At 69.7% G+C, this 54377-nt stretch carries 55 protein-coding genes and 1 pseudogene (2 of these 56 running past the window's edge); 20 read left to right on the top strand and 36 right to left on the bottom strand.

Going from position 1 to position 54377, the window contains the following annotated elements:
- Positions 1–901, bottom strand: partial view of a metallophosphoesterase family protein gene (locus tag NBY65_RS18450; RefSeq protein ID WP_150045606.1) — the 5' portion only. The gene continues 29 nt to the left of window position 1, outside the view; the window shows 901 of its 930 coding nt (coding positions 1–901); the start codon lies at positions 899–901; its stop codon lies beyond the left edge, outside the window.
- A 370-nt stretch (positions 902–1271) separates the two neighbouring features.
- On the opposite strand from NBY65_RS18450, the gene NBY65_RS18445 reads away from it, so the two are divergent.
- From NBY65_RS18445 to NBY65_RS18435, 3 genes are read left to right on the top strand one after another with little or no spacing between them, the layout of a single operon-like run.
- The gene (locus NBY65_RS18445; protein ID WP_150045605.1) at positions 1272–1694 is read left to right on the top strand and encodes a CBS domain-containing protein; all 423 of its coding nucleotides are present in this window, start codon (positions 1272–1274) and stop codon (positions 1692–1694) included.
- 49 nt (positions 1695–1743) lie between these two features.
- Positions 1744–2898, top strand: coding sequence for an FIST signal transduction protein (locus NBY65_RS18440; protein WP_150045604.1), 1155 nt, complete (start codon positions 1744–1746; stop codon positions 2896–2898).
- The gene (locus NBY65_RS18435; RefSeq protein ID WP_150045603.1) at positions 2895–4310 is read left to right on the top strand and encodes an ATP-binding protein; all 1416 of its coding nucleotides are present in this window, start codon (positions 2895–2897) and stop codon (positions 4308–4310) included. The genes NBY65_RS18440 and NBY65_RS18435 overlap by 4 nt, the downstream gene beginning before the upstream one ends.
- Here the strand turns inward: NBY65_RS18435 and NBY65_RS18430 are convergent.
- The 3 genes from NBY65_RS18430 to NBY65_RS18420 form a co-directional block, all read right to left on the bottom strand.
- Entirely contained in the window at positions 4253–6607 is a 2355-nt protein-coding gene (locus tag NBY65_RS18430; protein ID WP_150045602.1) for a sensor histidine kinase, read from the bottom strand. The two genes, NBY65_RS18435 and NBY65_RS18430, sit on opposite strands and share 58 nt — an antisense overlap.
- Positions 6608–6828: 221 nt before the next feature.
- Complete coding sequence (locus tag NBY65_RS18425; protein ID WP_150045601.1) at positions 6829–7020, bottom strand: hypothetical protein; 192 nt, start codon at positions 7018–7020, stop codon at positions 6829–6831.
- Positions 7021–7126: 106 nt separating this feature from the next.
- Positions 7127–7714: a GNAT family N-acetyltransferase gene (locus NBY65_RS18420; RefSeq protein ID WP_150045600.1), complete on the bottom strand. Its 588-nt coding sequence runs from the start codon at positions 7712–7714 to the stop codon at positions 7127–7129.
- 152 nt (positions 7715–7866) lie between these two features.
- On the opposite strand from NBY65_RS18420, the gene NBY65_RS18415 reads away from it, so the two are divergent.
- Both NBY65_RS18415 and NBY65_RS18410 read left to right on the top strand, forming a co-directional pair.
- Positions 7867–9402 carry a DUF1254 domain-containing protein gene (locus tag NBY65_RS18415; protein WP_203330750.1) on the top strand — a complete coding sequence of 512 codons (1536 nt, stop codon included), beginning with the start codon at positions 7867–7869 and terminating at the stop codon, positions 9400–9402.
- A gap of 43 nt (positions 9403–9445) precedes the next feature.
- Positions 9446–10078, top strand: a complete 633-nt coding sequence (locus tag NBY65_RS18410) for a class I SAM-dependent methyltransferase (RefSeq protein ID WP_150045598.1) — start codon at positions 9446–9448, stop codon at positions 10076–10078.
- Positions 10079–10104: 26 nt separating this feature from the next.
- Here the strand turns inward: NBY65_RS18410 and NBY65_RS33850 are convergent, their stop codons facing one another.
- A complete protein-coding gene (locus NBY65_RS33850) occupies positions 10105–10233 on the bottom strand; it encodes a hypothetical protein (protein WP_275266345.1) in 129 nt (42 codons plus the stop codon).
- Positions 10234–10514: 281 nt separating this feature from the next.
- Positions 10515–10874: a hypothetical protein gene (locus tag NBY65_RS18405; protein WP_150045597.1), complete on the bottom strand. Its 360-nt coding sequence runs from the start codon at positions 10872–10874 to the stop codon at positions 10515–10517.
- A 144-nt stretch (positions 10875–11018) separates the two neighbouring features.
- On the opposite strand from NBY65_RS18405, the gene NBY65_RS18400 reads away from it, so the two are divergent.
- Together NBY65_RS18400 and NBY65_RS18395 are read left to right on the top strand one after the other, a co-directional pair.
- Complete coding sequence (locus tag NBY65_RS18400; protein WP_250265693.1) at positions 11019–11204, top strand: hypothetical protein; 186 nt, start codon at positions 11019–11021, stop codon at positions 11202–11204.
- Positions 11205–11263: 59 nt separating this feature from the next.
- A pseudogene (locus tag NBY65_RS18395) lies at positions 11264–12442 on the top strand (IS701 family transposase); the annotation flags it as partial.
- A gap of 209 nt (positions 12443–12651) precedes the next feature.
- On the opposite strand, the gene NBY65_RS18390 reads toward NBY65_RS18395, so the two are convergent.
- Complete coding sequence (locus NBY65_RS18390) at positions 12652–13380, bottom strand: NAD-dependent epimerase/dehydratase family protein (protein WP_150041720.1); 729 nt, start codon at positions 13378–13380, stop codon at positions 12652–12654.
- A gap of 88 nt (positions 13381–13468) precedes the next feature.
- Here NBY65_RS18390 and NBY65_RS18385 point away from each other — a divergent pair, with 88 nt between their 5' ends.
- A complete protein-coding gene (locus NBY65_RS18385; protein WP_150041797.1) occupies positions 13469–14071 on the top strand; it encodes a MarR family winged helix-turn-helix transcriptional regulator in 603 nt (200 codons plus the stop codon).
- Entirely contained in the window at positions 14010–15512 is a 1503-nt protein-coding gene (locus NBY65_RS18380; protein WP_150041721.1) for an ATP-binding protein, read from the top strand. Before NBY65_RS18385 ends, NBY65_RS18380 begins: the two co-directional genes overlap by 62 nt.
- A gap of 19 nt (positions 15513–15531) precedes the next feature.
- Here the strand turns inward: NBY65_RS18380 and NBY65_RS18375 are convergent, their stop codons facing one another.
- The 5 genes from NBY65_RS18375 to NBY65_RS18355 form a co-directional block, all read right to left on the bottom strand.
- A complete protein-coding gene (locus NBY65_RS18375) occupies positions 15532–15927 on the bottom strand; it encodes a (R)-mandelonitrile lyase (RefSeq protein ID WP_150041722.1) in 396 nt (131 codons plus the stop codon).
- A 29-nt stretch (positions 15928–15956) separates the two neighbouring features.
- Positions 15957–17297, bottom strand: coding sequence for a c-type cytochrome (locus tag NBY65_RS18370; protein WP_150041723.1), 1341 nt, complete (start codon positions 17295–17297; stop codon positions 15957–15959).
- Between the two features lie 33 nt (positions 17298–17330).
- Positions 17331–19553, bottom strand: coding sequence for a xanthine dehydrogenase family protein molybdopterin-binding subunit (locus NBY65_RS18365; protein WP_150041724.1), 2223 nt, complete (start codon positions 19551–19553; stop codon positions 17331–17333).
- A gap of 13 nt (positions 19554–19566) precedes the next feature.
- On the bottom strand, positions 19567–20013 hold the full coding sequence (locus NBY65_RS18360) for a (2Fe-2S)-binding protein (RefSeq protein WP_150041725.1): 447 nt from the start codon (positions 20011–20013) through the stop codon (positions 19567–19569).
- Positions 20014–20313: 300 nt separating this feature from the next.
- Complete coding sequence (locus tag NBY65_RS18355) at positions 20314–20892, bottom strand: MarR family winged helix-turn-helix transcriptional regulator (protein ID WP_150041726.1); 579 nt, start codon at positions 20890–20892, stop codon at positions 20314–20316.
- 183 nt (positions 20893–21075) lie between these two features.
- On the opposite strand from NBY65_RS18355, the gene NBY65_RS18350 reads away from it, so the two are divergent.
- Both NBY65_RS18350 and NBY65_RS18345 read left to right on the top strand, forming a co-directional pair.
- Positions 21076–22239 carry an HlyD family secretion protein gene (locus tag NBY65_RS18350; protein ID WP_203330531.1) on the top strand — a complete coding sequence of 388 codons (1164 nt, stop codon included), beginning with the start codon at positions 21076–21078 and terminating at the stop codon, positions 22237–22239.
- A complete protein-coding gene (locus NBY65_RS18345) occupies positions 22236–23807 on the top strand; it encodes a DHA2 family efflux MFS transporter permease subunit (protein WP_203330532.1) in 1572 nt (523 codons plus the stop codon). Before NBY65_RS18350 ends, NBY65_RS18345 begins: the two co-directional genes overlap by 4 nt.
- Before the next feature lie 36 nt (positions 23808–23843).
- Here NBY65_RS18345 and NBY65_RS18340 read toward each other — a convergent pair whose 3' ends face one another.
- The 4 genes from NBY65_RS18340 to NBY65_RS18325 are packed head-to-tail and all read right to left on the bottom strand — an operon-like array spanning position 23844 to position 26689.
- Positions 23844–24218: a response regulator gene (locus NBY65_RS18340; RefSeq protein WP_150041728.1), complete on the bottom strand. Its 375-nt coding sequence runs from the start codon at positions 24216–24218 to the stop codon at positions 23844–23846.
- A 2-nt stretch (positions 24219–24220) separates the two neighbouring features.
- Complete coding sequence (locus NBY65_RS18335) at positions 24221–25903, bottom strand: ATP-binding protein (protein ID WP_150041729.1); 1683 nt, start codon at positions 25901–25903, stop codon at positions 24221–24223.
- A complete protein-coding gene (locus NBY65_RS18330) occupies positions 25903–26289 on the bottom strand; it encodes a PAS domain-containing protein (RefSeq protein WP_150041730.1) in 387 nt (128 codons plus the stop codon). Before NBY65_RS18330 ends, NBY65_RS18335 begins: the two co-directional genes overlap by 1 nt.
- A gap of 37 nt (positions 26290–26326) precedes the next feature.
- Positions 26327–26689 carry a phosphonate transporter gene (locus NBY65_RS18325; protein ID WP_150041731.1) on the bottom strand — a complete coding sequence of 121 codons (363 nt, stop codon included), beginning with the start codon at positions 26687–26689 and terminating at the stop codon, positions 26327–26329.
- Positions 26690–26812: 123 nt separating this feature from the next.
- Between NBY65_RS18325 and NBY65_RS18320 the strand changes: the two genes are divergently transcribed.
- Complete coding sequence (locus tag NBY65_RS18320) at positions 26813–28045, top strand: AMP-binding protein (protein ID WP_150041732.1); 1233 nt, start codon at positions 26813–26815, stop codon at positions 28043–28045.
- Between the two features lie 41 nt (positions 28046–28086).
- Here the strand turns inward: NBY65_RS18320 and NBY65_RS18315 are convergent, their stop codons facing one another.
- Complete coding sequence (locus tag NBY65_RS18315; RefSeq protein ID WP_150041733.1) at positions 28087–28854, bottom strand: SDR family NAD(P)-dependent oxidoreductase; 768 nt, start codon at positions 28852–28854, stop codon at positions 28087–28089.
- Positions 28855–28965: 111 nt separating this feature from the next.
- Here NBY65_RS18315 and NBY65_RS18310 point away from each other — a divergent pair, with 111 nt between their 5' ends.
- Positions 28966–29865: a LysR family transcriptional regulator gene (locus tag NBY65_RS18310; RefSeq protein ID WP_150041734.1), complete on the top strand. Its 900-nt coding sequence runs from the start codon at positions 28966–28968 to the stop codon at positions 29863–29865.
- A gap of 154 nt (positions 29866–30019) precedes the next feature.
- Here the strand turns inward: NBY65_RS18310 and NBY65_RS18305 are convergent, their stop codons facing one another.
- A complete protein-coding gene (locus NBY65_RS18305) occupies positions 30020–30949 on the bottom strand; it encodes a lipase family protein (RefSeq protein ID WP_150041735.1) in 930 nt (309 codons plus the stop codon).
- The gene (locus NBY65_RS18300) at positions 30946–32643 is read right to left on the bottom strand and encodes a metallophosphoesterase family protein (RefSeq protein WP_203330533.1); all 1698 of its coding nucleotides are present in this window, start codon (positions 32641–32643) and stop codon (positions 30946–30948) included. Before NBY65_RS18300 ends, NBY65_RS18305 begins: the two co-directional genes overlap by 4 nt.
- A 122-nt stretch (positions 32644–32765) precedes the next feature.
- Between NBY65_RS18300 and NBY65_RS18295 the strand changes: the two genes are divergently transcribed.
- On the top strand, positions 32766–33794 hold the full coding sequence (locus tag NBY65_RS18295; RefSeq protein ID WP_150041736.1) for an AI-2E family transporter: 1029 nt from the start codon (positions 32766–32768) through the stop codon (positions 33792–33794).
- 27 nt (positions 33795–33821) lie between these two features.
- Here the strand turns inward: NBY65_RS18295 and NBY65_RS18290 are convergent, their stop codons facing one another.
- The 4 genes from NBY65_RS18290 to NBY65_RS18275 all read right to left on the bottom strand — a co-directional run bounded on the left by NBY65_RS18290 (position 33822) and on the right by NBY65_RS18275 (position 35953).
- A complete protein-coding gene (locus NBY65_RS18290) occupies positions 33822–34004 on the bottom strand; it encodes a hypothetical protein (protein WP_150041737.1) in 183 nt (60 codons plus the stop codon).
- Positions 34005–34221: 217 nt separating this feature from the next.
- Positions 34222–34638, bottom strand: coding sequence for a GNAT family N-acetyltransferase (locus NBY65_RS18285; protein ID WP_162530621.1), 417 nt, complete (start codon positions 34636–34638; stop codon positions 34222–34224).
- 79 nt (positions 34639–34717) lie between these two features.
- Positions 34718–35200: a hypothetical protein gene (locus NBY65_RS18280; RefSeq protein ID WP_150041739.1), complete on the bottom strand. Its 483-nt coding sequence runs from the start codon at positions 35198–35200 to the stop codon at positions 34718–34720.
- A gap of 123 nt (positions 35201–35323) precedes the next feature.
- A complete protein-coding gene (locus tag NBY65_RS18275) occupies positions 35324–35953 on the bottom strand; it encodes a TetR/AcrR family transcriptional regulator (protein WP_150041740.1) in 630 nt (209 codons plus the stop codon).
- Between the two features lie 279 nt (positions 35954–36232).
- On the opposite strand from NBY65_RS18275, the gene NBY65_RS18270 reads away from it, so the two are divergent.
- Together NBY65_RS18270 and NBY65_RS18265 are read left to right on the top strand one after the other, a co-directional pair.
- Positions 36233–36472 carry a hypothetical protein gene (locus tag NBY65_RS18270; protein ID WP_150041741.1) on the top strand — a complete coding sequence of 80 codons (240 nt, stop codon included), beginning with the start codon at positions 36233–36235 and terminating at the stop codon, positions 36470–36472.
- Between the two features lie 119 nt (positions 36473–36591).
- Positions 36592–36795, top strand: a complete 204-nt coding sequence (locus tag NBY65_RS18265; RefSeq protein WP_150041742.1) for a hypothetical protein — start codon at positions 36592–36594, stop codon at positions 36793–36795.
- A gap of 116 nt (positions 36796–36911) precedes the next feature.
- Here the strand turns inward: NBY65_RS18265 and NBY65_RS18260 are convergent, their stop codons facing one another.
- From NBY65_RS18260 to NBY65_RS18250, 3 genes are all read right to left on the bottom strand, one after another.
- Positions 36912–37748 carry an energy transducer TonB family protein gene (locus NBY65_RS18260; protein WP_150041743.1) on the bottom strand — a complete coding sequence of 279 codons (837 nt, stop codon included), beginning with the start codon at positions 37746–37748 and terminating at the stop codon, positions 36912–36914.
- A 20-nt stretch (positions 37749–37768) separates the two neighbouring features.
- Positions 37769–39943, bottom strand: coding sequence for a TonB-dependent receptor (locus tag NBY65_RS18255; protein WP_162530622.1), 2175 nt, complete (start codon positions 39941–39943; stop codon positions 37769–37771).
- Positions 39944–40091: 148 nt separating this feature from the next.
- On the bottom strand, positions 40092–40487 hold the full coding sequence (locus tag NBY65_RS18250; RefSeq protein WP_150041745.1) for a DUF2946 family protein: 396 nt from the start codon (positions 40485–40487) through the stop codon (positions 40092–40094).
- A gap of 447 nt (positions 40488–40934) precedes the next feature.
- On the opposite strand from NBY65_RS18250, the gene NBY65_RS18245 reads away from it, so the two are divergent.
- Together NBY65_RS18245 and NBY65_RS18240 are read left to right on the top strand one after the other, a co-directional pair.
- Positions 40935–44387: an ATP-binding protein gene (locus tag NBY65_RS18245; protein ID WP_203330534.1), complete on the top strand. Its 3453-nt coding sequence runs from the start codon at positions 40935–40937 to the stop codon at positions 44385–44387.
- Positions 44384–44797 (top strand): response regulator, encoded by a 414-nt coding sequence (locus NBY65_RS18240; protein WP_150041746.1) that lies wholly within the window; start codon positions 44384–44386, stop codon positions 44795–44797. Before NBY65_RS18245 ends, NBY65_RS18240 begins: the two co-directional genes overlap by 4 nt.
- 54 nt (positions 44798–44851) lie before the next feature.
- Here NBY65_RS18240 and NBY65_RS18235 read toward each other — a convergent pair whose 3' ends face one another.
- The 8 genes from NBY65_RS18235 to NBY65_RS18200 form a co-directional block, all read right to left on the bottom strand.
- The gene (locus NBY65_RS18235; RefSeq protein ID WP_150041747.1) at positions 44852–45022 is read right to left on the bottom strand and encodes a GNAT family N-acetyltransferase; all 171 of its coding nucleotides are present in this window, start codon (positions 45020–45022) and stop codon (positions 44852–44854) included.
- Between the two features lie 209 nt (positions 45023–45231).
- Positions 45232–46458: a M20/M25/M40 family metallo-hydrolase gene (locus tag NBY65_RS18230; protein ID WP_150041748.1), complete on the bottom strand. Its 1227-nt coding sequence runs from the start codon at positions 46456–46458 to the stop codon at positions 45232–45234.
- Complete coding sequence (locus NBY65_RS18225; protein WP_150041749.1) at positions 46455–47711, bottom strand: allantoate amidohydrolase; 1257 nt, start codon at positions 47709–47711, stop codon at positions 46455–46457. Before NBY65_RS18225 ends, NBY65_RS18230 begins: the two co-directional genes overlap by 4 nt.
- A gap of 32 nt (positions 47712–47743) precedes the next feature.
- Entirely contained in the window at positions 47744–48472 is a 729-nt protein-coding gene (locus tag NBY65_RS18220; protein WP_150041750.1) for an amino acid ABC transporter ATP-binding protein, read from the bottom strand.
- Positions 48450–49109, bottom strand: coding sequence for an amino acid ABC transporter permease (locus NBY65_RS18215; RefSeq protein ID WP_150041751.1), 660 nt, complete (start codon positions 49107–49109; stop codon positions 48450–48452). Before NBY65_RS18215 ends, NBY65_RS18220 begins: the two co-directional genes overlap by 23 nt.
- On the bottom strand, positions 49106–49777 hold the full coding sequence (locus NBY65_RS18210) for an amino acid ABC transporter permease (RefSeq protein WP_150041752.1): 672 nt from the start codon (positions 49775–49777) through the stop codon (positions 49106–49108). Before NBY65_RS18210 ends, NBY65_RS18215 begins: the two co-directional genes overlap by 4 nt.
- 75 nt (positions 49778–49852) lie before the next feature.
- Positions 49853–50644 carry a transporter substrate-binding domain-containing protein gene (locus NBY65_RS18205; protein WP_150041753.1) on the bottom strand — a complete coding sequence of 264 codons (792 nt, stop codon included), beginning with the start codon at positions 50642–50644 and terminating at the stop codon, positions 49853–49855.
- Entirely contained in the window at positions 50641–51345 is a 705-nt protein-coding gene (locus NBY65_RS18200) for a GntR family transcriptional regulator (RefSeq protein WP_150041754.1), read from the bottom strand. The genes NBY65_RS18205 and NBY65_RS18200 overlap by 4 nt, the downstream gene beginning before the upstream one ends.
- A gap of 385 nt (positions 51346–51730) precedes the next feature.
- Here NBY65_RS18200 and NBY65_RS18195 point away from each other — a divergent pair, with 385 nt between their 5' ends.
- Positions 51731–52318 (top strand): OmpA family protein, encoded by a 588-nt coding sequence (locus tag NBY65_RS18195; RefSeq protein WP_162530624.1) that lies wholly within the window; start codon positions 51731–51733, stop codon positions 52316–52318.
- 48 nt (positions 52319–52366) lie between these two features.
- On the top strand, positions 52367–52621 hold the full coding sequence (locus tag NBY65_RS18190; protein WP_150041756.1) for a cysteine rich repeat-containing protein: 255 nt from the start codon (positions 52367–52369) through the stop codon (positions 52619–52621).
- A gap of 40 nt (positions 52622–52661) precedes the next feature.
- On the opposite strand, the gene NBY65_RS18185 is transcribed toward NBY65_RS18190, so the two are convergent.
- Positions 52662–53489, bottom strand: coding sequence for a hypothetical protein (locus tag NBY65_RS18185; protein WP_150041757.1), 828 nt, complete (start codon positions 53487–53489; stop codon positions 52662–52664).
- 246 nt (positions 53490–53735) lie between these two features.
- Positions 53736–54377, bottom strand: partial view of a cache domain-containing protein gene (locus NBY65_RS18180; protein ID WP_150041758.1) — the 3' end only. Its footprint extends 1623 nt past the window's final position; 642 of the gene's 2265 nt are visible here — the last part of the coding sequence; the start codon falls outside the window, past its right edge — the gene reads right to left on this strand; the stop codon is at positions 53736–53738.

Here is a 54377-nt window from a genome sequence, read left to right as displayed (position 1 = left end):
CGAGGCCGGACTGCCCGGCGACGCGCGCGACCCGCGTCACGCCCAGCGTGGCGCGCAGCCGCCCGGCGGGCAGGTCGCGGATCGGCCCCGGCGAGGCGGCCGTCCCCGGCGCGGGCTGCGGGAACGCCGTCGAGCAGGCGGTGTGGAAGGCGATGGTGCCTTCAACCTTCTGCATCACCTGGTGGATGTGCCCGTTCAGCACCGTCACCGAACCGAAGCGGCGTAGCAGCGCCAGCGCCTGCGCGCCGTCATCGGTGCCCCAGCCCCACGCCTCGCTGACCAGCCAGAGCGGCACATGCGCGAACACCACCACCGGCTGGCTTGCCGGCCGCCCGGCAAGGTCGCGCCCCAGCCAGTCCAGTTGCTCCGCGCCGAGATTCCCCAGGCCGCCGGCCTTGAGATCCTGCACGTTGTTCAGCGCGACAAAATGCACGCCCTGCTGGTCCCAGGAATACCAGCCGCGCGGCGCCTGCGGGGTGAAGCGCGCGAAGAACGGCGCGCCGTCATCGACCAGCACGTCGTGCTCGCCGGGCACGTAATGCACGTCGAGCCCGGCGCCGCGGATGATCTCCGCGGCGGTGTCGAACTGCGCGGGCCGGGAAAGCTGGCTCACGTCGCCGGTGTGCAGCATGAAGGCGGCATCGCCCTTCTGCCGCGCCACCTGCGCAACCGCCTCGCGCAGCGTGCCCGGCGTGTCGGCGTTCGGCGCGGCGGCGAAGCCGATATGGCTGTCGCTGATCTGCACGAAACTGAGGCCACCCTCAGCCGCTGCGGCCGTGCCCAGGCCGAGCAGGCGCGAACGCGGCACGCCGCCGCTGATGGTCCAGAGCATGGCCGTGCCGGTCCAGGCCATGCAACGCAGCAGGCCACGCCGGTCGAAAGTCCCTGTGGGGCTGGGCATGATTGCGGTTTCCCGTGAATGTTCACGGGGCGCAGACCCGCCGCATGGGGGCTTTATTCGCGGCTGACGAGGCGTTGATCCGCCGGGGCTTCGCCCCAGACCCCACCAAAGGGCTTCGCCCTCTGGACTCCCACCAATGGCTTCGCCCTTGGAACCCATTCCTTGCCGCGCAGCGAGAATGGGATCCAAGGGCCTTGTGGCCGTCGCGCGACCGCGCGCCTGCGCACGACGGCGGGTCGAGGGCAGAGCCCTCGCCTTCCCTCAAGAATCCGTGACGCTTTTCCCGCCGTGGATCTTGCCGTGGATCAACCTCGCCGTGGTGGACTGCGTTTACCCTTCGCCAGGATCGAATGGAGCGAGGAGGCGGATCATGCAAGATCGCGCCATGGCTGAGATCGTACGGGATCAGCGTCCTCTTGTGGCAGGCCCGACGGCGACGGTTGCCGAAGCCTGCGCCGCCATGCACCAGCGGCGGGTTGGTGCCGTGCTGGTCGTCGAGGAGGGCGACCATCTGGTCGGCATCTTCACCGGGCGCGACGCGGTGCGCTGCCTCGCCGAGGGCTGCGACGCCCCGCATACCCGCCTTGCCCAGGTGATGACGCGCGAGCCGGTCACCCTGGAACCGGAGCACCACGCGATCGACGCGCTGCGCCTGTTCAGCGACGCCGGCTTCCGTCATTTGCCGATCTGCCGTGACGGCCGGGTCTGTGGCATCGTCTCGCGCTATGACTTCCGCGCCATGGAGCATGCGCGGCTGGACGAGGAGACCCGGTTCTTCGAGGTGCTGCGCTGAAAGGGCGGCCGGGGCCGGCCCTGGCCCCGGCCCGCGGAACGGACACGCGATGCAGGCAGCCACCGCCTTCACCCGGATCGAGGACAGCGCGGCCGCCGGCCGCATGCTGGGCCGCGACCTGATGGACCAGATCGGCGGCCCGGCGGATGCGCTGGTCGTCTTCGCCGGCCCCGGCCACGACCACCCGGCCCTGCTGCACGCGCTCGCCGACACCTGCCCCGCGCGGGCCATGCTCGGCGCCTCCTCGGCCGGGGAATTCGCCGAAGGCGCGCAGGCCGAGGGCACCGCCTGCGCCCTGGCGCTGGTCTGGCCGCAGGCGCGCTTCGCGCTCGGGCTGGGCCGGGGGATGGCGGGCGATCCGACGGCGGCGGCACGGGCCATTGTCGCCGGATTCCACGGCCAGGCGCCGCCCACCCACAGCCGCACCGCGCTGGTGCTGACCGATGCCCTGGCCGGCCATGCCCAATTGCTGCTGGAAGAACTGACGCTGGCGACTTCCGGCCGCCACCAGTTCTTCGGCGGCGGCGCCGGCGACAACGGCCGGTTCCGCCACACCGTCGTCTTCCACGGCACCGAGGTGGTCTCCGACGCCGCGGTGGCACTGGAGATCGTCTCGCCCAAGCCGCTGGGCATCGGCGTCGGCCATGGCTGGGAACCGGCCGGCCCGGCGCTGCGCGTCACCGAATCCGAGGGTCTGCGCCTGGCCGGCCTCAACGGCCTGCCCGCTGTCGAGGCGTTCGAGGCGCATGCCGGGCGGCTCGGCAGGTGCTTCGACCGGCAGGCACCGCGACCGTTCTTTCTCAATAACGTTCTCGGCATCGAGGCCGGCGGCTTCCATCGCCTGCGCGTGCCGCTGGCGATCGATGCGCGCGGCGGCCTGCTCTGCGCCGCCGAGGTGCCGCAGGGCAGCCTGGTGCACATCATGCGCAGCTCCGCCGCCTCGACCGTCGCCGCCGCCGGGCGGGCGGCGCGGGCGGCGCTGGCGGGGCTGGACGGCTACCGCCCGGGCATCACCCTGTTCTTCGACTGCGTGGCCACGCGCCGCCGCCTCGGCGCCGGCTTCGCCGACGAACTCGCCGCGGTGCGGGAGCGCATCGGCGCGCCGCTGCTCGGCTGCAACACCCACGGCCAGTTCGCCCGCGCCGACGGCCAGTTCGAGGGCTTCCACAACTGCACAGCCGTGGTCTGCATCCTGCCGAAATGACGTACGTCCCGACCGACACCTCCCGCCACCTGCTCAACGCCCTCGCCGATCCCGCGCAGCGCCCGCGCGCGGCGGCGGCGCTGGCGGCGCACTGGGGGGTGGAGGCGGTGCTGGTGCTGATCCCCGACCACGAGCTTGGGGTGCTGCGCCCCGCCCCCGGCTTCCCCGCCACCCTGCCCGGCGGCGCGGGCTGGCGGGCGCTGCTGGCGCGCTGCGCCGCCCCGGGCGAGGCCAGCGCGGAGGTCGCCTGGCCCGACCAGGGGCACCTGGTGGGCTGCCGCGCCGCGACCGGGCCGGACGGGTCGGTGCTGCTGCTGCTGGGCGGCGAGGCGGGGCTGACCGTGGCCGGGCTGGAGTGGCTCGGCTTCCCCCTGCTGGCCGCGCTGCTGCGGGCGGAGAGCCTCGCCGGCATCAGCGCGGCGCGCGCCGCCGAAGCCCGCCAGGCCGGCGCGCGGGCGGCCGCCCTGGCCACGGCGCTGGAGGCGGCGCGGGCCGAGGCCGCGGCGCGGGCGAGCGAACTCGCGCGGGCGCTGGAGGAAGCCGATCGCCTCAACCGCGCCCTGCAGCAGTTGAATGCCACGCTGGAGGCACGGGTGGCCGCGCGCACCCGCCTGCTGGAAGCGGAGATGGCGTGGCACCGCGAGGCCGGGGCGGAGGCGGCACGGGCGGGGCTGCTGGAAGCGGTCGGCCAGCTCAGCGGCGGCGTCGCGCATGACTTCAACAACCTGCTGACGGTGGTGCTGGGCGGGCTGGATCTGGTGGAGTTGGGGCTGGCGGGCGACGACGCGGAGGCGACGCAGGAGGGGCTGGAGCAGGCGCGCGACAGCGTCGGGCGGGCGGCGCGGCTGGTGCGGCAGTTGCTGGCCTTTTCGCGCCGGCAGTTGCTCGATCCACGGCCGGTGGACCTCAACCGGCTGGTCGCGGCGCTGGCGGCGCCGCTGCGGCGGGTGCTGGGCGAGGCGATCGAGCTGCGTCCGGTGCTGGCCGAAGGGCTGTGGCTGGTGGAGCTGGACGCCGCGCAGCTTGAAGTGGTGCTGCTGAACCTGGCGCTGAACGCGCGCGAGGCGATGCCGGCGGGCGGGCGGCTGAGCATCGCCACGCGCAACACCCGCCTGGACGCGGCGGCGGCCGGCCCGCAGGCGCGGCCGGGCGCCTATGTGGAGCTGGCCATCGGCGACACCGGCTGCGGCATGCCGCCCGAGGTGCTGGCGCATGTGTTCGAGCCGTTCTTCACCACCAAGGAGGTCGGCCAGGGCACCGGGCTGGGGTTGAGCGAGGTGCACGGCGTCATCGCCCAGTCGGGCGGGCATGTGCGGCTGCTGAGCACGCCCGGGCACGGCACGGAGGTCAGGATCTACCTGCCGCGGCTCGGCGGGGACGATGAGGCGGAGGACGGCACGGAGCAGGCCTGAGCCCCCTCTTCCCCCGCCACCGGCAGCCACAGCGTGACCGTGGTGCCGCGACCGGCCTCGCTCTCGATGGCCATGGCCCCGCCGCTCTGTTCGGCGAACCCCTTCACCATCGACAGGCCAAGCCCGGTTCCCGCGCCGACTTCCTTGGTGGTGAAGAACGGCTCGATGGCCTGGGCCAGCGTCTGCGGGTCCATGCCGCTTCCCTCGTCGCGGACATCGATGCGGACATAGCGGCCGGGCGGCAGCGGCACCCCGGGGGGTTCGGCCGGGGGGGTCATGGTCGCGGCAATCACCAGCGTGCCGCCGCGCGGCATCGCGTCGCGCGCATTGGTCGCGAGGTTGAGCAGCGCCGTCTCCAGCTCCGACCGGTCGGCCGCGATCGCCGGCAGGTCGGGCGGCAGCGCGACCCGCACCGCGACATGGCCCCCCAGCATGTGCGTCAGCATCTCGCCGAGTTCCCCCAGCATGGCCGCGAGGTCGATCGGCTCCACGCTGAACTGCGACTGCCGGGCGAAGGCCAGCAGGCGGCTGGTGATGATCGCGCCCCGCTGCGCCGCGCCGCGGCCGATGGCGCCCCAGCGCCCGACCTTGGCGGCATTGCCCGGATGCGCCTCGATCAGCGCCAGCGCGCCCTGCACCGCCTGCAGGATGTTGTTGAACTCGTGCGCCACGCCGCCGGCGATCTGCCCCAGCGCCTGCATCTGCCGCGCCCGCATCGCGCCTTCCAGCGCGGCCTCGCGGGCGAGGATCTCGTCCTGGACCCGCTGCTCCAGCGCGCGGTTCAGCTCGGCCAGCGCCGCCTGGGCCTCGATCAGGTCGTGGACATCGGTGACCGAGCCGACCCAGCGCAGGATCCTGCCGCCGGCGTCGTGGATCGGCCGGGCATGCACCAGGTGCCAGCGCCAGGCGCCGTCGCTGGCCCGGCGGATGCGCCGGCGCTTGACGTAGCCCCTGCCGCTGCGGATCGCCTCGCGCCATCGCCCGGTGGCCTCGGCCAGTTCCTCGGGATGGACGGTGGCCAGCCACCCCGCGCCCAGCAGCGCCGTCGCCGGCAGGCCGCAATAGCGTTCCCAGCCATCGCTCACCCAGGTGAGGCTGCCGCTCGCATCGGCCTCCCACGCCATCGTGGGAACCGCGTGCAGCATGGCGCGGAAACGTTCCTCGCTGTCGCGCAGGGCCGCCTCGGCCGCGGCGAACCCCAGGCGCAGGTCGTCGATTTCGCCGATTCCCGCCGGCGGCAGGGCGGCGGCGGTGTCGGCCGTCGGCATGCCGCGCCGCCACTGGCTGGCGACGCCGCGGACATGCGCGCCGAGGCATCGGACCGGCAGCAGCACCCGCCGCGCCGCCAGCAGGGCGAGGCCGCCGCCCAGGAGCAGCGCCAGGGCCCCGCCGACGGCAAGGCCCAGCAGCGGCACTTGCCAGGCGGCGTCGAAGGAGGCGGCCGGTTCGGCCACCACGACGGTCCAGCCGGGCGCCGAGGCCACGGCGTGAAAGGCGATGACAAGAGGCACGCCCCTGGCTCCGACGCCACGGAAGACGCCCCATTCCTGGCTGGCGTAGCGGCTGATATTGGCCGGCCTGGCGCCCTGGCCGACCAGCTTCTCGTGCAGCCCGTCCGATCGCGCGACGATCACCCCCCTGGAATCCAGGATCACCGCATACGCCGTGTCGGGCAGTTTCTGCGCCATCAGCAGGTCGCGCAGCCGGGTCGCCTCGGTCGAGGCGCCGGCGACCAGCATCACGCGACCGGCGGCGTCGCGCACCGGAACCCCGACGGAATAGGTGTGGGTATGCGAGGCCGTGCCGACGACCATCTCGCCGACGGCCGGGCGTCCGGTGGCGAAGACCTGCCGGACCATCGCCAGCGCGGCCACTGGCGGCAGCTTCGGTCCCAGCGGCTCGCGCGTGGTCAACAGCCGGGTGCCATCCTGCCGCGCCAGGTAGATGGCCGCGCCAATCTCTTCGCCGATCAGGCGGGCCTGGGCGTAAAGCGTCGGCAGGTCGGGGGACGCAGCGTCGGGGCCGAAGGCCGGCGAGGTCGCGTAGGCGATCAGGGCGGCGATGTTGCCAACGATCTGCCGGTCCAGCGTGAAGGCCAGGGCACTGGCAAGGTCGCGCAGCCGGTCCTTCTCGGCGGCGCGGTAGCCCTCCACCGCATGCCAGGTGGCGACGCCACCGACCGCCAGCGCCGGCACCAGGATCACCATCGCCAGGCCGACGAGCAACGCCCCCAGCCGCGGGCCGCCGCCCGTGCGGGGGGGCGCGGACCGGAAGCGCGCGAAAAGGGCCGAGACCACGACGGTTACCTCCACGGTCCGGGCGCGGAGATCCCGGAACGCCGTTCATCGGGCGGCGTCGCCGGGGCCGGGGCACGCAAGCCCCTCCATCCGGTTCGTCCGGCAGGCGACAATACTACCTACAATCGTATCCTGATGACGCAGCCTATCCGACAATGACAGGTCAGGCATCTGCATGTCGCCAGGACATGCTGCCCAGGGTGCATGAGGCTTATGATCTTCTACTTCGCATCGACATCTTCGAGCATACGGGTAACTACCCAGTACTCCTTCATGATATCGACGAAATCGTTTTTTTGACCAGAAAACATAATGCGAGTCATGCTGTTATTTAGTTGAACAAAAGCAGCAATTTGTTTTGGGTTTATCGAGATTTCCAGATTATCCGGCGTCTTGGCCTTCAGGAAATTCATTGCCTCTGCACTCCGTGGTACCGGGATGGTGAGGCATTCTATCATCTGAGCCGCGTTGCTGTCCGTTCGCGCCGGCAGCCGCTTCGGCGCAGCGCGCCAGGCGGCGTCAGAGCCGCCTGGCGAACACCAGGGACCTCGAAGCCCCCCGCCGGCAGCCGGTGGCCGGCCTGTCGCCGACGCAGGCGAACCCCAGCCGCCGCAACACCGACTGCGAGGCCGCATTCTCCGGGTCCGTGGTGGCATGGATCTCGGCCAACCCGGCCAGCCGCCGCCGCGCATCCGCGAGCAGGGCTCCGGCCGCCTCCGGCATGTATCCGCACCCCCAGGCCGAGGGCCGCAGCCAGTAGCCAAGCACCGCCCCCGCGCCATCGGGTTCAAGCGAGATGCCGCCGAGCAACGCGTCGGTGTCCCGCGCCGCGATGACCCGGAAGGGATGGAACCCCGCGCCGCAGACCGTGGCGGTCAGCGCGATATACGCGAGCGCGTCCCTGGGCTCGTAGGGATAGGGCGGCCGGACGACCCACTGCGCCACCGCCCAGTCGTTCAATCCGGCGCACAGCCCGTCGACGTCGCCCTCGCCCCCCGGCCGCAGGCGAAGCCGTGGCGTCTCCAGGACGGCGCCGGACGGACCGGGCCGGTCGCGGGCCGCCTGCCCTGCCACGTTGTCTCCGCCGATGGTGCCAGTCCTTTGCATCGATGGATTTCACCCACGCCGCCGCCGGCTGTCCACCCCGGACCGTCGGATTGCCCCGCCCTTCCGGCCGAAACTGCATAGTTGCCGCCCCGCAGGAAGGCGCATTGTCCCGCCCACGCCGCAGGAATGGCACAGAAACGAGGGAGTTTGCCGTGCAGCACCTCCACCGCCGGGCCGCCTTCGCCTTCGGGGTCGCGCTGGCGACCGCATCCGCTGCGCTCGCGCAGCCGCTGACCGGCGCGCCGGCCCAGCCGGACCTGCGCTTCTCGACCCCGCTGCCCCCCGGCGTGGCCGCGCCGCCCACGCTCGAGACCCGGTTCGGCACGCTGCAGTTCCTCGACGGCGTCCCCGACGCGGCATCGACGCAGAAGCTGTTCGACAACCTGGATTTCCAGCGGGCGGTGCAGGCCTATCTGCTGGCCATCCCCGCGGTGAGCCAGGTCGCCGACCGCAACGCGATCCGCGGGCTCGGCCCGACCAACCGGGTGGTGCCGGTCTTCGCCGACCTGGTGGATTCCCGCACGGTCGGGCTGACCTTCAACGACAACACGGTCTACACCTGGACCTGGCTCGACCTGCACGACGGCCCGCTGGTGATCGAGGTGCCGCCGGAAGTCCTTGGCACCGTCAACGACATCTGGTTCCGCTGGGTGGTCGATGTCGGCATCACCGGCCCCGACCGGGGCCATGGCGGCAAGTACCTGCTGCTGCCGCCGGACCATGCCGGGCCGGTGCCGCACGGCTACCACGTGGTGCATTCGCCGACCTTCAACCTGTGGATCCCGTGGCGCATCTTCCTGCAGGAAGGCAGCCCCGAACCCGGGGTCGAGCGGACGAAGAAGCTGCTGCGCATCTATCCGCTGGCCGATGCCGGCAGGCGTCCGCCGGAGCTGACCTTCGTCAATCTCTCCGGCAAGCCCTTCAACATCGTCAATCCGGCCGATTTCAGCTTCTGGGAGCTGCTGAACCAGGTCGTGCAGGAGGAACCCACCGCCTCGCTGGACCAGATCCGGCTGGGCTTCTACCAGTCGATCGGCATCGAGAAGGGCAAGCCCTTCGCCCCGGATGCGCGGATGAAGCAGATCCTGACCGAGGCCGCCGCGGTCGGCGACGCCACCGCCCGCGCCATCGCCTATCACACGCGCGAGCCCGAGGCGTACTACTACCCGGGCAGCGCCTGGCAGAAACCCTTCATCGGGGGCTACCGTTTCCAGACGCAGCCCGGCGTGCTGAACCTCAGCGCCTACAGCTTCTACTACTTCCTGGCCACCGGCGTGACGCCGGCGATGGAAGAGAAAATGGTCGGCCGGGGCTCGCAATATGCGTGGGCGGCGCGCGACGCCAAGGGCGAGCCGCTGGATGGCGGCAAGTCCTACCGGCTGCATCTGCCGCCGAAGATCCCGGTCCGGGATTTCTGGTCGGTCATCCTCTACAGCAACCAGACGCGCTCCATGCTGCAGACCGACCAGCGCTTCCCCGGCCTGGGCAGCCAGAGCAAGGGGCTCGAGGTCAATCCCGACGGATCGGTGGACGTGTATTTCGGCCCCACGGCGCCGGAAGGCCGGCAGGCGAACTGGGTGCAGACCGTGCCGGGCCAGGGCTGGAACACGATCCTGCGCCTCTATGGCCCGCTGGAGCCGTGGTTCGACCAGAGCTGGCGGCCGGGCGAGATCGAACCGTTGTCCTGACCGGCGAGCGGGGTAGAGTCCTGGCTTTCCCCGGAGAGTCGCCGTGCAGGACATCATCGATGGCTATGCCGCCGCCGCGACGCCCGGGCTGATCGCCCGCTTCGACGGGCTGGTGCCGGAGCAGGTCTACGCCCCCGTGCTCGACCTGTTGCCGCTCGCCCCGGCGCGGATCGCCGATATCGGCGCCGGCACCGGCCGCGACGCCGCCTGGTTCGCCGGCCAGGGCCATCGCGTCCTGGCGGTCGAGCCGGTCCGGGAATTGCGCGAGGCCGGCCTCGCGCGACACGGCGCGGCCGGGATCGAGTGGCTGGATGACCGGCTGCCGCTGCTGGCGAAGGCACGGGAGCACGGCCCGTTCGATCTGGTGGTGCTGTGCGGGGTCTGGCAACACCTCGACGACGCGGCGCGGGCGCTGGCCATGGACAGCCTCGCGCGGCTGGCGGCGGCCGGCGGGCGGGTGATCCTGTCGCTGCGCCACGGGCCGGGGTCCGCGGGACGGCGCGTGTTTCCGGTGGTGCCGGACCGGACGATCGCGGCGGCGGCCCGGTCGGGGTTCACGCTGCTGCGACGGCGGGAGGCGGATTCGATCCAGCCGGAGAACCGGGCACAAGGCGTGCGCTGGACCTGGCTGGCGCTGGCGCGGCGCGGCCCCGCGACCGGCCAGGAAGGGCATTGATGATGCCCTTCCAGTATCAGCCGTTATTAAGTAATGGCCTTACTTATTGTTGCAGCAATTGCAATACAGATAACAGGCAGCACGACAATAGCCGCAACAGTCAGGTAACGCGCGCGCCGTTCATCGGCTTCGCAAATTTCGGCAAGCTCATGCATTTGGCATTCTCCGGGGCTTGAGGATGCATGCCTCCTACTAGGTGATATCCAGCCCCTAATTCCAGTAAAAAATGGCACGTCTGAAATCAGACAATGCCAGTGTATGGTTTTTAACATCACACTGGATCAAAAATTACATTCCATTCATCGTCCCCGGCCTGTTTCATCCACACGTTAATATTTCGCGCTGCCGCGAATGGCACGCGATGATGCGGGAGCGCGGAATCATCGGACCGATGACGCAGCAGATTCAATCCCTCACATCGTTCCCGGATGGACATTCATTGCTCGCGCCACCCGTCCTGGTACATGCAGTCGCGGAAAATGGCGCTGCGTCCGGAACTGTTCGTGTCGGTGGTGGTCTTGTTGACGGCGTAGTATTGATCGCCGCTTTTGATGCAGCCGCTGCTGTTGTACCATTCGCATTTCTTGCGATCGTCGTAGCTGGCGCCGCGGCTTGTCGTCGTCACCATGTTGGCCGGCAGGGTAGCATAGGCGACGGCCCGGCAATGGGTGGTCGCGGCATCCAGCGCCGCCGGGCCGGCGCCGGGCTTGACCCAGGTCGTGCACGCGGCCAGCGGCAGGGCCAGCAGGACGATCGTGCAGAACCGCCAGACCAGCCATTCCTGCGACATCTTCATCCGGGCCCCCGTTATCATTCCGAAATCGCCACATTGCGGCCTTCGCGGATCAGGTTGCCAGATTCCAACCTTCGTGCAAGCTGGATATCAATCCAAAACAGTTGAAATATTGTAACGATATTCATCAGGGAAAGCGGCGGGACCATGCTGAAGACATGCGGCCGGCTTCTGGGCCGGATCCTGGGCCATGCGCTCAGGCTTCTCGACGTCCATGCCTCGGGGGGCGCCGTGGCGGGGATTCCGGATCTGCACCCGCCTCCCGCCCCGCCGGAAAAGAGCCCCGGCGATGCCGCCCCCGACCGCGCGGACCGGCCCGGGAAGCGCACCTAGCATTACAGTTGCTTTTTTCTGTTCCCTCTCCATGTGTGATGCGCTGGTGGGAGGAACGGATGAGCAGTGCAGGCATGGAGACGACGCTCGAACTCTGGGCGTCGTCGCTGCGGGATGTGAAAGCCCGCATGCGTTCTCTGTTCACGCAGGACCGGGTGGCGGCCTCTGCGGGGCAGTTCCTGGATGGGTTGCTCGGGCCTGAGCGGCGCAAGACCGGTTGGATGCGTGCCGAGGCGGCAGGCGATTCGGGCCCCTGGCGGCAACAGGCCATTCTCGGTCGTGGTCGCTGGGACGCCGACGCCTTGCGCGACATTGTACGCGACTATGCGCTGGAGACGCTGGCCGACCCGGAAGCGGTGCTGGTGATCGACGAGACCGGCTTCCTCAAGCAGGGTAAGTCGTCTTGCGGGGTGGCGCGGCAATACACCGGCTCGGCGGGCAAGATCACGAACTGCCAGATCGGGGTGTTCGCCGCCTACGTGTCGCGCCATGGCCACGCCTTCATCGACCGTGCCCTCTACCTGCCGAAAGCCTGGACCGACTCCCCGGCGCGCCTTACGGCCGCGCATGTGCCGCCCGGGGTGAGCTTTGCCACCAAACCGCGGTTGGCGATGGAGATGATCAGGCGAGCCATTACCGCAGGCGTACCGTTTGCCTGGGTGGCGGCGGATACGGTCTACGGCGTGGGCGAGATCGAGATGGCGCTGCGCAAGGCGGGCAAGGGTTACGTGCTCGGCGTCAAATCGAACCAGACCTTCCAGTCCTGGATCGGCAAGCCGGAGATATCGGGCACCGCCGAAGACATTGCGAAGGATCTTGCCCCCTCCGCCTGGAAGCGCCTCTCGGCGGGCGCGGGCACCAAGGGAGCGCGGCTCTATGACTGGGCCTACTTTGAACTGGCCGACCTCAAGGCGGCCGAATACGACGATAGCCAGAGTGGGCTCTGGACCCGCGGTCTGCTGATCCGGCGCAACATCACCGACGGCGAATATGCCTACTTCACCACCTGGTGCCCGGCCGGAACCGGCATCGAGAGGTTGGTGACCGTCGAAGGCCAGCGCTGGACGATCGAGGACAGCTTCGAAACCACGAAGAACGAGCTCGGTCTCGACCACAACGAAACCAGGTCCTGGCACGGTTGGCACCGCCACGTCTCCCTGGTGATGCTTGCCTTCGCCATGCTGGCGACCATCCGCCACCATGCCAACTGCCTGCCACCCCCAAAAACAATCCTGCGGACAGCAACAAACCTGCCGAGCTCATCCGCTGGTCCATGCAGGAAATCCGACGCGTCGCCACACGTCTTGCGCAACGACGCATCCAGCCCGCACACGTTATCGCCTGGTCGCTCTGGCGACGCGCCCACCAAGCCGCTGCACAACGCTCGCATCTGAAACGAAAAATGCAACTGTAATGCTAGGCACGCCGCCGAAGCCTGGCCTCGCGCTTACGGCGCCGGCCTCCAGGCCGCAGACCAGTGCAACTCCCGCCTGGCCTTGTCGCCGCGCAGCGTGCCGTCATCCTCGGCGATGTTGTAGATGCCGCGGGCGCCATGGACGGTCGCCAGCACCGCCGCCCAGGCCGCGGCATCGACATGCAGCGGTCCCGGACCGGCCGGGGCGTCGAAGCCGGTTCCCGGCCCATAGAGGCGGCCATAGCGCAGGACGATGCCCACGAAGGGCGCCGCCAGGACCTGACGTTCCAGACTCGCCACGCCACGCGCCGACACCCCCGCGCGGCCCTCCGCCTGCACGGCCAGCGGATCATCCTCGTCATGGGGCAGCTTCCCTTCGGCATAGGCGAAGGCAACGCTCTGGGCGATGAAGCGCCGGGCGCCGGCACGGAGGGCGGCCTCGACGAGATTTTGCGTCCCTTCTTCCCGGATCCTGGCATTGCGCGCGGTTGCCTCGGCCATGCGCGCGGGATCGAGCCCCGGCGGCAGATCGGTCAATTGATGGACCACGACCTGCGGCCCGGCCGCCATCACCGCGGCGCTCACCGCGGGCGCGTCAAAGACATCGACGATCACCGCCTGCATGCCGAGGCGCTCCAGTTCGGCCGCCCTGGCGTGCGAACGTGTCGTTCCGACGACGCACCAGCCTTCGGCGATGAGCAGCGGCGCCAGTCTTCTGCCAATGGCGCCGCCGGCGCCGGCGAGGAAAAGAGTCTTGTCCATGCAACGGACTCCAGGGCAAAGGCGATGGCGCGGCGCCATCAGGCCCGATAATATCAGAGCACGAATAATATATCAGAGCACTGATATCATGCGCAAGCCATCCAACGCCGCACAGCCCCCCGGCCCTGGGGAGGGCAAACGCGGCGAAGACGGGTATCTCGGGTATCTGCTCCGCCAGGCGGCGGGAGCTTATCGCCATCGCATGGATCGCGAACTGGCGGACCTGGATGTCACGCCGCCTCAATTCGCCGTCATGACGATGGTGAACGCCTATCCGGGGATCTCCAATGCCGATATCGCGCGGCTGGCCTTGCTGACACCGCAGACGGTCAGCGTCATCGTCGCCAACCTGCAGCGCGGCGGGATTGTGCAGCGGGTGCCCCACGACGTGCATGGCCGCATCCTGCGGATCGCGCTCACCCCGAGCGGCCAGGCGCTGCTGCAGCAATGCCGGACGCGAGTGCAGGCGCTGGAAGACGAGCTTTCCGGCGGGCTCTCCGAGGCGGACCAGGGGGTGATCCGAAAATGGCTTGCGGGCATCGCCAGGGGCGACGGGCTGGCATGCGGCGCTCGACGGGGGGCGGCCGGGTTGGTAACCCCTCCCCCGGAAGGAGCCTGGGATTCGGACGATGACGGTTGCGATCGGGATGGGACAGACGGAGGCGGGCGCCGCGGCGACGCTCGACCTTGAGGAGCTGCTGGCCACCCGCCTGCTGGTCCAGGGCAATTCCGGCTCCGGCAAGTCCCACCTGCTGCGCCGGCTGCTGGAACAGAGCGCCCCCTGGGTGCAGCAGACCGTCATCGACCCCGAAGGCGATTTCGTCACGCTGGCGGAGCGTTTCGGCCACCTGGTGATCGACGCCGAGGCCCATACCGAGTACGCGCTGCAGGTCGCGGGCGAGCGGGCCCGCATTCACCGCGTCTCCACCGTGCTGGACCTGGAGGGGCTGGACGCCGAGAACCAGTTGCGCCGCGCCGCCGCCTTCCTCGGCGGGATGTTCGAAGTCGATCGCGACCACTGGTACCCGATGCTGGTCGTGGTGGACGAGGCGCAACTGTTTGCCCCCGCCGTCGCCGGGGAGATCTCCGACGAGGCGCGCAAGCTCTCGCTGGGGGCCATGACCAACCTGATGTGCCGCGGCCGCAAGCGCGGGCTGGCCGGGGTGATCGCCACGCAGCGCCTGGCCAAGCTCGCCAAGAACGTCGCCGCCGAGGCATCCAATTTCCTGATGGGCCGCACCTTCCTCGACATCGACATGGCGCGCGCCGCCGACCTCTTGGGCATGGAGCGGCGGCAGGCGGACGCGTTCCGCGACCTCGGGCGCGGGCATTTCGTGGCGCTCGGCCCGGCGCTGTCCCGCCGCCCGCTGGGCATCCGCATCGGCCCGACCGAAACGCGGCCGCGCAACGCGCCGTCGCGGCTGATGCCGCTGCCGGAGGCGCCGCTGGAGGATGCGCATGCGGTGATCCTGGCCGCGCCCCCACCCGAGGCCGCCCGGCCGCAGCGCCGCCCGCCCGCGCCGCCGGCGCCCGACCTGCTGAGCCAGTTGATGGCCGCCGCCCGCCCCCCGGCCGAGGAAACCCGCGCCGAGACGGTCGAGGACCCGCCGAGCCCCGAGGCGCTGGCCGAGCGGCGCGAGCGGCAGGAACAGATCCTGCGCGCCATCCTGGCCGATCCGGACGCCGGGTTCCGCGCCGTCGGCGTGCTGTATCAGGATTTCCTGGTGCGCTGGCGCATCGAGGGCCTGGGTGCCGGGGTGCCGGACCTCGGCGGCTTCCGCCGCATGCTGACCCGCGCGCGCGCCGGCATCAGCGCCGAAATGGCCGAGGACGAGGCCTGGCAGGATGTCGCCGCCCGCGCCGCCATCCTGCCCGAGGACATGCAGGGCATCTTCCTGATGCTCGCCCGCGCGGCGCGGGAGGGGCAGCCCTGTCCGGGCGACCCGGCGATCGCGCGCGCCTATGGCACGCATTCATTGGGCCGGGCGCGGCGGGTGCTGAACTACATCGAGGAACAGGGGCTGATCGTCTGCCAGATGGACGGCGCCGGGCGGCGGATCGTGACGCTGGTGGAACTGGCCTGGGCCACCGCCCCGGGCGCCCCCGACGCCGAGGACGCCCTGGCAGGGTAAGCCTCAGGGGCCGCGGCGCTCAGCGCCGGTATTGCGCGTCGGTGACATGCTCCATCCAGTCCACGGCGGAGCCATGCAGCTTCTCCTGGATGGCGATGTGGCTCATGGCGGTGGTCGCGGTGGCACCATGCCAGTGCCGCTCCTCCGGCGCGAACCAGACCACGTCGCCGGCCCGGATCTCCTCGACGGTGCCGCCCTCGCGCTGCGCCCAGCCGCAGCCGGCCGTGACGATCAGGGTCTGGCCGAGCGGATGGGTGTGCCAGGCGGTGCGGGCGCCGGGCTCGAACGTCACCAGCGCCATCGCGACACGCGCCGGGTCGGGCGGGTTGAACAACGGGTCGATGCGCACCGCACCGGTGAACCAGTCCGCCGGCCCCGTGCCGGAAGGCTGTGATCCCGCTCGTCTGATGTCCATTGCCGACTCTCCTGTGAGTGCAGTGCCCCTCAGCGCATCTTCAGGATGATGACCTCGCTGCTGGCGGGATTGGTTCGTTCGCGCAGGGTGCGGACCTCCGCGGCGGACACCGGCGCTGCCCTGTTGCCCCAGGCGCCGCGCACGAAGCTGACCACCTCGGCGATCTCGCGATCGTTCAAATGGGCCCGCAGCGCCGGCATGCGATAGGCATCCGGGATGCCCCCGGCCACCACCCGGCCCGACCCGTTGAGCGTGAGATTGATCGCCGAGACGCCATCGGGTGCCAGCAGCGAACTCGCCCCCGCGAGAGAAGAGATCCATTCGCCGCGCCCACGCCCGTCCGGCCCGTGGCAGGGCGCGCATTGCACGAGGTAAAGCCGCGCCCCGGGAACGCCCTGGACCTGCCCCTCGGCGAGCAGTTGCGTCGTGGCCGCATCTTCCTGCCAGGGCGTGCCGTCACGGGCGGCATCGCCGGGCAGCGACTTCAGGTAGCGTGCGATCCCCTGCAGGTCGTCATCGGTCATGAACTGCGTGGAGTTGTTGAACGCCTCCATCATCGAGCCGAAGACGACGCCATGGCGGTTCCGCCCGGTGCGCAGGAAGGTAACGATCTCCGCCTCGCTCCAGCGGCCCAGGCCGGTGTTAGGATCGCCGCGCAGGCCCGGCGCATACCAGCCGTCGAGCGTCGCGCCGGAGAGGAAGCGGCCGCCGCGCTCGTCGAGCGCCAGTTCCTGCATGCCGAGGCCGCGCGGCGTGTGGCAACTGCCGCAATGGCCGGGCCCCTGCACCAGATAGGCGCCACGGTTCCACGCCGCGTCGCGCGCGGGATCGGGCACGAAAACTCCTGATGGGGCGAAGGCGAGGTTCCAGAAGGCCAGCGGCCAGCGCAGGTTCAGCGGCCAGGGAATGGTGCCCGGCCGGTTCGCCTGCCGCACCGGCTGCACGTGGTGGGCAAAATAGTCGTAGAGCGCGCGCACATCCGCGTCGCTCATCTTCGCATAGGACGGATAGGGCATCGCCGGATACAACCGGCGCCCGTCCGCCGCCACGCCGCGGCGGACCGCGTTGTCGAACTGCGCCAGCGTATAGCCGCCGATGCCGGTTTCCCGATCGGGCGTGATGTTGGTGGTGAAGATCGTGCCCATCGGCGTGCCCATCGCCAGCCCGCCGGCGAACGGCGCGCCGTCCTCGACCGAATGACAGGCGACGCAATCGGCGAGACGCGCGACATATTCGCCGGGCTCCGGCGGCAACGGCGCGGCCGGGGGCGCGTCGTTGTCGAAGGGAGAAGCCGGGCTGCGCGTGGCGAAGACCCAGGCGCCGAGGGCGGCGGCAAGCAGGATCACCGTGAAGACAACAAGGCGTTTCAAGGTTTGTCAGCCATCCCTGGAGGAAGTCGAAGCTTATGCCTGATCGCCGAACCGGGCCTTCGACAGCGGCAGGCTGCGCAGGCGCCTTCCGGTCAGCACCGCCACGGCATTGGCCACCGCCGGCGGCACGCCGGGCACGCCGGGTTCGCCGATGCCGCCCATCGCGGCGCCGCTCTCGATGATCCGCGTGTGTACGCGCGGCATGCGGCCCGGCGGCAGGATCGGGTAGCCGTCATAGTTGCGCGCGCGCGGCATGCCGTGCTCGTAGACCACTTCCTCCAGCAGGGCCGAGGACAGGCCGATGGCAACGGCCGACTGCACCTGTGCCTCGATGATCGCGGGATTGACGATGCTGCCGGGATCGATCGCCACCCAGACGTCATGCACCCGCACCTGGCCATCGGCGAGGGAGACCTCGGCGATGGTCGCCACCTCGCTCCCGAAGGGTGAGGCCATGGCCACGCCCCGCGCGCGGCGCGAGCCATCGGGTGCGGTGAAAGGCCCGCGCTTCCAGCCGCCGGAAAGATCGGCGACGGCATCGAGAAGGTTGCGATGGCGGGGACTGTCCGCGAGCAGGGCGCGGCGCAGCGCGAACGGATCCTTCCCGCCGGCATCGGCGATCTCGTCGAGGAAGCTTTCGTAGAAGAAGTCGTTCATGGAATGGCCGACCGAGCGCCAGAAGCCGATGACGACCGGATATTCGTGCCGCACATCGGCAACGCGGCGGTGCGCGATGGCGTAGGGCTTGCCGGACATGCCCTCGACGACGGACGGATCGGCGGCATCCGGGCGGCGCCCGAACACCCGCCCGAGCGGGCCCTCGCCGCGGGCCAGCGCCTCGATCGCCACCGGCATGCCACTGGCATCGAGCCCGGCGCGGAAGCGCACGACGCCCATCGGCCGCACGGCATCGCGCAGGAATTCCTCCTCGCGGCTCCAGATCACCTTGACCGGCCGGCCGACCGCCTTCGCCAGTTGGATGGCCTGGGGGAAGGGATTGGCCATCTCGTACAGGAAGTGCCGGCCGAAGAAGCCGCCCAGCAGCGGCGAATGGATCCGCACCTGCTCCGGCGCGATGCCGGCCGCCGTGGCGGCGACGCGCTGGAACATCTCCGGCGCCTGGTTGGGCAACCACAGGTCGAGCGTGCCGTCGGGGTTCCAGCGCGCGGTGGCCGAGGGCGGCTCCAACTGGCCATGCGCGAGGAACGGCGCGTCATAGGTCGCCTCCACCATGCGGCTGGCGCCGCGCAGCGCCGCGGCCACGTCGCCCTTTTCCTCGGCGGTGATGCCGGGGCCAGGCAGGGCGGCCAGGGTGGCGCGCAGGCCCTCGCTGGAAAAATCGGCAGGCATGGCGCGGGGGGATGCGACAGCCGGTTCCTGCCACGCCACCTGCAGTGCCTCGACGGCCCGGCGCGCCCGCCACCAGCGATCGGCCACCACCGCCACCGCGCCCGGCAGGCGATGGATGGAATGCACGCCCGGCATCGCCCGCACCGCGACCTCGTTGGCGATGGCGCCCGGCTCCTGACCGAGCCGCCGCGCATGCCGCACCGCGGCCTGCAGCATGCCCTCGACCGTGATGTCGATGCTGTAGACGGCACGTCCGGTGGATTTCTCGTGCACGTCCAGCCGGGCCAGCGGCTTGCCGATCCAGCGGAATTCCCCCGGCGACTTCAGCGGGACATCCACCGGTACCGGCAGGGCGGCGGCCTCGGCCGCCAGCGCCCCGTAGGCGAGGCTGCGGCCGGAGGCGGCGTGACGCACCTGCCCGTTTTCCGTGGTGAGGTCACCGACCGGCACGCCAAGCCGGGTGGCGGCCGCCTGCAGCAGCATCGCCCGCGCCGCGGCGCCGATGCCGCGCATCGCCGCATAGCTCATGCGTACGGACATGCTGCCGCCGGTGATGCGCATGCCGTTGCTCATCACCTGGTAGACCGGGTTCGCCGGCGCGTTCTGCACGATGAAGCGCGCCGGATCGGAATCCAGTTCCTCGCCGACGATCTGGGCCATGGCGGTGAAGACGCCCTGCCCGCCCTCGTTGAAGGGGCTTTGCAGGATCACGGCGCCATCGGGCCGGATTTCCAGGAAGGCGGACACCGGCCGGGCCGCCGCCTGCGCTGCGGCCGCCCGGCCGCGCACGGCCAGGCCCGGCAAGGCCACGCCGAGCACCAGGCCACCCAGCAGCCCGCGGCGGGACAGATTGACCGGCCGGCCTTCGGACAAGGTTTCGCCGGCAGGAGGGATCATGCCATCCATCGCAGTGTCCTCCTCAACCCTGCGCCACGTCGGCCACGGCGGCCGCGATGGCGTTGTAGGTGCCGCAGCGGCAAAGATTGGTCATCGCCGCCGCGATGTTCGCTTCGGCCGGTTTCGGCACGTGCTTCAGCAGCGCCGTCGCCGCCATGACCTGGCCGGACTGGCAATAGCCGCATTGCGGCACCTGGTGGCGGACCCAGGCATCGACGACGCGGCGGCCGACCTCGTCCCGCTCGATCGCCTCGATGGTGGTGACGGCGCGGCCCGCCACGCTGCCGACCGGCGTCACGCAGGAACGGACCGCCACGCCATCGACCAGAACCGTGCAGGCGCCGCATTGCGCCAGGCCACAGCCATATTTCGTCCCGGTCAGGCCAAGCTCATCACGGATCACCCACAGCAGGGGCGTGTCGGCCTCCGCCTCGATCCGGTGGGCCGTTTCGTTGACAATGAGGTCCATGGGGCCGCTCCTGGGATGGCACAGGAGATGTAGGACGGAACATGCGGTGCGACAGGTGCGTCCGGAGGGCTCCCTGTTCCGCTCGCCCCCTTCTGAACTGCCGGGCGGCGTAACCGAAGCCACTGTGATGGGCGATGGCAATCCGCCTATCGCGTCCAGATCCGGTCGGCGCGTCGTTTCATTCCCACCGCAACAACGCCGTGATGGCGCGGCGCTCTTCAACTGCGACGACAGTGCGGCTGCAGCGCGTCATCGCCCGCCGTCAGCCCGCTGGTGGATACGCTGCGCCGCCGGGGGTGATCATGTCGTGCCCTGACCGCTCCCCCGCCGTCTGGCCGGGCGATCCGTTTCCGACTCTTTCAGGTTCGCGCTGGCGAAGACCTGGCGGATGCGCTGCAGATGCTCCGTGGCGCTCACCAGCTCATCAGGGGGAAACGATGCGAAGATCGCACTCATCCGGGCGAGGTTAGTTTCAAACGCCTTTTCGAAGATCGCACGGCCCTTCGCGGTCAACGTCGCCAGCAGGTTCCGCCGGTCGTCGCGGGCAACGGCCGACTTCACGAGCCCGTCGCGTTCCAGCCCCGCCATCAGTCCGGAAACCGTGGCACGGGTCACCTCCAGGGTCGCGACGATTTCCTTGTGGGGAACGGCCCTCCCCTTGGCGGCCCACAGCAGGGCCATGATCTGGAAGCGCGACGTCGAGCCGGCCGTGCCGGCCATCCAGTCGGTGAGCAGATTGTCCACCTGCCGGGCGGTGGTGCGCAATGCGAAGACCAACCCGAGCACCTCCACGAGCGAAGCCGGGATGCGCTCGCGGATGGCCGCCATGACCGCGGGCGGCGGTTCCGGGGGAAGCTGGTGCGGGATATGCGACTTCATGGCCTGCAATCGTTCCAAACGGCAATAACCATTTTGTATGGCCCCTAACAATAATGCCGTCAATACCGGCCTGCAGTTTCGGCAGCCGGCGGCCGGCATGCCTCCCTCTCGTCGTTGCGCCGGCATTGACTTTGTTAGGCGCCTAACTTATTCTGTATGGAGCCTAACAAATCAGGGCGCCCCATGACCCTCGACGAGATCGACCAGGAGCCCGCACTCCTGCCCGCAAATGACCGGCCGGACCCGGCACGCCGCGCGGCCCGGCCACGCCCGGCCGCCCCCCGTGGCATGCCCCGCCATGCGCTGGCGGTCGGCGCCGCGCTGCTGGCCCTGGTGCCGCTCGCGGCCGGCGGGTATCTGTACTGGGATGCGGCGCGACGCTTCGAAACCACCGATGACGCCTTCATCGCCGCGCGGCAGTTCGCGCTTGCCCCGAAAGTTGCAGGCTACATCACTGCCGTTCCGGTCACCGACAACCAGCACGTCGCGGCCGGCGCGGTGATCGCGCGGATCGATGACCGCGATTATCGCGTGGCGCTCGCCCAGGCGCAGGCACAGGTGGACGCGGCCGAGGCCAGCATCCGCAATATCGACGCGCAAACCGCCGTGCAGCAGGCCCAGGTCGCGCAGTCCGCGGCGCAACTGGAACAGACCGAGGCCGGGCTGGTGTTCGCACAGCAGCAGGCGGCACGCTATGACTACCTCGCCGCCCATAACGGCGCCGCCTCCGTGCAGAGCGCGCAGCAATACGCCTCCCAGCTTCGCCAGCAGCAGGCAGCGCTGAAGACCGCCCAGGCGGCGGTGGCCGCCGCCACCCGCCAGTTGGCCGCGCTCAAGGCGCAGCGGGCCAGCGCCGAGGCGAACCTCGCGCAGGCGGCGGCACAACGCGACCAGGCAACGCTCAATCTGTCCTACACGACGGTCACCGCCAGCCAGCCCGGCCGCGTGGTCAATCTCTCCGCCGCCGTCGGGCAGTACGCGCAGGCGGGGGCGAGCCTGTCGATGTTCGTGCCGGACGAGGTCTGGGTCACGGCGAACTTCAAGGAAACCCAGCTTGATGCCATGCGCCCCGGCCAGGCCGTGACCCTGCGCATCGATGCCTATCCGGAACGCCGGATCAGCGGCCATGTCGCGAGCGTGCAGTCCGGCTCCGGCACCGCGTTTTCGCTGCTGCCCGCGGAAAACGCCACCGGCAACTACGTCAAGATCGTCCAGCGCGTGCCGGTGAAGGTGGTGATGGACAACCCGCCGACCGACGTGGCACTCGGTCCCGGCATGTCGGTGGTGCCAGAGGTGCGGATCGATCCCACGCCCTCGCTGTATGAGCGGCTGCGGAGCCGGCTGTGAGCCCCGCGCCGCGCCACGCCGCCAATCCATGGCTGATCGCGGTGCTGGTGGCGCTGGCGTCCTTCATGGAAGTGCTGGACACCACCATCGCCAATGTCGCGCTGCCCTATATCGCCGGCGGCATGGGCGTCAGCCAGGACGACGCGTCCTGGGTGGTGACGACCTATCTCGTTTCCAACGCCATCATCCTCACCGCCAGCAGCTTCCTGGCGCGGCGGCTCGGGCGCAAGACCTTCTTCCTGATCTGCCTTGCGCTTTTTACCATCAGCTCGGTGTTGTGCGGCTTCGCCCCGAACCTGGAAGCCCTGCTGCTGCTGCGCGTGCTGCAGGGGCTGGGCGGCGGCGGCATGGTCCCGGTGGCACAGTCGATCCTCGCGGATTCCTTTCCGCCGGAGAAGCGTGGGCAGGGCTTCGCGCTGTTCGGCGTGGCGGTGGTGGTCGCCCCCGTGGTCGGGCCGACGCTCGGCGGCTGGCTGTCCGACAACATTTCCTGGCACTGGTGCTTTCTCATCAACGGCCCGGTGGGCGCGCTGACCTTCGTGCTGATCGGATCACTGCTGCACGATGCCCCGGCCGAGGCGGAGCAACGCCGGCACCGGCGCGGCGAGGCGTTCGACTGGATCGGCTTCGCACTGGTCGCGACCTTCCTCGGCGCGCTGGAGGTGGTGCTCGACCGCGGGCTGGAGGATGACTGGTTCGCTTCCTCGTTCATCGTGGCGGCGGCGACGGTGTGCGCACTGGCCTTCGTGCTGATGATCCCGTGGGAGATGACCCGCCGCAATCCCGCGGTGGATCTGCGCATGGTGGCAAGCCGGCAGTTCGGGGCCTGCTTCCTGGTGATGCTGGCGACCGGCGCCATCCTGATGGCGACCACGCAGTTCCTGCCGCAACTGGTGCAGGCGGATTTCGGCTACACCGCCACCTGGGCCGGGCTGATGCTCTCGCCCGGCGGGCTGGTGACCATGGCGATGATGTTCGTCGTCGCCCGGCTCTCGACCAGGGTCCAGCCCAAATTCATGATCATGGCGGGCGCCCTGGTGATCGCAGCCTCGATGCACCAGATGACCAACGTGTACGAGGGCCTCGACTTCTGGTTTCTCGCGCATGCACGGATGCTGACCGGCGTGGGGCTGCCGCTGATCTTCCTCTCGATCACCGCGGCCTCCTACGACGGCATCCCGCCGGCCAGGACCGACCAAGCCTCGGCGCTGATCAACGCGGCGCGCAACACCGGCGGCTCGATTGGCATCTCGCTGGCGTCCAACATCCTCGCCCATCGCGAGCAGTTCCACCAGAGCCGGCTGGTCGAGCACGTGGTGCCCTCCGGGGTGGCCTACCAGGACACGCTGCAGCACCTCGTCGGCTGGTTCACCGCCCAGGGCAGCCCGCCGGGCCTGGCGCAGCAGCAGGCGGCGGCGTGGATCGGCCGCCAGGTGCAGGCCCAGGTCTCGCTGCTTGCCTACATGGACGTGTTCTGGGTGCTCACGCTGATCTCGCTCGCCGCGGTGCCGCTGGCGCTGACGCTGCGCAAGGTCAGGCTGGGAGGGGCCGCCCCGATGGGGCATTGATCCGGCCTGTGGCGGGCCCCATGCCCGGGCGTTCGGTCACGATGGCCGCAGCAACTGCTCGACGGCCGAGAGCAGCGCCTCCCGCTTGAAGGGTTTGCGCAGCAGCAAATCGGCGCCGTACCGGTCGGGATGCGGCTCTTCCACCTGCCCGGACACGTTGGGGTTGCCGCCGGTGATCCCCAGGAAGCGCGTGGGCGGCGAGTGGCGCCTGCCTTCGCGGATCACGTCCACCCCGCTGGCCCCCGCCATCCAGATGTCGGTGATGACCAGGTCGAACCGGGTGACGCGCAGCAGTTCGACCGCCTCCGCACCGTTGGTGGCGTCGGTGACCTGATGGCCCTTGCCCTGCAGGATCAGCCGCAGCGACAACAGAACTGCCGGCACGTCTTCAATCAGCAGAATCGACGCCATGCTCACTGTCCATCATCGGAAATGGCTTCCTGCAACACGGGCCGCGCGGTGACGCCCGCAAGAGCCGTCCTGTCCGCCCCCACGCGGTCCGGGGCGTCCTCGTGAACGGGGATCAGGATCGTCACCGTCGTTCCCTGCCCCGGCTCGCTCAGCAGCGTGATGATCCCGCGCATTTCCTGCACCAGGCCGTACACGACCGGCAGGCCGAGGCCGGTCCCCTGGCCGATGGGCTTGGTGGTGAAGAAGGGCTCGAAGACCCGGTCAAGCGTCTCCCGGTTCATGCCGCACCCGGTGTCGATCACTCGCAGGCGCACGTAGCGGGGCCGCCGCACTATCCTGGCGTGACCGGATTCCACAACCAGATGCTCGTTCAGCGTGACCCTCACGCTGCCCCGGTACCCCATCGCGGCCGCTGCGTTCGTCAGCAGGTTGAGGATGATCTGCGAGAAGGCCGTGCGGTTGACGGCAATGCGCGGCACGACCCCGGCCACCTCCGTCCGTACGAACACGTTGACCGGAATGGCCTGGCGCGCGAGGCGCAGGCTGTCAGCGAGCACCTCGGCGGGCTCCACCACCTCGACCTCGCGCACCCCCGGCCTGGAGAACGCGAGCAGGCCGGCGATGATCTCCTTCGTCTTTTCCGTGCACTCCAGCATGACATCGAGATGCTGACGCCCCGCCTCCCTGACCAGGTTGCTGATGATCAGCTCCTCGGCGAGCACGCCGATAGGCTGCAGCATATTGTTGATCTCATGGGCGACCCCACCCATCATGCGGCCGAGCGATTCCATCTTTTGCCGATGGCGTTCGGCATTTTCCTCGCTCTCGTGCCGCTGCCGCAGCTCGTGCATGGCCTTTCCGGCAGCCTTCATCAGATCGAAGCCGGCCGGCTGGTCAACCGGCGCGATGGCGACGTTGGCGGAGACGACGCAGTTCTCGTGTTCGATCCGGAACGGGGCGGCGATCGCCTCCTGGATCCTGTATTCCAGGTCCTTCAGCGCCTCGTTGCCGAGCCATCGGCACAGGATGACGAAGTTTGTCCCGCCGAGACGCGCGACGAAATTGGACTCGCCCGCGACCTTGCGCAACCGGTCAGCGATTTCGACCAGCAGCCGGTCGCCCGCGGTGTAGCCCCTCATTTCCATGATGGCCCGCACGCCGGCGATGTCGATGAAGACCAGCGTCGGCCGTTCGCCTTCCTGCCGGCCGGACTCGGCCAGCCTGAGTTCCAGCTGGCTGCGGTTGGGCAGGCGGGTCAAGGGATCGAAGTAACGACGCCAGGTAAGATCCGCCTTGGTCTCGGCGAGCTGCCGCTCCTGCTCGGCCTGCGCCGTCACGTCCTCGATGACGGCGATCCAGGCGGTCTGGTCGACGCGATGGATGGTGACCGAAAGCACCACGCGATGGGGCTCCATCACCGCATGGTAGCGCTCCTGGTGCATGACGATGCCGTGGTTGAAGGGAAACTCGCTCAGCCGCCTGTCCAGGTTCGGCACGAAGCGCCCCAGGGACGCGTAGACATTCGACAGGTCGCCGTCCGGCAGCAGCGGCATCAGCATCTGCGCCACCATCGGGTTGACCAGCTCGACCTCGCCATCCAGCCGGAACCGCATCAGGCCGATCGGCACGACGTAGAGGAAGTCGGTCAGGATCTCCAGGTCGGATGAGTGATCGCAATCGATCATCACGCCCCCTGGTCCACGGCCAGCGCCATCCGCGCCAGCGGCAGCCGCTTGAGCAGGCGCAGGCGCACCGGGACCACCTTCATGCGGAAGGTGAAGGTATGATGGATGGTATCATCGATGTCGGCATTCCCCAGCAGCCGTCCCGCAACCAGCGGGTTGTTCGTGCAACGCCCGAATGTCCGGAAGAAGTTCCGGCCGATGGCCCGCTCTCGGGTGAAGCCGGACGCCTTTGCCTCGTAGGCATTGTACAGCTCGACGTAACCGTCATGGTCCATGGCGATGATGCCGAACGGCAATCGATCGGCCTTGTCGCCATCGGCCTCCTGCAGCCAGTCCAGGAGCCGTGCGTCATCGAAGGGAGGGAATGTCAGTGGTCTGCTCCCCATGACTGCGGCGAAGGCAGAAAAATCGCCATTCCGGCCCTTAGCGCCGTTCCACGGCCAGGTACATGTACTGGCAGCCAGGATGCTTCAACAGGCGCAGCCGCACCGGCGTGCTGCGCATGCGCAGGGTGAAGACGTAATCAATGGTGTCATCGATTTCCGGCTCTGAATCAAAACGTCCCGCAACCATGTGATTGTTGGTGCAAGGCGCGACCGACGAAAAGAAATGGCGTCCGATGACCCGATCCGGCGTCAGCCCGGCGATGCTGGATTCCGCCTTGTTGTAGATGGCCACGATGCCATCCGGCACCATGCCGACGACGCCAAACGGAAGGGCGTCGATGGCCTGCGTGGAACTGGCGTGCAACCAGTCGTGCAATTGCGAATCAGCAAAACTTGGCATCTTCGAATGATTTCTCCAGATGCATGGAATCGATGGCTTCTGCTAGTATCGTTGCGCAAAATTAACGCACACCCCCGTGCGTTCAGGGTCAGGTTTTGTCGAAAATTATTGGAGAAACCGGCAATGGCGGAAGCTGCGCCCCCCGTGCTCCCGCGCCATGCCATCCTGCGCGTGCTGCGCTCGCTGCTGGCGGCCGAGCTGTGGCAGATCTCGCGGCGCGGCCTGTCTGCGCAGCAGGTGGCGGGCTGGCCCGGGCAAATCGACTTCGTCGCCGAGCTGGGCCTCGACAGCCTGGAGACGATGGCACTGGCGGCGGCCGTGAACGGCCTGTTTCGCCTGCACGAGGCTGGCATCGAGGCAATGCTGCTGGAGCGGAAGACGCTCGGGGAATGGGCGGACATCGTTGCCGCGGCACTGGCGGCCGGCACGGGTGGCGTGACCTTCCTCACCTCCGGCAGCACCGGCCTGCCGAAATCCTGTCCGCAGCCCTGGACGACGTTGATGGCGGAAACGGCGCACTGGCACGCGGCCTTTGCGGACCGGCGCCGTATCGTCCAGTCCGTGCCGTCGCATCACATCTACGGCTTCCTCTTCACCGTGCTGCTGCCGGAGCAGGCCGGCTGGCCGGTGCTGGATGCCCGCGCCATGGCGCCGGGGCCGTTGCGGCAGGCGCTGCACGCCGACGACCTGGTGGTGGCATTCCCGACCGCGTTGCGACGTCTGCTCGCCGAGGTGCCGGCGCTGCCGGCGGGATTGCGGATCGTCAGCTCGACCGCGCCGTTGCCGGAGGATCTGCACGCGGCGCTGCTGGCCGCCGGGGCCGCCGAGGTGATGCAGGTCTATGGCAGTTCGGAAACCGCCGGCATCGGCTGGCGCACCGCCCCGGACGCGCCGTTCCGCCTGCTGCCGCGCTGGCGCGCCGACCGAACGGCCGGAGCGGCCGCCCTGGTCGAGAGGGCGACCGGTCGCCCCTGGCCGCTCGTCGATGACGTGAGCTGGACGCCCGATGACGGGCTGGTGCTGCGGGGGCGGCGCGACGAGGCCGTGCAGGTGGGCGGCGTCAACGTCCACCCAGCGCGGGTCGCCGGGCAGTTGCGCACGCATCCCGCCGTGGCGGATTGCGCGGTGCGGCTGGACACCACCCTGCCGGAGCCACGCCTCAAGGCGTTCGTGGTGCCGGTGGAAGGGGTTGATGCGGCCCTGCTGCCCGGGCAACTCGATGCGTGGTGCCGGCAACGCTTCGCCGCGGCGGAGCGACCGGTCCATTTCACCATCGGCGCGAGCCTGCCACGCGCGGGGATGGACAAGGCCGGCGACTGGGATGCGGTGGCGGGTGGCGCGACGCCGGACGGCTGAAGCCCGACCAGCCGGTGGCATCTTCCCGCCCTCGCCCCTGCCTAGACGAACATGCCGCCGGACACCTCGATGCGCTGGGCGTTGATCCAGCGATTATCCTCGCTCAGCAGCGTCGCGACGGCGGGGCCGATGTCGTCGGGCAGACCGGCCCGCCCGAGCGCGGTCACGCCGGCGATGAAGGCGTTGACCTGCTGGTTGTCGCGCACCGCGCCGCCGCCGAAATCGGTCTCGATCGCGCCGGGAGCAATGGTGTTGACGGCGATGCCGCGTGGGCCCAGTTCCTTCGCCAGATAGCGCGTCAGCACCTCGATCGCGCCCTTCATCGCCGCATAGGCGGCGTAGCCCGGCAGGCTGAAGCGTGCGAGCCCGCTGGAGATATTCACGATGCGCCCGCCATCGGCGAGCAGCGGCAGCAACGTTTGGGTCAGGAAGAACACGCCCTTGAAATGGACCGCCATCAGCCGGTCGAAATCGGCTTCGGTGGTCTCGGCGAAGGGCACATTGAGGCCGAAGCCCGCGTTGTTCACCAGGAAATCGAAATTCGCGCGGTTCCAGCCATCCGCCAGCGCCTGCTGCAGCGCCGCCGCGAAAGCAGCGAAGCCACCGGTGTCGCCGGTGTCGAGCCGGAGCATCACCGCCTTGCGCCCGAGCGCGGCAATCGCCGCCGCCGTGGCATCGGCCTCCGCGCCGTTGCTGTGATAGGTGCCGATCACGTCCACGCCCTTGCGCGCCAGCGCAATCGCCATGTTGCGTCCCAACCCACGGCTGGCACCGGTCACCAGGGCGATCTTCGTGCCATTCGTCGTCATGCTCGCTCTCTCCCGTGCAGGTCCGGTCGCTCCGGACGGGGCAAAGGTGGCCCTTTCCCATGCGCGCATAATCGGCCATGATTCAGGATCACTGTCCGGATTTCGCGAAGAATGGATCGGATCGACGCCATGCGCCTGTTCACGCGGGTGGTGGAGCGCGGCAGCTTCATCCGCGCGGCCGAGGATCTCGACCTGCCCGCCTCGACGGCGACCGACGCGGTGAAGCGGCTGGAGGCGCGGCTCGGGGTGCGGCTGCTGCAGCGGACGACGCGGCATGTGCGGGCGACGCCGGACGGGGAAGCCTATTACCGGCGCTGCCTGTCGATCCTGGACGACATCGAGGACGCCGAGAGCGCCTTCAGCGGCGCCCGGCCGCGCGGCCTGCTGCGCGTCGACGTGCAGGGCAGCCAGGCCCGCCGCTTCATCGTGCCCAGCCTGCCCCGCTTCTTCGCCGCCTATCCCGACATCGAACTCTCCATGAGCGAAGGCGACCGCCTGGTCGACCTGGTGCGCGAAGGCATCGACTGCGTGCTGCGCGCAAGCGAGCCGAAGGACAGCGACCTGGTCGCGCGGCGCCTCGCCACCGTGCCGGAAGCAACGGTCGCCTCGGCCGGCTACGTGGCCCGCTTCGGCCGGCCGCGGCGCTGGAACGCGCTGGAGGGACATCGAATGATCGGCTTCCGCTCCTCGGCGACCGGGGGCGTGCTGCCGCTGGAATTCATGGTGAAGGGCGTGCGCCGGACGGTGATGCTGCCCTCGGTGCTGTCGGTGAACGGCGCCGACACCTACATCGCCGCCGCACGCCAGGGGCTGGGGCTGATCCAGGTGCCCCGCTATTCGGTCGAGCCGTCCCTCGGCGACGGCACGCTGGTGGAATGCCTGCCAGAGACACCACCTTCGCCGACCTCGGTCTACGTGCTGTATCCGCGCAGCCGGCAGCTCAGCCTGCGGGTGCGGGTGTTCATCGACTGGATCGCGAAGGAATACGCCGGGCAGCTTGGGGCGCCGTAGCGGGGCGTTGCCCCGCACCCCACCAGGAGGCTCCGCCTCCTGGACCTCCGCCAAGGGCAAAGCCCTTGGAACCCATTCCTTGCCGCGCAGCGCACCTGGGGTGCAGGGGTCCCCTGACCCCTGCCGGGTCCAGGGCGGAGCCCTGGCCTTTCCTTTACAAAACCCCCAGTGCCCGCAAGTAACGATCCGGAACGTGGTCGCGGACGACCACCGGCAGGCTGTCGATCACCAGGGCGGCCAGACGGTCGCCGGGAAAGGGCGGCAGGTCCTGCGCCGGCGGGGCCGCGAGCGCGGTGCGCATCCAGCCCCACATCCCCGCTTCCTCTTCCGCCGACGCCTCTTCCCGGTCCGGCAGCAGCGCCGCGGGATGGAAGTGGCTGCCATGGCCACAGGCCAGCGATCGCCCGACATGGCGATAGGCGAAGGGCGCCTCGGCCGGCGGCAGGTTCGCCACCAGGTCGGCGCCGTACACCAGCCGCAGGATCCGCTCGCCCAGCCCCGCCTCGCGCAGCGTGCGCGCGAAGGCGGCGTCGCCGACACGTGGCATGCCGAAGGTGCAGACGCCGCCGATGCGCGCGACGGGCAGGATGCCCTCGCGCACCAGGCGCTGTGCCGTCACCACCGCGAGCGCGCCGCCCAGGCTGTGGCCGGCCAGGAAGACCGGCCCGTCGCCTTCCAGCGCCGCCTGCACCGAGGGCCACACCGCCGTGGCCCCCGCCTCGAACCCCGCGTGCAGCCCGTCCTCGGTGCGCCGCGCCATCAGGTCCAGGATCCAGTCGCCGATGCGCGTCGGCGCGGTGCCGGAAAACGCCACCACGCAGGCCGTCCCGGCGCGCGCCACGAAGCCGCCGGCGCAGGGCAGCGGCAGGAAGGTGCCGATGGCGCCGGCGAAGACCGACACCGCCTGCCAGCCCCACCCGGCGAGCACCGACACCACTTTCTCCGGCACATCGGCCTCGTAGGCGAGCTGGGCCGCCCAGCCGAGCGCGCGCGCGTTGTCGAGCGACACCGGGTCCGCCACCAGCGGGGCCGGGCGCCAGCCCAGGTAGAGCGCTTCCGGCCAGCCCGTCAGCGAGGTGCTCATGGCATGATGCGCTCGGGGCGCAGCAGCGCGACATGGCCCGCGCCGTCATTGGCCAGCGTGTGCACGTAGAAGCCATCCCCCTTGGCCATCACCGGCGAGGGCGCCGAGACGATGCGGATGCCGCCGCAACTGCCGATCCAGTCGATGTGCCGGTGCCCGTGCATCACCACGATCCGCCGTGCATGGCGGCGCAGGCGGCGCAGCACCCAGTTGCCGTTGATCAGCACCGTGCCGATCCGCTCCGAAAGGGCCGAGGCAGGCGCTGGATATTCGACGAGGTGGTGATGCAGGGCGACGATCCACACCGCGCGCGGCCAGCGCGCGAGCGCCCGGTCGATGCCGCGCGCCTGCCGTGCCGTGACCAGCCCGAGCGCGTTGGTGAAGGAGAAATGCGTCGCCGCGTTGGAATTGAGGATCAGCACGCCAAGCCCGTCCGGCTCCGCCGGCGGCAGGACCAGCGGAAACACCGCGTCCCACAGCTCCGCCACGCCCCGGCGCAGCCGCCGCTGCCCGGTCGTGGCAAACCCCGCCAGCGTGTCGCGATGCGGCGCCAGGGCCTGGGCCAGCGTCGCCTCGCCGCTGTGCACGCGCCCGCCCTGCAGCGCCGCCATCGCCGCCAGCATGCGGATCTGGCGCAGGCGCGGGGTCGGGCTGGTCGGCAGGTCGAGCCGGGCCGGATTGGCGCGATCGACGATGTTGACGTCATGATTGCCCGGCACGATCAGCATGCGCGCCGCCAGGGCGGGATGCGCGGCCAGCGCGTCCTGGAACTCCGCCCATTCCGCCGAGCGCCCCGCATCGGTGATGTCGCCGGTGACCAGCACCAGATCCAGCGGCGCCGCTTCGTGCAGCGCCGCGAGCCGCGCCAGCAGCGCGATGAAGCGGTCATTGCCGCGTGGCCCGGCGCGCCCGCTCTCGATGCGGAATCCGTAGCGCTCGCCGACGACATGCAGATCCGACAGATGCGCGACCCGCCAGCGCCGCGCTCCCTCGGGCGCGGCGTCGAAGGCCGCGAGGTCCTGCTTCTGCCCCATCATGGCATCGGCCAGCCCCCAGGCCAGCGCCGCCACGGCCAGGCCGGCCGAGGTCAGGGCCAGGGCGTTCGCCAGCACCATCACGGCCAGTTCGCCCGGGGATGCGACAGGCGGGATGCCGCCGAACAGATGCAGGAACGGCCAGGCCAGCAGGATCACCGCGACGCCCAGCACACTGACGAGAACGCCGGCAAAGGCGGCGACGGCCCGGCGCAGCGCCGCCCGCGTGCCGCTTCCGGCATGGACCGGCAGCACCCGTTCGGCGAGGTGGCGCAGCACTTCGCGGCAGGCGACATAGACCGGCTGCACCACCAGCGCGAGCAGCGACCAGACGCTGCGCTCGGCCAATGGCAACAGCCTGCGGCCGGCGAACCAGCCGCCGGCCAGCAGCGCCACCAGCAAGGCGAGCGCGCCCGCCTCCACCGCGACCAGTCCCAGTTTCGTCGTGACGCTGGCCAGCCAGGCCGAGACGATGATCGGCGCGGCGCCCAGCACCACGGCCGGCAATACGACCAGCAGCAGCCAGGCGATCAGCAGACGCGAGAGGCTGATCTCGACAAGCAGGCTGCCGGCCAGCGACAGCATCGAGCGACTCTTGGTTGAGGACGCGTCATCCTCGAAATCGCCGTTGCGCGGATCGAGGCCCATGTTCTCGCTCATGCGCGCAGCATACGCCGCGCCGCCGGCTGTTGCATCCGTGACCGCGCCGGCGGAACGGTACGATTGACAGCGCGCCGGATCCGGCCCTGAGTCCCTGGCTGCGGAACAGCAAGGAGCCGCGCATGCCGCAGGATCGCTTCACGCGCGCATGGCTCTCGATCTGCGGTCTTGTGCTGCTGCTCGCCGCATGCCAGGCCGCGTCGTCCTTTCTCGCGCCGATGACCTGCGCGGTGTTCGCCGCCGCGCTCACCTGGCCGATGCAGCGGAGATTGCAGCGATGGCTGCCGCAGCTCGCGGCGCTGGCGATCACCATCGCCGTCGCCCTCGTGGTCGTGGTGGCGCTGGCCTCGGCGGTGGTGTGGGGCCTGACCCGGGTCGGCGGCTGGCTGACCGGCAATGCCGCGGTACTGCAGGCGCTGTACACGCAGAAGGCGGACTGGCTGGCCAGCCATGACATCTACCTGGGCAGCATCGCCGCCGGGCATTTCAACGTGACCTGGCTGATCCGGGCGTTGCAGGAACTGGTGGTGCAGTTGCAGGGCTTCCTGCGTTTTGCGCTCATCACCTTCGTCTTCCTGATGCTGGGGCTGCTGGAAGTGGAAGCGTCCTGCGCCAAGCTCGCCTCCCTGCCCGACCGGGATGCCGCCGCGGCGCTGCTGCGCGGCGCCGCCGAGACCGGATCGCGGTTCCGCCGCTACATGCTGGTGCGCACGCTGATGAGCGCGGTGACCGGGGTGGCGGTGTGCGGGCTGGCCGCGCTGCTCGGGCTGGATCTGGCGGTGGAATGGGGCGTGCTGGCCTTCGTGCTGAACTACATCCCCTTCATGGGGCCGCTGGTCGCGACCGTGCTGCCGACGCTGGTGGCGATCGTGCAGTTCGAGTCGATGCAGGCGGTGGCCGTGGCGTTCCTGGGCCTCAACGCCGTGCAGTTCTTCATCGGCAGCTACCTGGAGCCGCGGATCGCCGGGGCGGCGCTGTCGCTGTCGCCCTTCATGGTGCTGGCCGCGGTGTTTTCCGGCAGCTTCCTGTGGGGCATCCCCGGCGCCTTCATCGGGGTGCCGGTGGTGATCGCGGTGACGACCTTCTGCGCCCAGGCGCCGACGACCGAGTGGATCGCCGACCTGCTGGCCGCGCGGCCGCGCCGGCCCTGAACCGGTGCGGCCCGCGGCCGCGGCGGTTCAGGCGTGCGAGGACCCCGAGTGGCCGCCGGCGATCATGCCGATGATCGGCGTCAGCGCCACGCCGGCGAGCAGAAGCAGGAAAGCGGCCAGTTCCAGCCTGAAGGCGAAGGCGACGACGGCAAGCCCGCCGAGCAGGAAGGCGGCGATCGCGAGCATGTCGGAAAGAAGCGGATGGCGCATCACGCTGTGTCCCCTGTGATTGTGGTGGTATATGGCGGCAATATGGGGTGTGTTGTGCGCTGCACAATATCCGTGATTCGGAACCCAGCCCCCCGATTATGGCGGGGGGCCGGCCCAGGGGCGGCAACCGCCCTGCGCAAAAGCGCCGGTATTTCGTGGCAGGATCGCGATGACGCCGCCCACACGGGAACATTCCCGCGAAGCCATGGAAACTGCCTCAGCGCAGCCGCCTGACATGCGACGCCGCGTCGCCGGTAACGGCAACGAACCCGTGCCTGATGTAGAAGCCGGCCGCCTGCGGCGTCGTCCGGAGCCGGACCGTATGGAAAGTCCCTTCTGTGTACCTGAGGATTTCCGCAAGCAGGGCGGCGGCCACGCCGTGGCGGCGCGCCGAGGCCAGGACATACAAATGACGCAGCCGGCCGACCCCCGCGTCATCCGTGTAAGGATCGCGGTTGAGCCCGCACACCCCCACCAGTCCCGTGGCCTCCCAGGCACCGAGCAGCCCCTCTCCGGCGCGGTCGAACCGGTTCGTGCCGGCGTGCCACTCCGTGACCAGCCGGTCGATGAAGCGGAAGCCCTCAGCGGCGGCCTGCGCCCGCAAGGCCTCGATGCCGTCGGGAAGCTCTGTCAAGGGGGTGATGCGAAGAGCGTCCTGCATGACGGCAGCATGGCCCCCACGCGGGACGGCGTCGAGGCGGCGGGCGCCGGCGTCACCTGCCGATGGTTCCCTGGATTTCGTGGAACAGCGTCTGGATCTTCGCGAAGGAACCTGGATTCCTGTCCTTCATTTTCTTGAGCTCATGCGCCATGGCCCGGAATTTCGCCACCGTGGCATCCGCCTGCCGGTCCTCGAACACGGTCGAGGCTTTGCTGGCCGCCTTGGCAAGGATCTCGAACCGTTTGAGGTCCTCGTTTTCAGGCGCGGTCAGCTTCAGTTCCCCGGACTGCATGTGCGAAACCACCACCGACAAGGCGTCGATGATCTTGTTGAGCTGGCTTCCGTAGCTGCCGACGGTGTCGAGGACGTGGTGCTCGACATCCCTGTCATCGACATTGCATCCAAAGTTAAATTGCGGGCAAAACCACTGCCGCCAAAAGTTGTGCCAGTCCGTCCAGGGAAAGTAGATGAAATCCTCCAGACCGGGGAAGCTGGTGAAGGCACTGCCGAATGGAGGCGAATACGGCCGGTTCATGTGCCACCTGCGACCTACATTTGATTTATTATCACATCACACTACAGGTCAGGCCACACCATACACCATTCCTTCACAATGAAACCCTGACCATCGCGGTCATCATGGCGACCCGCGCCCAGGTCACGCACCGGCCCGGCGCAGCACGCCGGAGGTGAAGGTGGCGATGACCATGCGCAGATGGGCCTCGATCTCGGCCTCGGTGTAACCGTCCACCAGCCCCAGCACCCGGCGCAGATGCAGGTCGCCCAGCACGCCGCCGATGAAGACCCTGGCCAGCCCGTCCGGATCATCCGCCTGCAGCATCCCGGCCCGGGCCGCGGCCCGGAACCAGGAGGTCAACCGCCCCTGAAACCGCCTCGGCCCGAGATCGAAGAAGAAATCAGCGATTCCGGACACCCGGTGCGCCTCCGCGGTGATGATGCGATAGGTGGCAATGGCATCGTCGGCCAGCACCGCATCCAGGAAACGCCGCCCCAGCTCACGCAGCGCGGCCTCGGCGCCGAGCGCCGGGACCGGATCCACATCGAGCGCCTGCCAGGTCCGCGCGATGGCGCGCTCGATGATGGCCCGCAGCAGGCCCTCCTTGTTGCCGAACTGCGCATACAACATCGTGCGGGACCCGCCCGAGCGCTCGAGGATATCGCTCAGGCTGACACGTTCGTAGCCCTGCTCCATGAACAACGCCGTCGCGGCCTCCAGCATGGCCTGCCGGCGAATGAGTCCGCGCTGCTGCAGCCTGATCGCAGTCACCCCGGTCCTTCCCCTGGTTACGCACCGATGTTCCACCGAAACGCCCTTGCCGGCAATCAGTACGGTACTGTATGGTACTGTTTAATCCAAGGATGGACCACCCCAGACAGCGCCACCCCCTGTCCCCGATGGACCCCGCCATTCCCCGCTCTGCGCGCCGGCATGGATCACGCCCCCGGCGCGGGGACGCCAGACCCGCCCCGCCCCGGCGGGACGTCGAGGGCCGGCGGCACGCCACCATCCTGGCGCAACGAACCGATCATGATTCCGGAGCAATGCATGAAACCGATCCTGAAATGGACCAGCCATCCGAATAACTGTCTGACATCGGAAGCCGGCGGGATTCAGGTGCTCATCGAAGAAGTCGGATGGCAATGCAGATACGTCATATCCCGCCGCAACGACGCGTCCGGCCGGCGCCAGGTCGTGAGCACGGGCAGCGCGCGCGAGCCCGACCAGGCCAAGCGGCTCGCGGAAGACTTCATCGTCCGGAAGGCCGGCCTGAAATTCGGGACGTGACCGGCATGCCCGGCCACCGCCCCGCGCGCATGGATATGCGCGGGGGAACAACCGGCGGCAGCCGTATCACGACCATGCAGAGACAAATTCGTTTTGCAGCGCCTCACAGGTTTGGCCCCATGCAGGATGCAGAACCGATGGCTGCCGGGCTGACCGGAGCCCATGACAGCGGGGAAGCGCCGGCGCCGTCGCGCCGACGGATCCATCCGCTGCGCCGGGCCGGGGGCTTCATGCTCCGCCTGGTGCTGCCGCTGTCCTGGCCCGTGCTGCTGCTGACCCCGGTGATGGGGCTGGTCGCATCGTATTTCCTGAAGCTGCTGTAATACCGCCCGGCCAGTAAAACCCGGCAGCACGGGATGCCGGTGGTCACCCCCACGAAGGAAATCCCGGTTCCAGGGGCGGGGCAGTGGGACGCCCGCGGCGAACAGCCACCGGCCCGCTACCGGAACACGAACGGCAGCGTGAAGCTGCGTTGCGCGCGCGTCGCCCCGATCGGCGCGGCGGGGTACGGGGCGGCCTTGCGCAGGATCTCCAGCGCGACCCGCTCGACCGACCCGTCGCCGCCCGGCTCCACCCCCGCGCTTTCCAGCGCACCATCGGCGGCAAGCGTGAAGATCGCCACCACCGTGCCGCTGACCGGGACGCTGCGGGGACGGGCGCGCTCGATGCGCATGCGGACCTGCCGCGCATAGGTGCGCAACTGCTCTTCCAACGTCTGGCTGGTCACCACGCCAGCGGCGAGCGCCAGGCCGGACGCCGCCGGTTCCGCCGCCACCGCCGGGGCCGGCGCGGCAGGCGCCATGGCGACCGGCGCCCCCGCCGCCAGGACGACGGCGCGCGGCGGAGAGACGGCGGGCGCCGCCACGACAGGCGGGCGCGGGGCCGCAGGCTTCGTCCGGGCCCGCGGCGGCACCGGCGGCGGCGTGACCGGACGGGGCGGTTCCGGCAGGGCCTCCGGCGAGGGCTCCTGCTCCGGCGGCACGGGCGGGGCCGGCGGTTCCGGTGCGGCCGGCGTCACCGCCTCCGCCGGCCCGGTTTCCGCCGCCTCGGTTTCCGTGGGGGGAATGTCGGCGGGCGGCACGGCCTCCGCCGCCGCGACGGCCTCCACCGGCGCCGCCGCGGCCTCTGCCGCCGCCAGTTCCACCACAAGCTCGGGAACCGCCCCTTCCCCCGCCCGCTCGCCGCCCAGGGACAGCGCCAGCAGCCCCAGCGCGGCATGGCCGGCGAGCGACAGCGCGACGCCGCGGCGGATCGGCACCGCCCCGTCCGGCCGCATGCGCCGCGCTGCCGGAGGCGTCACAGCCTGAACGTCACCCCGGCGATGAAGGTCCGCCCCGGTGCCGGCACGCTGCCCAGCTCGCCCACCCGGCCGGTGGCGCGCCAGTCGGCATAGTCCACCCCGCCCAGCGGTTCATAGTATTGCTGGTTCAGCAGGTTCTCGATGGCGAAATCCAGCCGCACGTTGCGCCATTCATAGCTGGTGCGCAGGTTCATCACCGCGAAACCCGGCGTGGAGGGTTCGTAGCGGTCGCCGTCCACCAGCGCCTTCGGCGCCACCAGCCGCAGTTCCGCCCGGCTCGTCCAGCCGCCGAGCTGGTGCGTCAGCGCCGCCTGCGCGTTCAGCGGCATCATGTGATACAGGCTCTTGCCGGAATCGATGTAGTTGCCCTGCAGCCAGCCGATCACGCCCTGCACGCCTACCGTGCCATAATCCTGGCCCCGCCACAGCACCGCCCGGCCGGACACATCGACACCGTAGATCTGCGCATCACGATTGGCGAATTGCAGCTTGGCGATGGTGGTGCCGCCCTGCGCGAGGCTGCCCACGCGGGTCACGCCGATGAAGTCGTCGACATAGGTGTAGTAGGGCGTGATCCGCGCCTCCCACGATTCCTTCGCGGCGTCGTGCCAGACCGCGGAGACGCTGACGGTGTGCGCCACTTCCGGCTTCAGGTCGATGTTGCCGCGATAGTAGTTCACGTCGCCGAACCAGCCGATCATGCTCTGCGCCATGTTGCCCGCGCCCCAGGCATAGCGCTCGTACAGGTTGGGCGAGCGCGTCTTGCGCGCATAGCCGAACTCGCCGGTCAGCGTCTCGGTCGCCTCGTAGCGGGTCAGCGCCGTCAGGTCGAGATTGACGTCGGTGCGCGCCCGGTTCTGCGCGTTGAACACCTTCGCCGCGGCGATGTCGGCGGCCGACATCATCGAGGTCCAGCTGTACGGCTGCACCGTTCCGGTATCCATCCACACCGTGTCGATGCGCGCGCCCAGCAGCGTGCTCCAGGCGTCGGTCCAGCGTGCCTCCCATTCGCCGAAGACGCCCAGGCGCGTGCGCGTGCCGTTGTTGATGTTGAGGTAGGTGTTCGGGCTCATCATCCCGGTGCCGACCGGCGGCCACCAATCCTTCAGCCGCAGTGCCTCCAGGTCGCTGCCGACGCGCAGCAGGTGGCGCTCGCCCACCGGCAGGTCCAGCTTCACCCGGTAGCCGAGCGTGGTGCCATGCGTCTTCATCGGCATGCCGCCGGTGGCGTCGCCGCCCTTGTCGGCCAGGAAGTTCATGTAGTGGCGCACATCCTGCCACCACAGCCGCAGGTCGACCTTCCCCCAGCCCAGGTCACGGGTGTAGCTGCCGTTGACGTAGCTGCTGTGGTTGCCCTTCAGGTCCATGCGCTGGTTGGGGAAGCCCTGGTAGGGCATGATCTGCACCCCACCCTTCAGCACGAACAGGCTGTTCTCGCCCTGCACGCCCAGCGTGCCCTGGTGGTTGGCGGTCTGGTAGTTGGTCGACAGCACCTTGTTGCCGTTGCCGTCCACGTAGTCGTGGCCCTGCGCCCAGGACCCGGCATAGCCCAGGCTGACCCGCTGCGTCGCCGCCCCGACCGTGCCGGCGGTGGTGATGCTGTCGCCGTTGCTGCGGTAGAAAGTGGAAACGCTGGCGTCCCAGCGTGGGCTTTCCGCTTCGGTGGCGAAGGCCGGCGGCGGCGTGTCGACCAGGATGGTGCCGCCGATGCTGTCGCCGCCCAGGCTGACCGGCGTCACCCCCGGCAGCACCGTCGCCCGCCCCACATTGGTCGGATCGACATAGGACAGCGGCGGGTTCATGTGGTTGGCGCAGGCCGAGGCGGCAGTCATGCCATCGGTCAGGATGCGCACCCGGTCATCGGCGAGGCCGCGCAGCACCGGCAGGCTGGACACCGCCCCGCCGGTCTGCAGCGCCACCCCCGGCAGCGTGCCAAGCAGCCGCGCGGTGTCGCTGGTGGCGGCACGGCCATTGGCCAGCGCCGCCTCGCCAAGGCTGGAGGCGTCCACCGGCCGCGACAGCTCGGCATCGGCCTGCACGCGCACGGCCGGAAGCGGGGTCGGGGCTTGCGCCCGGGCGCCGCCGGCGGCGAGCGCGGCGGCGGAGGCCAGCGTCATCAGGCCAAGCCCGGAGGGCCGGCGCGCGGAATGGGTCTGTGTCTTGGGTCGCACGAAATTCGTTCCAGGATCGCAGGCGAAGCGAAGGGCCGCCGGCGGCCGCCGCGACGGCGGCATCGCCGCGTCGCGTTGGTCGGACCACCGGATCGGTCGCGGCACCGGGGCATGCCCGCGCAGGGGCGGCGCCCGGGTCCGGCCGGGATCACCCCTGGGGATTCATGCCCTGAGCGGGCACTCCGGGCGGCGCCCTGGTGCGGCGCCCGAGCAGGAAATCCCGGCGCGCCACGATGCCGGCCGGCATCGGCGCCGCCAACTGCGTCAGCACCACGCGGCGCGGCGGCGGCGGATCCGGCACCCCGGCCACCATCCAGCCGGGATGGGCGATGCAGAACCAGCACGCCTTCCCCGCGGGCGGCAGCTTCGCGCCGTCGGCATCGAGCGCCACTTCCTCCGCACCATGCTCGGTGCAGATCGTCACCGTCAGCCCCTCGCCCGACGGCGCCTGCAGGCCACGCAGCAGCGGCATCAGCAGCAGCGCCAGCAACGCGACACGCGCCGGCCATGACCACGGCCCGCGCAACCAGGCGGAACGGATCACGGCGCGCGCGACGATGAGAGGCGACGGGGAATGGTCACGGATGGCGTATAATACCGTTACCAAACGTAGTCATCACGACCAGCGTCGATCGCGCGTGAATTGCCGAACCTGTGGCGGCAATGCCACGCTGCCGCCACCCCATGGAGGCAAGGACCACCGAGACCGCGAGGCCGGTCGCGAACGACGGCCCCCGGATCGCATCCGCCATAATCGAGAAATCGTGAAACCCACCCAAAACCGCCGCCACCGTGGAGGATGCCGGGCCAATCCGCCGCCCTCCCCTGCGACCCGGCCGGGCGGAGCAGGGCGCCCCGGCCGGCAGCGCAACCCAGGCGAAACCGGCAGTGGCTTTTCCTACCAATCTCACAAATAATCGCATATTATTGTCTGCGATTTCAAAATATTGATTCACGCCCCTGGAAATGATCCGGATCGCCGCGGGCGGGCATGAGGAGCGAATTCCGCGAGAAGGGCAGCCCGATGGGCCGATCGGCGACAACGGCGAACAGCGACCAGCCCCCCACCTGCGGACGCGATCCCACGAGCTGCGCCCTGGCGCGGCGGCCCGACCGCGCGGCCAATCTCGACTTCCTGGCGGGTGGCGGCGAGATGGCGGAGCTGATCCGCGCGAAGGACTGGTCGGCGACCCCGCTCGGTCCGATCGTCGATTGGCCGCAAAGCCTGCGCACCGCCGTCAGCCTGTGCCTCGCGTCAACCTTTCCGATTTCCATGACCTGGGGCCCCCAGCACGTCCAGATCTACAACGATGGCTACTGGCCGATCTGCGGCGCCAAGCATCCGCATTCGATGGGCATGGATTTCAGGGAATGCTGGGCCTCCGCCTGGCCGGTCATCGGGGCGGCCTTCGAGACGGCACTGGCCGGGCAAAGCGTCTTTCTCGAGAACCAGAGGATCTTCATCGACCGCTACGGCTATCTTGAAGAAACCTTCTTCACCTTCAGCTTCAGCCCGATCCGCGACGAGAGCGGCGGGATCGGCGGCCTGTTCCATCCGGTGACGGAAACCACGCGGTCGATGCTGCTGGAGCGGCGGACCCGCGCCGTGCGCGACCTCAACGGCCGCCTCGCCAGGGCCAAGACGCCCGCCGAGGTGTTCGCGCAGGCGGCAGCGACCCTGACGGAAAACACCTTCGATCTGCCTTTCGTGCTGCTCTACCAATTCGAGGAAAGCGGGCAATCCGACGAAAGCGGGGGCAATGCCGGCGCGGGCTACCGCCTGGCCGCCCGGACCGGCATCGCCACCGGGACCGCCGCGAGCCCGCCGGTCCTCGCCCATGGCGTGGCCTCGCCCTACCCGCTGGATACGCCCGGCGGGTCGCATGCCCCGGTGACGGTGACCGGCCTCGCCGCGATGCTCCGCGACACCACCTGCGGCCCTTACGAGGAACCGCCCGACTGCGCCGTCATGGCGCCCATCGGTCCGTCGGAGACGGGCCGGCCCGCGGCGCTGATGATCGCCGGGGTCAGCCCGCGGCTGCCCTTCGACGACGCCTATCGCGGCTTCTACGAGCTGGTGGCGGCGGCGCTGGCGAACGGGCTGGCCAATGCGCAGGCCTACGAGGCGGAGCGCCGGCGGGCCGAGGCCCTGGCGGTCATCGACCGCGCCAAGACCGCGTTCTTCTCCAACATCAGCCACGAGTTCCGCACGCCGCTGACCCTGCTGCTCGGCCCGGTGGAGGATGCGCTGGCGGACGCGGCCCCCCTGCCCCCCGCCCAGCGCGAGCGCCTGCAGGTCGCCCACCGCAACGCGCTGCGCCTGCTGCGGCTGGTCAATTCCCTGCTCGATTTCTCGCGCATCGAGGCCGGGCGGGTGCAGGCACGCTTCGAGCCCACCGACCTCGCCGGCCTGACCATCGACCTGGCCAGCAATTTCCGCTCCGCCTGCGAGCGCGCCGGCCTCGACCTGCGGGCCGACTGCCCGCCGCTCGGCGCGCCGGTGCACGTGGACCGGGAGATGTGGGAGAAGATCGTCCTCAACCTGCTGTCCAACGCCTTCAAGTACACGCTGGACGGCGGCATCGCCGTGTCGCTGCGCAACGCCGGCGCCGTGGCGGAACTGGTCGTGCGCGACAGCGGCGTCGGCATCGCCGCCGAGGAGCTGCCGCGGCTGTTCGAACGCTTCCACCGCATCGAGGGCCAGCGCGGCCGCACCCAGGAAGGCAGCGGCATCGGCCTCGCCCTGGTCGAGGAACTGGTGCGCCTGCACGGCGGGAAAATCGGGGTCACCAGCACGCCGGGGCACGGCACGACCTTCACCGTCACCGTGCCCTTCGGCACCGCCCACCTGCCCCCGGACCGCATCCGGGGCGAGCGCGTCCTGGCCTCCACCGCCGTGCGCGCCAGCGCCTATGTGGAAGAGGCCCTGCGCTGGCTGCCCGACGACGCCGCGCCGGCCCCGGCCTGCCCGGTGGCAGAGGCGCCGGACGCGGTCGCGGGAGGCCCCCGCATCCTGCTGGCCGACGACAACAGCGATGTCCGCGCCTATGTGGCGCAGATCCTGCGGCAGGGCGGCTACGCGGTGGAGACGGTGTGCGACGGCGCCGCCGCCCTCGCTGCGCTGCGGCGCGGCCCGCTGCCGGACCTGCTGCTGAGCGACGTCATGATGCCGGTGATGGACGGCTTCGCGCTGCTGCGGACCGTGCGCGCCGACCCCGCCATGGAGGGGCTGCTGGTGATCCTGCTCTCGGCGCGGGCGGGCGAGGAAGCGCGGGTGGAGGGCCTGTCCGCCAGCGCCGATGACTACCTGGTCAAGCCGTTCAGCGCGCGGGAGCTACGCGCGCGCATCGACGCGGCGGTGACGCTGGCGCGCCATCGCCGCGAGGCGGCCGAGCGCGAACGCGACCTCCGCGCCGAGCTTGCCGCCGAACGCGGGCGCGCGGCGCTGCGCGAAAGCGAGCAGCGCCTGGAGCTGGCGATGCGGGCAGGTGGCATGGGAAGCTGGGAACTGGACCTGGCAACGGACGGCTTCACCCTCTCGCCGATCTGCCGCGAGCATTTCTGCCTTGGCCCGCAGGACCAGGTGGAGACGCGGGCCGATATCGTCCGGCACCTCCACCCCGACGACCGGGCCCGCGCCGCGGCGGCGCGGGAAGACGCGGTGGGCAACGATTCGGCGCTGGACATCGAATATCGGGTGATTGCCCCCGACGGCGCCATCAGGTGGCTGCAGGTCCGGGGGCACGCGATCTACGGGCCGGGAGGCGTGCCGCTGCGCCTGATCGGCGTCTCGCTCGACGTCACCGCGCGCAAGCGGGACGAGGAACGGCTGCGGCTGCTGCTCGCCGAGCTGAACCACCGGGTCAAGAATACGCTGGCCACCGTCCAGTCGATCGTGGCGCAGACACGGCGGAGCGCGCCCGATCCGGCCGCGTTCATGGAAGATGTCGTCGGCCGCATCATGGCCCTGGCGCGGGTGCACGAATTGCTGACGGCGGCATCGTGGGACGGCGCCTCGCTCGCCGACGTGGTCACCCGCACGCTGGCGCCCTATGCGGGCGATGCGGCGGGGACACGACGGGTCCGGGTGGAAGGGCCACCGGTCACGCTGGGCCCGACCGCGTCGGTGACGCTGGCCATGACCTTCCACGAGCTGGTCACCAACGCCGCAAAGTATGGGTCGCTGTCGGTCGCCGGGGGAGAAGTGCAGATAGCGTGGCGGATCGAGCGCGAGGGCGACTCCGCGGACGTCGTCATTGACTGGTGCGAATCAGGTGGGCCGGGGCTGGCCGGCCCGCCCCGGCGGCACGGCTTCGGCACCCGCCTGATCGAACGCGGCATGCCCGCGGAACTGGGCGGCGAGGTGCGGATGGACTTCACCACGGATGGGCTGCACTGCTACATGTGCCTGCCGGTTTCAGCGAAGATCATGGTGCAGGCATGACGGATCCTTCAGGGACGCTCGACGGCGCGCGGCTCCTGGTTGTCGAGGACGAGGCCATGGTGGCGATGCTCGTCGAGGACATGCTGACCGACCTCGGCGGCGTGGTGGTGGAAGTGGCCGGGACGGTGGCCAGGGGGCTCGCCGCCGCGGCCTCTGAGACCAGCGCGCTCGACGCCGCCGTGCTCGACGTCAATGTCGGTGGCGAGAAGGTGTTCCCCGTCGCCGAGGCGCTGGCGGCGCGGGGCGTTCCGTTTGCCTTCGCGACGGGCTATGGCGCCGAGGGCATCGAAGCCCGCTTCGCCGCCGCACCGGTGCTGGCCAAGCCGTTCACGATCGAGGCGCTGCAGCAGGTGTTCCAGAAGCTCCTGCAGGCCGGGCCGGATGCCGATGCCCGTACGGCCACGACGTAGCCCGCAAGGGCCGTGCCCCGTTGATGCCCAGGCGGCCGGCGCCGGCGGGAGACTTCACCCGAGCCGCTTCGCCATCTTGATCGCGTCCAGCGTGCCGAACCGGCTTTCCGCCCGGCCCACCTCCTCGTAGCCGAGTGAGCCGTAGAACCGGCGTGCGACGTGCGAGCTGAGCAGGCTGGCCCGGCGCACGCCGCGCGCCGCAAGATGGCCCTCCATGTGAGCCATCAGGGTACGGGGCAACGCCCCATAGGCGTTAGGTTAAGGCCAGGGCTCCGCCCTGGACCTGCCAAGGGCCGGCCCCTTGGTCCGCTTCGCGGCCCAAGCCCATTCGCGCTGCGCGGCACAGAGTATTGGGTTCCAAGGGCGAAGCCCTTGGTGGAGGTCCAGGAGGCAAAGCCTCCTGGTGGGGGCGGGGCAACGCCCCGCAACCGGCCTCAGGCCGCGAGCAGATCCCACAGCGCGCAGGCCACGACTTCGGTGGCCTTGCGCAGATCCTCCAGCCGCAGGTTCTCGTCGGCCCGGTGCGCGTTCGCCGCCTCGATGCTGCGCGGCCCGGCGCCGTACAGCACCACCGGGATCCCGGCCTCGGCGTAATGCCGCGCATCGGTATAGAGCGGCACGCCCTGGCTGCGCACCGGCTCGCCCATCACCCGCGTCGCCTGGGTGCAGAGCAGCCCGGCCAGGCGCTCCGCCCCCGGCAGCGGCACCAGCGGCCGCGCCAGCAGGATCCGCCGCACCGTCACCCGCGCCTGCGGAAACGCCGCCGCGGCCCCGGCAACCACCGCGCGCAGCCGCTCCTCGACCGCCTCCGGCGCTTCCTCGGGGATCATGCGGCGATCGAGGCGCAGCACCACGCGGTCCGGCACGACATTGGTGTTGATGCCGCCTTCGATCAGCCCGACGGTCAGTTGCGGCGAGCCGATGCCAGCCACCGCCGAAACCGTATCGGCCAGGGTGTGGCGATAGGCATAGAGCGCGGTCAGGATGCCGTTCGCCGCTTCCAGCGCGTCGATCCCGGTCGCGGGCAGCGCCGCATGCGCCGACCGCCCCCGCACCTCGATCTCCAGGTGCAGGCAGCCATTATGCGCGGTGACCACCGCATGGCCGAAGCCGGCGCAGATGGCGAGGTCCGGCTTGCTGATCCCCTGCTCCAGCAGCCATTGCGGGCCGATCGCGCCGCCGACCTCCTCGTCATAGGTCAGGTGCAGTTCCACCGTGCCGCGGGCGAGGCCGGCCGCCTCCAGCGCCCGCAGCGCGAAGGCATAGGTGGCGAAATCGGATTTGGAGACGGCGACGCCACGGCCGTACATCGTGCCGTCGACGATCTCCGCGCCGTAAGGCGGATGCGTCCAGCCCTCGCCCGGCGGCACCACGTCGCCATGCGCGTTCAGCGCCACCACCGGACCGTCGCCGAAGCGACGCCGCACCACCAGGTTCACCGCGCTCACCATGCCGTTGGCCCGCACCAGGGCGTCCGGCACGGGGTGGCGCTCGACGGTGAATCCCATCTCCTCCAGCAGCACGGCGGTGCGTTCGGCATGCGGGGCGCAATCGCCTGCCGGGTTATCCGAGGGATGCCGGACCAGCTCCGCCAGGAAGCGCACCTCCTCGGCGAAGCCGGCGTCGATGGCGTGGCGGAGGCGTTCGGAGATGTCGGTCATGGGGAAGGACTCAATCCGGGAGTGAAGGTTTCGACGAAGCGCAGCAGCACGCGCGCCCCGGTTTCGGCATCGGCCGCGGTGACGGATTCGGCGGGATGATGGCTGATCCCCCCGGCACAGCGAACGAACAGCATGGCCATCGGCCAGAGTTTCGCCAGTGCCATGGCATCATGGCCGGCCCCGCTGGCGAGCGTGGGCGCCACGATCCCATCCGCCCGCACCGCGGCGGCAAGCCCGCGCATCAGCCCCGCATCGCAGGCAGCGGCCGGGCTGTCATGCAGCGTCTCGATGGTCATGGTCACGTGCCGGCGCGTGGCGATGGCGTGCAAGCGCCGGCGCAGCGCCGCCATGCGCTCCGCCCGCAGCGCGTCGTCGCCGGCGCGCAGGTCGACGGTGAAACGCACCCGTCCGGGAATGACGTTGATGGCGCCTGGCTCCGCCGCGATCTGCCCCACCGTGGCGACCAGCCCGTGCGCGCCGGCGGCGACCGCCTCGACCGCCAGGATCATCTCCGCCGCGGCGGCCATGGCATCGCACCGCAGTTCCATCGGCACCGTCCCCGCATGCCCGGCCCGGCCCGCCACGGTCACCGCACTGCGGGTCGCGCCGGCGATGGCGGTGACGATGCCGACCGGCTGCTCGGCCGCCTCCAGCACCGGCCCCTGCTCGATGTGCAGTTCGACATAGGCCAACCCCTCCGCCTGCGAGCGGGCGGCCCGCGGCAGCGCTGCCGGATCGAGGCCGAAGCCGCGCAGCGCCTCCGCCAGCGTGACGCCATCGGCATCGCGCACCGCGTCCGGGTCGCAGGCCAGCGTGCCGGCGACGGCGCTGCTGCCGATCAGGCTCGGCTGGAACCGCGCGCCTTCCTCTTCCCAGAAGCCGATCACCTCGATGGCGAAATCCAGGCGCCGCCCCTGCCGGTGCAGCGCCTCCACCACGGCGATGGCGGCGACCACGCCGAGCATGCCGTCGAAGCGGCCGGCGTCGCGCACGGTGTCGAGATGCGAGCCGAGCAGCAGCGCCGGCAAGCCGGGCGTCCGGCCCTCGTAGCGGCCGACCACGTTACCGGCCGCGTCCTCGCGCACCGCCATGCCGGCCGCGCGCATCCAGCCCGCCACCAGGTCATTGGCATGGCGGTGCTCAGGGGTCAGGTAAAGCCGGGTCAGCCGCCCCGGATCCTGGCTGATCGCGGCCAGGGCATCGATGCGCGCCAGCAGGGCGGCACCGGACAAAGGGTCATCGGAGAGGAACATCGGCAGGCTCGCACCAGGGAAACACAGGCGGCTCAGCCATGAGCGCCGAGGAACTGCCGCAGTTCCGGCGTGCGCGGATGGTCGAACAGCTCCGCCGGCGGGCCGATCTCGTGTACCCGGCCCTGGTGCATGAACACCACGCGGTCGCAGACCTCGCGGGCGAAGCGCATCTCGTGCGTGACCATCAGCAATGTCATGCCCTCGGCCGCCAGTTCCCGCACCACGGCCAGCACCTCGGCCACCAGTTCGGGATCCAGCGCCGAGGTGATCTCGTCGCAGAGCAGCGCCAGCGGCTGCATCGCCAGCGCCCGCGCGATGGCGACGCGCTGCTGCTGGCCGCCCGACAACTGGTCCGGATAAGCGTGAAATTTCTCGGCCAGCCCGACGCGCTCCAGCATGCGCCGCGCCATCGCCTCGGCTTCCTGCTTCGGCGTCTTCTTCACCACCATCTGCGACAGCATGACATTGGCGCCCGCGCTCAAATGCGGGAACAGGTTGAACTGCTGGAAGATCATGCCGACCTTCAGCCGCAGCGCCTTCAGGTGGATGGCATCGGGCACCAGTTGCGCCCCCGCCACCATGATCGAGCCGTCGTCGATCGTCTCCAGCCCGTTGACGCAGCGCAGCAGCGTGCTTTTGCCCGAGCCGCTGCGGCCGATGATGCAGACCACCTCGCCGCGATCGACATCGAGGTTGATCCCCTTCAGCACCTCGACGGCGCCGAAGCGCTTGCGCACCTCAGTGATGGCGATGAGCGACATGCAGCCTCCTTTCCAGAACCTGGCTGCCCTTCGACAGCGGCCAGCACAGGCCGAAATAGATCAGCGCCACCAGCCCATAGACGGTGAAGGGCTGGAAGGTCGCGTTGGTGACCACCGTGCCGGCCTTGGACAGCTCGACGAAGCCGATGATCGAGGTCAGCGCCGTGCCCTTCACCACCTGCACCGAAAACCCGACGGTGGGCGGCACCGCCACGCGCAGCGCCTGCGGCAGGATCACGTATCGCATCTGCTGCAAATAGCCCATGCCCAGGCTGGCCGAGGCCTCCCATTGCCCGCGCGCCACCGCTTCCACGCAGCCGCGCCAGATCTCGGCGAGGAAGGCGGCGCTCCACAGCACCAGCGCGAGCCCGGCGGCGAGCCAGGCCGGCACGTCGATGCCGAACAGGCCGAGCCCGAAGAAAGCCAGGAACAACTGCATCAGCAGCGGCGTGCCCTGGAACAGTTCGATATAGCCCTGCGCCAGCGCCCGCGGCAGCCGCGTGCGCCCGATGCGCAGGAACAGCAGCGCCAGCCCGACCACGCCACCGCCGAGGAAGGACACCAGCGACAGCAGCACCGTCCAGCGCGAGGCCAGCAGCAGGTTGCGCAGGATGTCCCAGAAGGAAAACTCCATCATGGCGCCGCCCTCCGCGCGAACAGCATCCGGCCGATGCCGCGCAGCACCTGCCGCAGCGCCAAAGCGAGCAGCAGGTAGATCACGGTGGAGACGATATAAGTCTCGAAGGCCCGGAAATTGCGCGACTGCACGAAATTGGCGGCGAAGGTCAGGTCCTCGGCGGCGATCTGCGACACCACCGCCGAGCCGAGCATGACGATGACGACCTGCGAGGACAGCGCCGGCCAGATGCGCTGCAGGGCCGGCACCAGCACCACGTGGCGGAAGGTCTGCAGCCCTGTCATGCCGAGGCTGGCGCCGGCCTCGAACTGGCCGCGCGGCGTGGCCTGGATGCCGGCGCGGATGATCTCGCAGCTATAGGCGCCCAGGTTGATCACCATGGCGAGCCCGGCCGCCTGCAGCTCCGACATGCGCAGCCCCAGCGAGGGCAGGCCGAAGAAGATGAAGAACAGCTGGATCAGGAACGGGGTGTTGCGGATCAGCTCGACATAGGCGGCGACCGGCGGACGCAGCCAGCGCGGCCCGAGCGCACGCACCCAGGCGCAGGCGATGCCAAGTGCGCAGCCAAGCAAAGCGCCAACCCCGATCAGCCAGATCGTGGTCAGCACGCCCTGCAGCAGGATCGGCCAGTAGGCCCAGATCCAGGAGAAGTCGAAATGGTAGCTCATGGAGTGATGCGGCCTTCCGATCTTCGGCCATGGGCAGGAGGACGTCGCCCCCTGCCCGTCCTGCGAGGCCGGGCCTTACAGATCGGCCGGCAGATCGGCCCCCAGCCATTTGCGCGAGATCGCCTGCAGCGAGCCGTCCTTCTTCGCCGCGGCAATGATAGCGTCGACGCGCGCGCGCAGCGCCGGCTGGTCCTTGTTCAGTCCGATATAGCAAGGGGAATTCTTGATCAGGAACTTCAGCTCCGGCCGGCGCGGCGGGTTGCGCGCCAGGATCGCCGCCGCCACCACGTTGCCGGTGGCAACGATGCCGACCTGCCCGGAGAGGAAGGCCGAGATGGTACCGTTATTGTCCTCGTAGCGCTTGATCACCGTGCTGGCAGGCGCGATCTTGGTCAGTTCCAGGTCCTCGATGGCGCCGCGGGTGACACCGACGGTCTGGCCGGCGAGGTCTTCCGGCTTGCTCACCTTGGTGGCGGCCGGGGCGAAGACGCCGTTGAAGAACGGCGCGTAGGCCGACGAGAAGTCGATCACCTTCTCCCGCTCGGCATTTTTCCCGAGGCTGGAGATCACCAGATCCACCTTGCCGGTCTGCAGATAGGGAATGCGGTTGGCGCTGGTGACCGGCACCAGTTCCAGCTTCACCCCGAGCTTCGCCGCGATCAGCCGCGCCACGTCCACGTCGTAGCCGACCGGCTGCATGTCGGTGCCGACCGAGCCGAAGGGCGGGAAATCCTGCGGCACGGCGATGCGCACCGTCTTGCGCGCGAGGATATCCTGCAATGCCTCGGCGTGTGCCGCGCCGGGCCATGCCAGCGGCGCGGCGAGGCCGGCGGCCAGGGTGAGCGAGAGCAAGGTCCTGCGTTTCATCGGCGGGCTTTCGTGCTGGAGGAAGGATCGGGAGACGCGGGCGAGAGGATGGCCCGCAACCCCGCGAGGGGATCGCGGGCGGCGCCGAGATCGAGGCCGCGCTCGACGTCGCGGATATGCGCCTCCATCAGCGCGGCGGCGCCGGCGAAGTCGCCGGCTTCCAGCAGCGCCACGATGCGCCCATGGTCGTCGCTGGAGGCGGCGGCGTGCTGGTCGGACTGATACAGCATCGACACCAGCATTGTCCGCGCCGTCAGGTCGCGCAGGATCGCGATCAGCAGCGGGTTGGCGAAGGCCTCGGCGAGATGGATGTGGAAATCGCCCAGCAGGCAGGTGCGCGAGCCGACATCACCGGCGGCCAGGGCGCGGCGCTCTTCCTCGACATGAGCGCGCAGATGCGCCAGCACCGCGGGGGGAATCTGCGTCAGCGCGCGCAACATGCCGGCTTCGATCAGGCGGCGCGCCTCGTAGGCGGCGCGGGCATCGGCGGCGGAGGGCTCGACGATGAACCAGCCGCGCCGGGCGCTGACCTCGACGATGCCGCGCGTCGCCAGCCGCATCATCGCCTCGCGCACCTGGGTGCGGGAGACGCCGTAGAGCGCGGCCATGCTGGCCTCGCCCAGCCGCGTGCCGGGCGGCAGCCGCCCGGCCAGGACGGCGGAGATCACGGCCTCTTCGATGCTGTCGGGAACGGTCGCCATGAAACTGCCGGATCAGTCTTGCATACAAGATTGGTAGGCAAGCTTCGTGCCAGCCGCGAACCAAGGCAGCGCGGTTCCACCGCCCCGCAACGCCCCTCACAACGAGCACAATTATGTGCGTTATACGATCATTTGCCCGTTTATACGGCAGCCTTCGCACCGCCGCCGCCACGAACCGAGGCAACCGCCCACCCGCAGACCGGTCAGCCCTTCGGGCTACTGGCCTCAGAGGCCGTTTGCGTCCTGCCAAAATGGCATAGTCGCGCGTCCCTTCGCCGCATATCGTCCCGCCCGATGCCGAGGGGCCCTTGCCGGCAAATCGGTCGAAAGCGGGCTGCGATGGCATGGCCGGTGGAGGAGATGCCTGATGAGCAAGCCGTGGTTATTGGCCGCCACGCTGCCTCTCGCGCTGCTGGCAACAGGTCAGGCGCGGGCGCAGCAGCCCGTACCGACCGCCAGTGACATCGCGCGCGCCTGCGGCAGCGACGTCGATCGTCTCTGCCCCGGCGTGCCGCCCGGCGGCGGACGCATCAAGCAATGCATGAAGGAGCATGTCTCGCAGCTCTCGGCCCCCTGTTTCGACACGCTGATGAGCGCCATCACGGTGATGTACACCTTGAACAGCGACATGCTGTTTCCGCCGGGGGGATGGCAGCTTTCCGACGCGGGCAAGGAGGCCATCGCGCAGATTGCGCGCAAACTCGCGCCGACGCAGGAGCACAGGCTCTATGTCAGCGGCTTCACCGACAGCATTCCCATCGGCCCGGAACTCGCCGCCGAAGGCATCACGTCCAACCTCGCCCTCTCGCAGAGGCGGGCGGATGCGGTCATGCAATTTCTGATTTCGCAGGGCGTCAATCCCGCCCTCGTGGTGGCGAAAGGCTTCGGCGATGCCGACCCGATCGCCTCGAACGCCACCCCCGAAGGACGTGCCAGGAACCGCCGCGTCGAGCTGTCGCTGAACCCGCTCTAACCGCATGCCCCGTGGCAATGGCTGCCACATAGCGAAGGAAGCACGCGCATGATCAGGCTGTCAGCCGCGACTGCCCTCATGGTTTGCCTGCTGGGCCATGCCGTTTGGGCCCAGGTCCCACCGCCAAGCCCGCTGCAGATTGCCGAGGCGTGTGGCGACGACATCGACCGTCTCTGCCCCGGCGTCCCACCAGGAGAGGGACGCATCAAGGCCTGCATGAAAGCCCATGCCTCGCAGCTCTCGGCCCCGTGCTTCGATACGCTGATGGCTGCTGCCGCCGCCAGGAAGGAAGCACCGCAATAGCCCCGGCCCAGCCCCGCAGGGGCCAGGGACTCCCGCGTCATCATCCGCCATCCCGCACGGACTCGCCGAACGCGTCAAGCGCCGCCCGCTGCCGGGCGATTGACGCCTGAATGATCGCCACGAAATCCGATTCCTGCGCGGCCATGCCCAGGTCCCGGCGCATGGCCGCAAGAGCAGACATCATCATTTCGGACAGCCGGAGCTTCTGCGAAAGAGACTCCCGCAGCCATTCGATGTTCCGGTCGTGCAACCCGGACCGGACGTCATTTTTCTGCGCGCCGATCTCCGCGATCCGCCGTTGCGCGGCCTGGAATTTTTCCTTGATCTTCTTCCGTCGTTCTTCGTTTTTTATTTTGCCGGCAATGTGCCGTTTCATCAATTCGGCCCACCGATCGCGCTCTTTCGTGGCGTTCACGATCCGGATGTCCAGCGCATTCAATTCCTGCGCCGCGATGTCCAATGACATGCGCCGCAGGCTCAATTGCACGACCGCGGCATCGAGTTCGGTTGCGACCCGCAGGATCGCCCGGGCGGTATTTTCCTGCGCAACCATGTAAAGCTTCGCAATGACCGGCGTTGCCTCGGCATAATTCCCCATGAGACCCGCCTGCGCGGATTTCAGGTGGCCAACGTTCCCCAGCGCAACGAAGCCTGTGTGAAGCGCCCCGGCGACTTCCAGGTATATTTGCCGGTGCAGGGCAAGGTCGCGATCCTCGTCGCGCGGAGTCCGTTCATGTGGGGAGAGCAACGTCCTCGCCTGTCCTGAAAGAATCGTTTCGGATACCAGAAAGAACGATCCGGACATGACCTTCCATGGGATGGATGTCACTTGTGTAATTAAATCGCTCAACCCACCCCAGAAGGTCATATATTCCCACCCGGACACAATCATATTACGACGGTGTCCGAATCTATTTCTTTTTTGAAATTATATGCAAGGCCGCGTTGGCGGGGCGTTGCCCCGCGCCCTACCAGGAGGCTTCGCCTCCTGGACCTCCACCAAGGGCTTCGCCCTTGGAACCTGATACTCTGTGCCGCGCAGCGCGAATTGGGGTGCAGGGGCCCCCTGGCCCCTGCCGGGTCAAGGGCGGAGCCCTTGCCTTGCTTCCTTCCCTCAGGCCGCCCGCGACGGCACCACCCGTTCAATCAGGGCACGCAGCCCCGGCGCCTCCGCGTCATCGAAGGCCACGCCCAGGCGGTCGCCCTCGGCCGAGCGCACCGTGACCGCGAGGCTCGTCCCTTCCAGCACCAGCATGCCGCGGGCGCCGGACCGGGCCGCGGACACCGCGCCGACCAGCCTTGCCCCGCCCGGCGAGAGGTCCACCACCCGCACCGTGACCTCGCCACCGCCGCCCAGGTGCAGCCGCGCCGGCAGGTCGACCGATTGCCGTTCATGCCCTCGGCGGTTCACTTCCGCGGCCGAGGTGCGCACCGCCCGCACCACCGCCTCGCGCAGTCCGACCGTCGCCGCCGCCGTCGCCTCCGCCTCGCGCCCGACCGTCTCCGCCTGGTGCTGGGTCTGCTTCGCCTCGGCGGCGAGGTCCTCAGTGCGCGCCTGCATGTCGCGCGCCGCGGTCGCGGTCTGCGACATGGTCTGGGCGATTTCCGTCGTCGCCGCTTCCTGCTGACGCACCGCCGCGGCGATCGAGGCGGCGATGCCGTCGATCTCGACGATCCGTGTCTCGATCCGGGCCACCGCGGCGACCGAGACCTCGGTGGCGGCGCGCACCTCGGCGATGCGCTTGCCGATCTCCCC

Origin of the sequence: Rhodovastum atsumiense (assembly GCF_937425535.1) — a bacterium.
Classification (GTDB): Bacteria; Pseudomonadota; Alphaproteobacteria; order Acetobacterales; family Acetobacteraceae; genus Rhodovastum; species Rhodovastum atsumiense.
Note: the sequence above shows the minus strand (reverse complement) of the source record. Positions and strands in the feature narration are given on the sequence as shown.

Excerpts from the sequence above, each read along its gene's own strand:
- NBY65_RS18435 (WP_150045603.1), top strand. The coding sequence starts at position 2,895 with ATGACGTACGTCCCGACCGACACCTCCCGCCACCTGCTCAACGCCCTC.
- NBY65_RS18350 (WP_203330531.1), top strand. The coding sequence starts at position 21,076 with ATGACCCTCGACGAGATCGACCAGGAGCCCGCACTCCTGCCCGCAAAT.
- NBY65_RS18230 (WP_150041748.1), bottom strand. The coding sequence starts at position 46,458 with ATGACCGACATCTCCGAACGCCTCCGCCACGCCATCGACGCCGGCTTC.
- NBY65_RS18360 (WP_150041725.1), bottom strand. The coding sequence starts at position 20,013 with ATGGACCTCATTGTCAACGAAACGGCCCACCGGATCGAGGCGGAGGCC.
- NBY65_RS18210 (WP_150041752.1), bottom strand. The coding sequence starts at position 49,777 with ATGAGCTACCATTTCGACTTCTCCTGGATCTGGGCCTACTGGCCGATC.
- NBY65_RS18205 (WP_150041753.1), bottom strand. The coding sequence starts at position 50,644 with ATGAAACGCAGGACCTTGCTCTCGCTCACCCTGGCCGCCGGCCTCGCC.
- NBY65_RS18265 (WP_150041742.1), top strand. The coding sequence starts at position 36,592 with ATGCAGGATGCAGAACCGATGGCTGCCGGGCTGACCGGAGCCCATGAC.
- NBY65_RS18300 (WP_203330533.1), bottom strand. The coding sequence starts at position 32,643 with ATGAGCGAGAACATGGGCCTCGATCCGCGCAACGGCGATTTCGAGGAT.
- NBY65_RS18225 (WP_150041749.1), bottom strand. The coding sequence starts at position 47,711 with ATGTTCCTCTCCGATGACCCTTTGTCCGGTGCCGCCCTGCTGGCGCGC.
- NBY65_RS33850 (WP_275266345.1), bottom strand. The coding sequence starts at position 10,233 with ATGCATGAGCTTGCCGAAATTTGCGAAGCCGATGAACGGCGCGCGCGT.
- NBY65_RS18385 (WP_150041797.1), top strand. The coding sequence starts at position 13,469 with ATGCGCAAGCCATCCAACGCCGCACAGCCCCCCGGCCCTGGGGAGGGC.
- NBY65_RS18235 (WP_150041747.1), bottom strand. The coding sequence starts at position 45,022 with ATGGCTCACATGGAGGGCCATCTTGCGGCGCGCGGCGTGCGCCGGGCC.
- NBY65_RS18270 (WP_150041741.1), top strand. The coding sequence starts at position 36,233 with ATGAAACCGATCCTGAAATGGACCAGCCATCCGAATAACTGTCTGACA.
- NBY65_RS18290 (WP_150041737.1), bottom strand. The coding sequence starts at position 34,004 with ATGCGCCATCCGCTTCTTTCCGACATGCTCGCGATCGCCGCCTTCCTG.
- NBY65_RS18440 (WP_150045604.1), top strand. The coding sequence starts at position 1,744 with ATGCAGGCAGCCACCGCCTTCACCCGGATCGAGGACAGCGCGGCCGCC.
- NBY65_RS18305 (WP_150041735.1), bottom strand. The coding sequence starts at position 30,949 with ATGAGCACCTCGCTGACGGGCTGGCCGGAAGCGCTCTACCTGGGCTGG.
- NBY65_RS18330 (WP_150041730.1), bottom strand. The coding sequence starts at position 26,289 with ATGGGGAGCAGACCACTGACATTCCCTCCCTTCGATGACGCACGGCTC.
- NBY65_RS18400 (WP_250265693.1), top strand. The coding sequence starts at position 11,019 with ATGCTGAAGACATGCGGCCGGCTTCTGGGCCGGATCCTGGGCCATGCG.
- NBY65_RS18405 (WP_150045597.1), bottom strand. The coding sequence starts at position 10,874 with ATGAAGATGTCGCAGGAATGGCTGGTCTGGCGGTTCTGCACGATCGTC.
- NBY65_RS18445 (WP_150045605.1), top strand. The coding sequence starts at position 1,272 with ATGCAAGATCGCGCCATGGCTGAGATCGTACGGGATCAGCGTCCTCTT.
- NBY65_RS18220 (WP_150041750.1), bottom strand. The coding sequence starts at position 48,472 with ATGTCGCTCATCGCCATCACTGAGGTGCGCAAGCGCTTCGGCGCCGTC.
- NBY65_RS18355 (WP_150041726.1), bottom strand. The coding sequence starts at position 20,892 with ATGAAGTCGCATATCCCGCACCAGCTTCCCCCGGAACCGCCGCCCGCG.
- NBY65_RS18200 (WP_150041754.1), bottom strand. The coding sequence starts at position 51,345 with ATGGCGACCGTTCCCGACAGCATCGAAGAGGCCGTGATCTCCGCCGTC.
- NBY65_RS18425 (WP_150045601.1), bottom strand. The coding sequence starts at position 7,020 with ATGAATTTCCTGAAGGCCAAGACGCCGGATAATCTGGAAATCTCGATA.
- NBY65_RS18365 (WP_150041724.1), bottom strand. The coding sequence starts at position 19,553 with ATGGATGGCATGATCCCTCCTGCCGGCGAAACCTTGTCCGAAGGCCGG.
- NBY65_RS18240 (WP_150041746.1), top strand. The coding sequence starts at position 44,384 with ATGACGGATCCTTCAGGGACGCTCGACGGCGCGCGGCTCCTGGTTGTC.
- NBY65_RS18320 (WP_150041732.1), top strand. The coding sequence starts at position 26,813 with ATGGCGGAAGCTGCGCCCCCCGTGCTCCCGCGCCATGCCATCCTGCGC.
- NBY65_RS18190 (WP_150041756.1), top strand. The coding sequence starts at position 52,367 with ATGATCAGGCTGTCAGCCGCGACTGCCCTCATGGTTTGCCTGCTGGGC.
- NBY65_RS18295 (WP_150041736.1), top strand. The coding sequence starts at position 32,766 with ATGCCGCAGGATCGCTTCACGCGCGCATGGCTCTCGATCTGCGGTCTT.
- NBY65_RS18335 (WP_150041729.1), bottom strand. The coding sequence starts at position 25,903 with ATGATCGATTGCGATCACTCATCCGACCTGGAGATCCTGACCGACTTC.
- NBY65_RS18185 (WP_150041757.1), bottom strand. The coding sequence starts at position 53,489 with ATGACCTTCTGGGGTGGGTTGAGCGATTTAATTACACAAGTGACATCC.
- NBY65_RS18215 (WP_150041751.1), bottom strand. The coding sequence starts at position 49,109 with ATGATGGAGTTTTCCTTCTGGGACATCCTGCGCAACCTGCTGCTGGCC.
- NBY65_RS18420 (WP_150045600.1), bottom strand. The coding sequence starts at position 7,714 with ATGCAAAGGACTGGCACCATCGGCGGAGACAACGTGGCAGGGCAGGCG.
- NBY65_RS18260 (WP_150041743.1), bottom strand. The coding sequence starts at position 37,748 with ATGCGGCCGGACGGGGCGGTGCCGATCCGCCGCGGCGTCGCGCTGTCG.
- NBY65_RS18390 (WP_150041720.1), bottom strand. The coding sequence starts at position 13,380 with ATGGACAAGACTCTTTTCCTCGCCGGCGCCGGCGGCGCCATTGGCAGA.
- NBY65_RS18310 (WP_150041734.1), top strand. The coding sequence starts at position 28,966 with ATGGATCGGATCGACGCCATGCGCCTGTTCACGCGGGTGGTGGAGCGC.
- NBY65_RS18375 (WP_150041722.1), bottom strand. The coding sequence starts at position 15,927 with ATGGACATCAGACGAGCGGGATCACAGCCTTCCGGCACGGGGCCGGCG.
- NBY65_RS18315 (WP_150041733.1), bottom strand. The coding sequence starts at position 28,854 with ATGACGACGAATGGCACGAAGATCGCCCTGGTGACCGGTGCCAGCCGT.
- NBY65_RS18245 (WP_203330534.1), top strand. The coding sequence starts at position 40,935 with ATGAGGAGCGAATTCCGCGAGAAGGGCAGCCCGATGGGCCGATCGGCG.
- NBY65_RS18340 (WP_150041728.1), bottom strand. The coding sequence starts at position 24,218 with ATGGCGTCGATTCTGCTGATTGAAGACGTGCCGGCAGTTCTGTTGTCG.
- NBY65_RS18380 (WP_150041721.1), top strand. The coding sequence starts at position 14,010 with ATGACGGTTGCGATCGGGATGGGACAGACGGAGGCGGGCGCCGCGGCG.
- NBY65_RS18325 (WP_150041731.1), bottom strand. The coding sequence starts at position 26,689 with ATGCCAAGTTTTGCTGATTCGCAATTGCACGACTGGTTGCACGCCAGT.
- NBY65_RS18280 (WP_150041739.1), bottom strand. The coding sequence starts at position 35,200 with ATGAACCGGCCGTATTCGCCTCCATTCGGCAGTGCCTTCACCAGCTTC.